The following is a 57,671-nucleotide window of genomic DNA, read 5'->3' on the forward strand; positions in this document are numbered from 1 at the left end:
CTCTAAATAACCTTCGCGCTTTATAATTTGCTCAATATCTTTTTCTCCTGCTAAAAGTTTGCTAAAAATTTGCTTAGCAATGGCATGTGAAATGATCTTCTTGTCAATTAAATGGAGTAAATCAGTTAAGGTTTGTGCAGAAACAGGTGGATTTTCATAAGTCGCATTCATTTCATTTAAAGCTGCTGTATAAGTTGTTTTTAACCAATTAACAATTAATTTACCATCAACTTTACTTTGTTCTCGCATAGCAGAGAAAAATTTAAAAATAGCCGGATCTGATAATAAAAACTTAATGTCGTCTGTAGAGAAAATAGCTTCATCAATTAAGGACTTTTTTATTTCCTCAGGCAGAGGTAATAAGTGATTCTTTATTTCTTCAATATCGCCTGCTTTGATTTCAATAGGTAGTAAATCTGGGTCAGGAAAATAACGATAATCAAGCTCATTTTCTTTACTGCGTAAAACTTGGGTCGTTTCTGTAATAGGACAGAATGAACGTGTTTCTTGATTAATAGGTTGTCCTGATTCTAATAATTCTTGTTGTCTTAGCTGTTCAAAAGCAATGGCTTTTTCAATAAAGCGAAATGAATTTAAATTTTTTAATTCAGTTCTTGTTCCTAGTTTATTTGAACCAGCTGGCTTTAAAGAAATATTAACATCACAGCGAAACGAGCCTTCCTGCATATTGCCGTCACAGATATCTAGAAAACGAACTAATTGGTGTAGCGTTTTTAAGTAACAAATAGCTTCTTCAGCTGAATTGATACAGGGTGTGGTTACAATCTCTAAGAGCGGTATACCTGCTCGATTTAAGTCAATACCTGTATAATTTTGATGCATTTCATGCATGAGTTTACCTGCATCTTCTTCGAGATGCGCCCTGGCAATGTCTATTGTTTTATATTGATTGGAATCAAGCTCAATAGTTAAGCGGCCATTGCTCAGAATAGGCTGTTGAAATTGACTAATTTGATAGCCTTTAGGTAAATCTGGGTAAAAATAGTTTTTACGCTCAAAATAAGAAAGGGGGTTGATTTTAGCTTTAATCGCAAGCCCAAATTGAATGGCCATGCGTACGGCCTGTTTATTTAATACAGGTAATACGCCAGGTAGGCCTGCGTCAATAAATGAAGTTTGCGAATTAGGTGGGCTGCCAAATTTTGTAGCACTGCCAGAGAATAATTTTGTTTTTGTTTTAAGTTGTATATGCACTTCAAGGCCAATTACAGTGTCCCATGCCATCATTTTATATTCCAGTTGGTTTGGCTAAATGCCAATCGGTCATTTGCTGATATTGATAAGCTACATTAAGGAGTAATGCTTCCTTAAAATGGTTTCCTATCAACTGCATGCCAATAGGTCGTTTATTTTTAAATCCTGCGGGTATAGAAATGGCGGGCAGTCCGGCTAAATTAGCAGCAACAGTAAAAACATCAGCTAAATAATTTTGTATGGGATTTGTTACTTCACCTAATTGAAAGGCGCAAGTAGGGGTTGTGGGTCCTAAAATCATATCTACTTGTGTTAATGAAGTTAATAATTCTTGTTGAATCAGCTGTCTAATTTTTAGTGCTTGCAAATAATAAGCATCAAAGTAACCAGAAGAAAGCACATAAGTACCTGTTAGAATTCGCCGTTTCACTTCAGCGCCAAAGCCTTCGCTGCGTGAATAAGTAATTAACTCATGTAGAGTTGCCGCACGTGTACTCTGATGTCCAAAACGAACACCGTCATAGCGTGATAAATTAGAAGATGCCTCAGCACAAGCAATGACATAATAGCAAGGAACCCAAAGTGGTTGTAATGATAATTCTAAAGGAACGATAATTGCGCCTTCTTGTTCCAGCAAACTAACTGCTTTCTCAATCGCCTCGCAAATAGCACCATCAATTTCTTTTTGCAGGAAACTCGTAGGTAAACCAATTTTTAAGCCTTTTATTGATTGATTTAATGTAGCGAGATAATTAACAGCCGGCTTATTAATAGATGTTGAATCCTTATTATCAAACCCAGCCATTATTTCCAAAATTAAAGCTAAATCTTCAGCTCGGCGCGCCATCGGGCCTGCTTGGTCTAAACTGGAAGCAAAGGCAACCATACCAAATCGTGATACTAAGCCATAAGTTGGTTTGATACCTGAAATCCCACAAAAGGCGGCCGGCTGTCTAATTGAGCCCCCGGTATCTGAGCCTGTGGCAAAAGGAATTAAGCCAGCTGCTACGGCCGCGGCAGATCCACCTGAAGAACCACCTGGCACATACTTGATGTCCCATGGATTTTTAACAGGGCCAAAGTAACTGTTTTCATTACTAGAGCCCATAGCAAATTCATCCATATTCGTTTTACCTAGAGTAATGGCTCCTTCAATTTGTAGACGATTGACGATTGTTGCCTGATAAGGGGCTTGAAAATTAGCAAGCATTTTTGAGCCACAGGTCGTTGGCAAGCGAGTGGTGCAAAAAATATCTTTATGGGCAATAGGAATGCCTGTAAGTTTTTTAGCTCTATTTGTATTAAACAATTCATCCGCTTTTTTTGCTTGAGTTAAAGCATACTCTTCATCTAAAGAGATAAATGCATTTAATGTCTTATGTGCGTGAATTCGTTTAAGATAGTAATTAGTTAATTCGACGCTAGAAAGTTCTTTATTCTTTAAAGCGGATATAATAGCGTGCAGCGAATCTAGCATGTTATTGTCCTACATCAATAAATTTAGGCACAAAATAGCACTCTTTATCAAAATTAGGTGCAATACTGGCTAATTCCTTGCTACAATTTTCCTCAGTGATCTCATCTTCACGTAAGGGTTGATTTAAGTTTAAAGGGTGGAAGAGAGGCGCTACATTATCAGTATTGATACTTTGTAGCTGCTGCACAAAATCAATAATGGCATTGACTTCTAAAGCCAATTTTTCTATTTCTTGAGTTTCGGCTTCAAGATAAGCTAAGTGAGCAACATTATTTAAGTCATCGACATCAATAGTCATGAGGTCTCCTGGTAGAAGAAGAAAGTATACCTTAAAATTTGGGCATCCTTTCTAATTATTAAGTTAATCTATGCTTAGATTAAAGCTCTAAAGCTATTTTTAAGAGGTATATTATAGTGTTAGTACAAAATAAAACGCTAGGTGGCGTACATGTTGAATACGAACAGCAGCCATTAACGTATGATAAAGCCATAGAGCCGTTATTAGAAAAATTAGATTCGCAGCGCGGTGCATTATTTGCTTCAAGTTTTGAGTACCCTGGGCGCTATACATGTTGGGATATTGGTTTTGTTAATCCACCTCTTGCACTTATTTTAAGTGCAGAGCAAATTTATTTTCAGGCTTTAAATCAACGCGGTGAAGAGCTATTAGCTATTATTCATATTAGATTACAATCATCGGATTCTATTGAAATTCAATCTTACTCAAAATCATCTTGCTATCTAGAAGTTAAACGCCAAAATAGAATTTTTAGTGAAGAAGAACGTAGCCTACAGCCTTCCGTGTTTACTTTAATTCGCGAATTATTAACATTTTTTAAATTACCAAATGAACCTTATTTAGGCTTATATGGTGCTTTCGGTTATGATTTAATTTTTCAATTTGAAGCATTAGAAAAACAAAAAGAAAGAGATCCTAACCAGCGCGATATGGTTCTTTATTTACCGGATGAGATTTATGTTGTTAATCATCGCAAGGAAGAGGCTTTTGTTCGACGCTATAACTTTCAGTTTCAGGGGCGCTCAACGCAATCACTGCCTCGCGATGGACAATATAAATTGTATGATCCTAAATACAAACCTACCATAACAGGCGATCATAAACCGGGTGAATATGCACAAACGGTTGAAATAGCCAAGCAACGTTTTGCTTGTGGCGATCTTTTTGAAGTTGTGCCTAGCCAAATTTTCTATGCTCCTTGCCATGAAAGGCCCTCTGCAGTTTTTAGTCGCATACGCGCCAATAACCCTTCGCCTTATGGTTTTCTTATCAATTTAGGTGATGATGAATATTTAGTGGGTGCTTCCCCTGAAATGTATATACGGGTAAGCGGACGTCGGATTGAAACCTGTCCTATCTCAGGAACGATACGGCGAGGCGCAGATGCCATTGAAGATGCAAAAAATATTCAAGAGCTTTTAGAATCAGAAAAAGAGTGTTCTGAATTAACCATGTGCACGGATGTTGATCGTAATGACAAATCAAGGATTTGTGAAGCAGGCAGCGTTAAGGTCTTAGGCCGTCGCCAAATTGAGATGTATTCTCGCTTAATTCATACTGTTGATCATGTTGAAGGCATATTGCGCGAAGGATTTGATGCAGTTGATGCTTTTTTAACCCATATGTGGGTAGTAACAGTTACCGGTGCGCCTAAATTATGGGCTATGAACTTTATTGAACAGCATGAAAAATCCCCCCGCCGGTGGTACGCGGGCGCTGTAGGATGGTTTAGTTTTGATGGCAATTTAAATACAGGTCTAACTTTAAGAACATTACGAATTAAAGAAGGAATTGCCGAAATTCGGGTGGGTGCGACCCTTTTATATGATTCTATTCCAAAAGCCGAAGAAGAAGAAACTCGCCTTAAAGCATCTGCTTTTCTAGATTTATTAAATAACAAGCCGAAAAAAGAAATAGATACTATCAAGGATAAACCTGGTCTAGGTAAAAAGGTATTGCTCATTGATCATCAAGATTCATTTGTTCATACTCTTGGGAATTATTTAAGGCAAACTGGCGCCGAGGTTCAAACTATTCGTAGTCATCATGCTTTTTCTTATTTAAAAGAGCAGTATCATGATTTAGTTGTTCTATCACCAGGGCCTGGAAAGCCAGCTGATTTTAATCTGGCTAAGACCATTGCAACTGTGATTGAATTGAATATACCTTTATTTGGTGTATGCTTAGGTTTACAAGGGATTGTTGAGTATTTTGGTGGCAAGCTTGATGTCTTATCTTATCCTATGCATGGTAAACCTTCAGAAATCATTGTAACAGATCAGAAAGGTTTATTAGCAGGACTAAGTCCTTCTTTTACAGCAGGCCGTTACCATTCTCTCTATGCTCGTAAAGAGAGTTTGCCAAAAGAATTAAAGGTAATTGCGTATAGTGAAGATGGTATCATTATGGGTGTATCTCATAAAAAATTGCCTATTTACGCAGTGCAGTTTCATCCAGAAACAATTTTGTCATTATCGAAACAAGCTGGGATGCGGATAATTAATAATTTAATGAAGATGATAAAAAATGACTAATAGAATTCTACCTATTTATGCTATTTCAATTCTTCTAGGAATCTTAGTTGGTATTATAGGCGCTGTATTTCAGATAGTAATTGTCTATACAAATAGTTCTATTGTTGACATTATTCACTTTGCCAGTGTGTTACATTTACCGCCACAGTTAGTTTCTGCACTTATATCAATGACGCTAGTACTATTAGCTCTATTCTTGGTTAAGCGTTTTGCTCCAGAAGCATCAGGTAGCGGTATTCAGGAAATAGAAGGTGCTTTGGTGCATGAGAGGCCAATTTATTGGCGGCGATTAATCCCAATAAAATTTTTGGGTGGGGTTATGGCGATTAGCTCTAAGTTGTTGGTTGGACGTGAGGGACCAACGATCCAGATGGGGGGGAACTTAGGTGATATGTTAGGTGAGCTTCTCCATGTACAACAGGATAGGCGTGATACATTAGTTGCTGCGGGCGCTGCGGCAGGTTTGGCCACCGCGTTTAATGCGCCCCTAGCAGGTGTGTTATTTGTTATCGAGGAAATGCGTAATCAATTTAATTTTAATTTTACTAATTTTAAAATGGTAGCGATTTGTTGTGTTGCTGCAACCGTTATATTGCGTTTAATTCTTGGTTCAGTACCTGCTATTCCTATGAGTGTTTTTGCAACACCTAGTTTATCTTCTTTAATTTTGTTTTTTATTTTGGGAATAGTAATTGGTTTAGTTGGTCTTTTATTTAATGTGGCTTTAATGTCTAGCTTAAGTTTAGTCGACCGTTTAAAACCTTCTTCGCATTATATCTCTACAGCAATATTTGGTGCAGTGGTTGGATTCTTAGCAGTTTATCACCTTCCTTTAGTTGGCGGAGGCTATGAGATTGTTGAGAAATCATTACATATGTTTCCTTCCTTTAATATTTTAATCGGTTTAATTATTTGGCGCTTTATGGGCACTATGTTTTCCTACGCAACGGGCGTACCAGGCGGCGTTTTTGCACCTCTATTAGCATTGGGAACTATCCTGGGGCTAGCTTGTTTTCAAATTTTAGATAAATTTACCCTGGCAATGGGCGTTTACCCTGGCATGTTTGCTGTAGCGGGGATGGGGGCACTTTTCTCAGCAGCCGTAAGAGCACCTATAACAGGTATTGTTTTAATAGTAGAAATGACGCAAAATTACTCTTTAATTTTACCTCTGATGGTCACCTGTCTTACGTCAACAACAATTGTCCAATTAGCAAATAATCCACCAATTTATACTCAACTTTTAGAAAGAACGTTGAAAAAGCAGCGTAAGGTATCGGATAGTACTAATCCTTAATTTAACCAACATGGATTAATCGATTTGCTATATGGATCATATTAAAGAGAAAAAAATAGATAAAAACGCTAGCAAACCAGCAATGGAAAAAGTAAAAAAATGGTAACTTTATCTAGAAGAGGCATCTAGTAGTTTGGTATTAATGATGTTAACTTATTATTAGGATTATCTGATTTCTTAATATAGCCCTCTAATAAACGATTGCGCTTAGTTGATGACACTGTTAATAGCTTAGGATTAATGAAGTAAGGCATTTAAATTATGGAAAATAAATGACCTTTTGAGCTAAGTTTTATAAATTAGTATTTATTATAAGTCTAATTGGTTGCAAATATTCAAATGATCCTAATAATACTTTAGTCACAATTGGTGTATAATTTAAACAATAATGGATTCAATATTGTGTAAATATATGCCTAAAATCTCTGAACTTTCTCAAAAAACCGTGCGCGAGATTCATAACGCTATTTTACAAAATGATTACTTAAAAAATGCCGCAGGTAGGTTAGAAACAACATCTGGCGCGCTTCGAACTCACCTTCGTAAATTTACTTATCAAGATGAAAAAGGGGAGCATTCATTAACTTTTGCTGCTATGAAAAACCTCTGGCCCACTGAAGATGCAGGTGAAAAGGCTTGGGGAGACGATTATGATAAGCCTATGTGCGCAGCAAAAGTGGATATCAATAAAAAAACGCTGTGCGAGATTCATAGGGTTATTCTAGGAAACTCCTTAAGTGCCGCTACAAGCATATTAGGAATAAATCCTGATAAGCTTCAAAAACGGCTTAGTGAATTTGCTTACTTTGAAAAAGGGAAGTGGCATAAATTGACTTATGAAGCCTTGAAATATCGCTGGCGCACTGAAGATGCAGCTAAAAAGGCATTGGGCGATGCCTATAAGCTGCCTATGAGTGCCGTATATCTGCCAAATACCAATGTCACTTTATCGCGTGACACTGGTGGTGCTGAACAATCATTGGATGATGTTTCTAGCCAGGCTATGAAGAATAAACCTTTTGAAGAAAGTACGAAGGATCAGGTCGTAGAGTTAGAATCTAATGTAACTGATGTAACATCTTCTTCCCTTTCAGGAACGTTCTCTTATTCTTTCTTCAAAGAGGCGCAAACTTTAAAAAGAAAACCACCCGCTGAGGAACTAACTGCCATTAATAAAACGTTTCTTAAAGAAATAGCTAGGGTAATACATGAGACAGGCTCCGAAAGCGAAGCTGCTGATAAATTAGGAACAACTCCTAAATTGTTGAGAGATTCATTATTGGAAGTAGTCGGTATCGATTATGATGATATAAAAAAGCAAACTGAAAAATATAAAACAATTAGTATTATAGAGGATGTAGTACCCATAGATATAGTTACTTCAAATTCGACAGCTAAATCACAGCGCAATGTGTGAAAAAAGCAGAGAAGCATTACAAAAGAAAACATCGCACTAGGTGTACCTATTCAAATTCAAAAAATTATTAGTTGTTTCTTAAATGTTAAAAGCACCTGCAGATAGTTTTTTATTCATAATATAAAGCGTTTCTGATTAGAATTTAGAAACTGTTTGGACAAATGATTAAGAAGGAATTCACTTGTTATTAACAATCTGTTTTTAACAAACATCTTAGAGTAAAATGTATAGGAGAAAAAATTTCCCTAACTTAGATTAAATTCTAAGTTATATTCTAATGCTGGAAATTTATTTGTTTTCTTACTAGAGATCTCGGTAAAATAGATGCGGAAGTCGAAACTAAAGAATATTTTTAGATTTTAAATACTTTTAATCACGATATTGAGCTCTTAAAATCAATTATGTTACAGGCGATAAAATTTATGAATTTGCAGGGAATTTTAAGTTATTAAAATATAAGGCATTTATGACATTAAAATTTATTATCCGAGATGTAACTGGTTTGGAAATGGAGTTTTTTGGTGACGTTAGTGAGTTAACTCAATTGAAAGATATTTTGTCCGGCAGCTGTGCAATACAAGAAGAGCAAGCTATTGATTGGGAAGATATAAATCAGCCAAAGAATTATCCTTCTTTTAAAATGAGTCTTTACAATTTATATCATCAAATTAAAGATAAAAGTGTTTCTCAAGTCATTTTAAAATTTATGGATGATAATAAATTTAACATCTCATTTCGCAATCGCTACTTGCTGCAGTATTGGGATTACGAAGTGACAATGATTGTCAGTGGAAAAAGTAATCTCAAAGTATTTAACCGTAATGCACGATGTCACCTTTCTTCACCTATTTTATTAAATGCAATATTGAATGAATGTGAAAAGAAAAAATATGTACCTGGATTTGAGCAATTATTTCAGTTGTTAGAACAGTCTAAAAAAATAAGGGATAATTATTTAAATCCATGGTTATACTTTTGTAAACCATTCAAACTTGATTTTAAGGGAGTACAAAAATTTATTACGAAGAATGAAAATAATTTATTTATTGCTAATGAGAGTAAAACACCTGGAAAATATCAACTATTATTATTTGATAAAAAAATGACAAAAATTGATACAGATTATTCGCCTGCAGAGCAAAAGAACTATTTAATATGAAAATGGTGTTAGTAGTTTAACTTTAATTAATACATATTTATTTAAATGATACTCTTTAGGGATAAATACTTAAAAATAGTAGCTTAGTAGCTTGTTACAATGGTTTACTAAAATGGGTAACGTTATGGTTTCGATTTCACCTGAGATCTGTTAGTTAATCCATATAGTAAATTAACTAGTTTAAAAATTTGAGTTTTTCATTTAATCTTTATACTTATCAAGTGCTTGTTTCATGGTTTTTGCTCTGTGCAAAAGCTGACTTAAATAGAATCCAATCTTTTAATATTTTCTTAAGTACAATCAGGTAAAATTTAAAATAAAGTTAAAAAATATCAATTAACTGCTTATTAGTATGGTATAACGCTTATGCATAGTAAAAAAGAAATCCAGGCTGCAAATAAAATACAAGCATTTTTTAGAGGATTTTTAGCCAGAAAAGCCTATCATATTAAGCAAATTCCTGCGCAGGATTTAGAAAATTATACGGTTATGATTAAAGGTAATGATCCTGCTATTGATAATTTGCCCCAACATGAAGCAAATGAAGGTGTTGCCTTGATTGTCGTTTCTGGTATGCGTTCTATAGAAATCGCTTGCCAATTAAGTAAAGGCAGCCCTAAATTAATTATTATAGATAATAGTCAACAAGTAGTTGAATTTTGGCGTAAAGCACGAGAAGTCATGCAGGAATCTCTTAATCAAACAGATTTTCTTAATGAATTACGAGAGTATGTAATGAGTACACGTTGTAATCGATCTCGTTTAACGGCTAGTGAATTTGAGTACTTAGAAAAAATATTTCATACCTTTGGCTTTAACCAAATCAAACAAATTATTAGTAATGTAACGGTCCTTGGACAGTCCTGGGCTGATGAATACATTATGGTTAAAGTTAAAAATATCTTAGCTCATCATGACATAAAAAATATTTACGTTTATCCCTCAAATATTGTGGCCTATTTAGATGAGGATATTGAAGGGGAAAAAATTTTAAACAACATTGCGCGGCTCAATCCAGCCATGGCTATTCATACTAATTTCGTTGGAGGCAAACCGCGCGCCTATTTCCTCATTACAGATCACACGCCAGATAAGGTTAAACCACTTTTGATATCTAATGAAAATAGTATAATAGCCCAGCCGCGCTGATCTTATAGGTGAAAACTAATTTTTAAATTTTGATCATGTTCTTTATAAAAATGAATAAGCTCTCTGAGCAGCCTATAACTTTGCTTCATTATTCAATGATAGATCAGGGTCTTGATCACTTTCATAGTGTAATTCTGTATCATTATGTCGATGCTGAACTAAAGGCTCTTGCGACTGAAAAAACTGAAAAGGTGTTTTTTCAAGGTGGTTGCTAATAACAAAATTTTCAATACTTTTAAAAAATACTTCTGGCGCGTCTAATTCCATAGCATGATCAGCGTTATTGAAAATAATAAGCTTGCTATTAGGAATTTTATTGGCCATTATAATGGAATGTTTTTTGTTGGTGATCCAATCTTCCTCGCCCACTAGAATAAGAGTAGGGCAGGATACTTCCCCTAGACGATCTTCGTAATCAAAAGTACGTAAAAAATTACTAAAACCTTCATTTAGAGGTGCATGAGCAAAAGGATAATCGGCTTTAGGAGATTGGGTAGGAAAGTTATGTCTTTTCTTCCATGAATACATTGTATCCATTTTATCAAAGTAATCGTTGACTTCTTCATCGTTGGCAAAAGTACCAGACCATAATTTTTTACAAATTAATTGTTGTTCTTTAGAGCCAAAAGATTGAATATACTCTTCAGCGTCTTTAAGGTTTCTATAGCTTGGAGAGCCTGCTGCCAATATAAGTTTTGCAACATATTGAGGATTTTCTAGCGTATAACCTAGCGCACACATTGCACCATAAGATTTACCTAAAAGAATAATTTGGCCTAAATTAAGTTGTTTTCGAATTTCCTCTACATCTTTTATGTAGTTATCCATATTATAAGTTGTAGGCAAATTTTTATCACTCAATCCGCACCCACGTGGATCAAAAAAAACCACGTTGCCTATACTACTTAAACATTCATAAGCTTTATAATGAGAATGGTTAGCACCAGGTCCGCCAGGAAGCATAAAAATATAGGGTTTGGAATCAAGACTATTTTCATTTTCAGCAACAATTCGTACATACAGTTTTGCTTTTGGGGCATTTTTTCGTGCTGGCACTAAAAGATATAATTCCTTAAACCACATACCTGACTCCTACCTCATATAAATAATATTATACATAATAAAAAAGATAACCAAATTTATGCTGTAAGCTAGTCTATATAAATAGAGTAATACTCTAAAGAAAGCAATAAATTAAAATTGTGATTACAAGCTTTTTGCAATGGTAATATGAAAGCTTATTTTATAGCCTTTAAAATTAAGATAATCCGACAATTTATATTGCCGGCGTAATTGTAGTAAGTGAGGAGACTCTACTAATAGAACATAGTAAGTTTTATGTTCAAATTGAGCGCTAACAAGTTGTTGGATATTAAAATGGTAGCAACACCCAAGCTCTTTAATATCCAATAATTCATATTCTTCTGGATAAACGACACTAATATGAGCACCTATTCCTTCTGGATTAAAGTAATTAGGCTCTGTAATTAATGGTAAGTTTAATAGGGGGTAAAGGCGGTAAATATAGTCATCATCGATACTTAAGTAAATAAGTTTATTCGTAGATATAGCAAGCGTGCCTTGTAGGGGTAATTTAGCGGCAGCCTTTATGAGATTAGGTAACTTAAGCGGTGTGATAATCGGAGTTTTCATTCTTATGTTAAATATAAAAGTTATTTCCTAAGTGATGTTAAACAATAGCAGATTTAAGGAATAACTATAATTATGAAATAAATTTTTTATTAGCAAAATGAAAAGGGGTATATAAAATACATCATTCATATAAATTAATCATTTTGCCTATAATTTCTTTATTAGAGCAACTGTTTTCGTAAATCGCTTATCAAGCATCTCGCAAAAGTACTCTAGTACGGTATATACTTTTCATTCGTCTTAGCAACAGCATGACTGATGGCAAAATATATTCCTTCAAAAAAATTAATAATTCTTTTTATTGTTCCACAGGTCTTATTAACCTTCATATTTTTTATCTGGCCTGCTGTTAATGCCCTAATTCAAGCTTTTATGTTTAGCGATGCTTTCGGTATCAATAGTCGGTTTGCTGGTTTAAGTAATTTCCGAGATTTGACAGCTGATCCGGCTTTTTTACAAGCAATGACTGTAACACTCATACTGGCTTTTGCTATTACCTTGGTTACATTAACTTTGGGGCTGTGGTTAGCTACTCTAATTCAAAAACGGCAAAAGAGCCAAAAATTTTATAAATCGCTCTTCATTTGGCCCTATGCGATAGCGCCAGCAATTGCTGCCATTTTATGGCGATTTCTTTGTCAGCCTACTATGGGTTGGGTGACTACTGTTTTACAGTATTTTAATTATGACTTTAATTACTTGATTTATCCAAAGCAGGCTTTATTAGTGATTATCCTTACAGCTAGTTGGCAGCAGCTTAGCTATAATTTTCTATTTTTATTTGCAGCGCTTCAAGCTATCCCTAGTTCTCTAATTGATGCAGCCACCCTTGATGGTGCAACAAACTGGCGCCGATTTTGGCAAATTATTTTTCCTTTATTATCACCAACAACCTTTTTTTTACTTGTGATGAATTTTATTTATGCTTTTTTCGATACCTTCGGAATCATCGATGTATTAACAAAAGGTGGGCCTGAAAATAGTACGCGGACATTAATATACAAAGTTTATCAAGATGGATTCGTTGGCATGGATCCAGGTAGTTCAGCAGCGCAGTCAATTTTGTTAATGCTAATTGTTATTAGCCTAACTTATATCCAATTCCGTTATTTGGAAAAGAGGGTCCACTACGCATGAAACTAATAAACAAATTGTTTAACCATTTTTTATTAATAAGTTTTGTTGTTCTTCTGTTTATACCTGTTTATTTAGCTATAGTCGCAGCGAGTCATTCAGGAAGCGCAATGATGCAGGCACCTATACCAATCTGGCCAGGTCCACTACTGTGGCAAAATCTAAAAACAGTACTTACTCAGGGAATGACTACAACGGGGGATCAACCCGTATGGCACCTTTTGATTAATAGCTTCATAATGGCATTATTAATTGCTGTCGGAAAAATAATTCTAGCATTGAGCAGCGCTTATGCTTTAATTTATTTTCATATGCCTGGAAAAAAACTTTTATTTATGCTTATTTTTTCAACGATGATGCTGCCAGTTGAAGTAAGAATTGTGCCGACATTTCAGGTTGTAGCTTCATTCCAATGGCTAAATACCTTCAGTGGTTTAACCTTTCCATTAATGGTATCAGCAACAGCGACCTTTCTTTTTCGGCAATTTTTTAAAACCATCCCGAGTGAGTTAGTTGATGCAGCTAAACTAGATGGTGCAGGTCCATGGCGCTTTTTTCGTGATATTCTTTTACCCATTTCTAGACCTCAAATCGCTGCATTATTTATTATTCTTTTTATCTATGGTTGGAACCAATATTTATGGCCTTTAGTCATGACGACAGAGACAAATATGGCAACCATTGTTATGGGAATTCGCTACTTAGCAGGTGTCGCTGATCAAATTCCACAATGGCATTATATTATGTGTGTTGCTTTGTTAGCTATGTTACCACCGTGTATTGTTGTGATAATCATGCAGCGTTGGTTTGAAAAGGGGTTAATGCATTAATGGCTACTGTAGATCTTATAAATGTTTGTAAACGATACGGACAACAGACTATTCTTGATAGAATCAACCTTACAATTGATAAAGGAGAATTTGTAGCTGTTATTGGGCCTTCAGGTTGTGGAAAATCAACGTTACTGAGATTAGTAGCAGGACTTGACGAAGTATCAGAGGGTCGTATTTTAATTAATAATGAATGCGTTAATTCAATACCCCCACATCGACGAGATATGGCAATGGTGTTTCAGAATTACGCGCTTTACCCGCATATGACGGTTTATGACAATATGGCTTATGGATTAAAGCTACGCGGTATGAAAAAAGAGGCAATCCGAAAACGTGTGAATGAGGTGGCGGATTTATTGCAATTATCAAGTTATCTTCAGCGTAAACCGCATGCTTTATCGGGCGGCCAACGTCAACGAGTTGCCATGGGCCGAGCGATAGTACGATCACCGGCTGTGTTTTTATTTGATGAACCTTTATCTAATTTAGATACTAAATTACGTGCTGAGATGCGCCATGAAATTAAAAAATTACATCAAGAACTAAATACAACCTGTCTTTATGTTACTCATGACCAAATTGAAGCCATGACAATGGCGGCTCGCGTGCTTGTATTAAACAGTGGGAAAATTGAACAATTTGGCTCGCCACAATTACTATATCAACAACCAGCGTCTGTCTTTGTTGCTGAGTTTGTTGGATTGTATCCAGTTAACTTTCTACCTGGCATAGTCAATCTTAAACAAAGAAAAATACAAACTAATCTAGGTATAGATCTCCCGTGGCCGAATGAAAACCAAGCAAATGCGGATCAGGAAAAAGTACTTATTGGTATCCGGCCTGAGCATTTACATATTTCGCCGGAGTCTAAAGATGATACAATAGAAGTAAGAGTTGCTTTTATTGACAATATGGGGTCTGATAAATTGATTCATGCTCAAAGTATAATAAATGAGCAGCGCTTCACAATTAAGACTTCTGCTGAAACAATAATTACCGAGGAGATAATTAGAATTAAGCCTATTGTTCGTAAGGCAAACTTATTCCAGCAACAAACTGGACTACGTATAGGAGGGTGGCATGACTAATGCCCAAACAACACTACGTGACATCGATAAGCCGCATTATAATTATTTTCAAGCCTTATATTTGTCATTTTTTAGTAGTCGCCTGTATATCGATGTTGGAAGACGTTGGAGAGGTTTTGCAATAACCTATTTATTATTAGTCTTTCTAATTGTTAGTTTACCTTTTGCTATACGCATGATCTTAAATTTTAATAATTACTTTGATGAAAAAATAATTTTACCTTTAAAAAGTTTACCACCACTTTATATTCAAAGTGGCCAAGTGTCTCTTGATAAGCCTATGCCTTATTTTATTAAAAATAAAGCAGGTAAGATTATCGCTATTGTTGATACTACGGGGACTGTTAATCAAATTGATAATAAATATCCTGATTTAACCATTTTAATTGTAAAAGATGGTTTATTTTATCGTACACCTGATTCAAAGTTGATAAGCGGTGATTCCAAGTTAAATGTTAATAAGATCACATTTGATAAGTCTATGAACCAGTACTTTGATAGTTCTCAGTGGCTGAATACTTCAGGCATTCAAAAGATTAAATTATTTTCGCAAGCAATTATTTATCCAACTATTGTATTAACCTTATTTTTTATGTATTTAGTGATTTTCTTAGTACTCGCTTTATTAGGGCAAGTGATAGCATTAGCGATTTTTAGATTTACGATAACGTATGGACAAGCAGTTCGATTACTCTTTGTTGCAGCAACCCCTCATGTGGTTTTTTTGATGACTGCACTTGCATTTGATTGGATGTTTTTGGGTTTTGGTTTAGTTTTAGTTATTATTTTAGCTCTTTATTTTAGCTACGCGCTTCTTTCTTTAAAACGTGATAGCACAAAGCTGGTGAATGTGTGAAGGACACAATCTTTTTTGCACATGGAAATGGTTTTCCTTCGGCTTGCTATCGCCAGCTACTAATTGCATTAGAAAAAAATTATAGTTGTCGATATATCGAAACAATTGGTCATAACCCGAAGTTTCCTGTAACTGACAATTGGGATTATTTAGTTGATGAACTAGTTGATACCATTAAGGTGCAATGTCCGCATCCTGTTATTGGGGTAGGGCATTCCTTAGGCGGAGTATTAACTTTGCTTGCTGCTATAAAGATGCCAAGCTTGTTTAAAGCAGTTATTATGATTGATTCACCTCTGTTAAGTCGTTTTAAATCAACCATAGTAGGTCTTGCCAAACTACTCGGTATCATTGATAAGATAACGCCTGCCTTTCGGGCTAAAAAGCGTCAATTTTCTTGGGAGAGTAAAGAAGAATTAGTGAGTTATTTAAGAAGCCGGCCGTTATTTAAAACATTTAGCGATGCTTGTCTACAAGATTATATCGATTTTGGTTTTAGAAAAACTGAAAAAGGGTATAGGCTGCGCTTTAAGCGATTTATTGAGTACCTTATTTTTCGAACTGTTCCTCACGATTTACCTCGTTATGAAGGCTTATTAACCGTCCCAACTGCTTTAATTTATGGGGATAAGAGTAATGTAATTGATAGGTTAGATCTGCGCTATATGAAAAAGAAATATAATATACAATGTTATAAAATGACAGGTACTCATATGTTGCCTATGGAGAATCCAGAAGCAGTTGCTAGGCAGATTTTTATTATACTTAAGGATTTTAATTTATTAAATGCAACTTAAAAAGATAAATTAGACTTCGTAGGTAGCAATATTTGTATATACTATTACCATGTTCATTAAAAGTAATGATTACTAAATTTCATTTAAAAGGAGAGAAATTGTGCTGCCTAGTCTACTATTTATTGCTATTGCAGGAATAATACTTTTCTTGCTTAGTAAGCAAGCCTCCATGATTGTCTGGACTATCAGTTACACTGTGATAGGTTTATTAATCTGGAAATTTAGTTCTCAAAGTTCGTTACTTGCAGTTGGCTTATTAATTCCGTTTTTTATCTTACTGTTTTTCTCTATTCCTTTTTTAAGAGCTCGATTAGTTTCTCGTCATTTATTTAAAACAATTAGTAAATCAATGCCAACGATGTCTGCCACTGAGCGTGAGGCATTAGAAGCAGGTACAGTAAGCTGGGAAGCTGATATTTTTAGTGGCGCTCCTGATTTCGATAAGTTAAGAAATTTACCCACGGTTCAATTAACTGCAGAAGAGCAGGCTTTTGTTGATGGCCCTGTAAATGAATTGTGTCGCATGCTTGATGAATGGGATATCACCCATAACCGCACTGATTTACCTCCAGAAGTATGGCAATTTATCAAGGAGAAAGGATTTTTAGGAATGATTATTCCTAAGGAATACGGTGGACTTGAATTTTCAGCAACAGCGCAAGCTTTCATTTTAGCAAGAATTTATGGACGTTCTATTAGTGCTGCTACAACTATTTCTGTTCCAAATTCATTAGGGCCTGGTGAATTATTATTAAAATATGGTACTGAAGAACAAAAACAATATTATTTACCACGTTTAGCTAAAGGGCTCGAGATTCCTTGTTTTGCTTTAACAGGCCCTAATGCAGGTTCTGATGCTGCTTCAATTCCTGATACAGGTATCGTGTGTCGGCAAATAGTAGATGGGAAAGAGGTTTTAGGGCTTCGCTTAACATGGAATAAACGCTATATAACTTTATGCCCGGTTGCTACTGTGATTGGCCTTGCCTTTAGAATGTTTGATCCTGATAATTTATTAGGTAAAGGCTATGATATTGGCATTAGTTGCGCTTTAATTCCAGCAAATACACCAGGGGTTATTAAGGGAAGGAGACACTTTCCATTAAATACAGCGTTTTTAAATGGCCCAACTCAAGGAAAAGATGTTTTTATTCCCATTGATTACTTAATTGGTGGCGCTGCTATGGCTGGCCTTGGCTGGCGTATGTTAATGGAGTGTTTAAGTGCAGGCAGAGCCATCTCCTTGCCTTCAAGTGCTAGAGGAGGATCTCAAGCTGCGGCATTGGCAAGTGGGGCTTATTCTCGAGTTCGTAAGCAGTTTAATCAGGCGATAGGTAATTTTGAAGGTATTGAAGAACCACTAGCACGTATAGCAGGTAACACTTATTTAATTGATGCAGGAGTCACTTTTGCTGCAGCAGCAATTGATCATGGTGAAAAGCCTTCAGTTGCTGGTGCAATTTTGAAATACCATACAACTGAAAGAGCACGCCAGATTGCTATTGATGTCATGGATATCCATGGTGGAAAGGGAATTTGTTTAGGGCCTAATAATTACATTGGGCGCGGTTATCAAAATTCGCCAATCGCTATTACAGTTGAAGGCGCTAACATATTAACTCGTAGTTTAATTATTTTTGGGCAAGGCGCAATTCGCTGTCATCCCTATATTTATCAAGAACTAGAAAGCATACGCGAACAAAATATAACTGCTTTTGATAAGGCATTCTGGGGGCATGTCGGATTTATCTTTGCAAACTTTGTTAAATCGGTAGTTTTTATTTTTACGGATGGTTATTTAACCTATGCTCCTCAGAGTCGAGCTAAGCGTTACTATCAATTGATTCATCGTTACAGTACAAACCTTGCCTTTACAGCTGATTTTTGTATGGCTATTTTAGGAGGAGCTCTTAAGCGTAAAGAGAAAATTTCTGCTCGCTTAGGTGACGTATTAAGTAATTTATACTTAGCTTCAGCTGTTTTAAAGCGTTTTCATGAAGACGGTGAGCCCTTAGAAGACTTGCCCTTTGTCGAATGGTGTTGTCAGCAATTATTCTATGAGTGCGAAGTTGCATTGCGTGGTGTAATTACTAATTTTCCAAGTGCTTGGGCACGTATCTTTTTAAAACTAATTTTACAACCATTTGGTAATTTAAGACAAAAATCTTCTGATGAATTGGAACATAAGTTAGCACAGATAATGATAGAACCGAGTGAAATACGTTCAAAGCTAATTAAGGCAGTCTTTTCTGAAGCGCTACCAAATTGTCCGATAGGGCGCTTAGAAGCCACATTTAAAAAGATATGTCGTGTTGATGCACTTGAAAAGAGAGTTTCTCGCGCTGTACGTGAGGGACAGCTACATTCTTTAACTTTACTTGAGCAAATCACAGAAGCAGAGAAATTGGGAATTTTAAATGCTAATGAAGCAGCCCAATTGCAAGAAGCAGAGTTAGCAAGACAGGAAGTTATTGCTGTAGATGATTTTAACGATGAAGATTTGCGCCGCATAGGAGTTAATCCACGTGTGGTAAAGTCTCCAAAAAAAGCTGCTAATTTCGATAAATCAAATAATCTTGAAGCTATTCCTTGAGCTAAAACCTAGTAGAGATATAAGAAAGTATCAAGCACACCTTATATCTCTACAAAATATTTACTAGAAATATCAATTTAAATAAATTTATTTTAAATAATAATTTAAGATTAATTAGTCATCTTAGAAATTACAATCAGTTGGCATAATTAATATATCGCGAATACAAATTTTCTGAGGTAACTTAAAACAGAAGTAAATTATTTCAGCCAACTCCATAGGCTCAATGAAGGTTGGATTGCCTAGTACTGAGCAATATTCTTCAAAGCTAATACCCATATTTTCATGAATATTCGTTCTGATTAAACCTGGCGCTATATTCATAACTCGAACATTATTTTTAGCTTCAGCCATCTGTAAGCTTTCAGAAATGGATCGTACAGCATGTTTACTGGCATGATAAACAACTGCTGTTGGATAGGGTTTACGATCGCCAGCAGAGCTAATATTGATAATGCTGCCTGTTCTACGAGAAGCCATATCTGGTAGCACTATTTTAATACCGTTAATTACGCCTTTTACTAAAACGTCTAATTCATAATGACAAGTTTCGATTGATAAATCGCTAAAATTGCCTACTTTAAGATGACCTGCATTATTAATTAGGCATTCAGTTTTACCATGGATTTGCTCTACCTCCCTAATAGCTTTCTCAAAAGCAGCATAGTCTGTTACATCCAGACTGGCATAGTGAATTTGTTTATTTTCTAAGAGTTCATCAAGTGGAGTCATATGACGGCTTATTAACAAACAGGGATAATTTTGCTCAGCAAATTTAATTGCTAATGCTTTACCTATACCTTTGCTTGCGCCAGTAATCACAACAAGTGGTTTTTCATTCATATCTATTAGATAGGCGAGTGGGATATAAGATAATTATAACATTATGTATAGTTTTTATACAAAAATTGCTCTATTAATCAATTAAGAAATTAAAATGTATGCAAATAAAATGCATTTAAATACAATGACTTGCTAGATAACCATGATTTAAAATTGACTAGAAAAGGTAAATTAAAGTGAGATATATTTAATTAAATATGATTTGAATAAGACATTTAAAGTTAATTTAATGCCAGTTAAATAGGTTAGGAAGGTAGAAGTATCAATAACATTGTCATAAACCTTAACTTAGACTTCTTCAAGGGCTTCATCTGGCATAGTAACATTTAGTTCTAATACAGCATTATCGCCCATGCGTTCTAAGTTAACACTAACTTTATCACGAGTAATAGGAATATATTTAGCAATAACGGTTAGTATTTCTTCTTGTAGCTTAGGCAAGTAGTCAGGCGTACTTCGTTGAGTACGCTCGTGAGAAATAATAATTTGTAGCCTTTCTTTAGCAACAGAGGCTGTGCTAGTTCTTTTTTTTAGATAGCTAAATATGCTCATGCTGGAACATCCTCCTTGTTTTTACTGAATAGCCGGCGTAGTAATCCTTTACGCTCCGGACTAATAAAACGCATAGGTCTGCTTTCGCCAAGAAAGCGAGCTATAGCATCTTTATAGGCAAGACCTGCATCACTGACTTCATCTAAAATGACAGGGGTACCCGTGTTTGAAGCTTTCAATACTGCTTTAGATTCAGGTACAACCCCAATAAGAGGAATAGCAAGTATTTCTTTTACATCTTCTACAGAAAGCATTTCACCTTTTTCAACTCTTACTGGATCATAGCGGGTTAAAAGTAAATGCTCTTGAACAGGTGTATCATTCTCAATTGCACGTTTAGTTTTACTTGCTAAAATACCTAGAATTCTATCTGAATCCCTAACAGAAGATACTTCTGGATTTGTAACCACAATAGCATGATCTGCATAATACATGGCCATTAACGCACCAGTTTCAATTCCCGCAGGCGAATCGCAAACGATATAATCAAATTCAGCAGAGAGATCTTCCAAAACCTTACCTACACCTTCTAAAGTTAATGCATCTTTATCGCGTGTTTGTGAAGCAGGCAAAATGCATAGTTGAGGAATGCGTTTATCTTTAATTAAAGCTTGGTTAAGGCTTGCTTCTCCGTTAATAACATTAACAAAATCAAACACTACACGGCGCTCACACCCCATAATAATGTCTAAATTTCTAAGTCCTATATCAAAATCTACAACAACAGTTTTATGGCCTTGCAGAGCTAGGCCTGAAGAAATTGCTGCAGAAGTTGTGGTTTTCCCTACCCCGCCTTTACCTGAGGTGACAACTATAATCTTAGCCAAAACGATGCCCCTGTAAGTAATTAACAAATAATTTGGAATCAGTTTACACGTTATTGATTGTTCAGTTCAAGCTCAATAATGCATTACGAAAAAATAATAATTATTTTTTAAAATTAAATTAGCAAAGGGATGATAAATAATTCATTGTGAGTTAACATCAGGCATTAGACAAATAAGTAAAATAATTGCCTTAAAAAATTATAAGTAACTGATTTTATAAAATTAATTATTTTGCTAAAGATATACCTTAAAATTTGCTTATTTTTATTAAAAAATTCATTTTATTTATAAAGGAATCTATGTTTTATCGTCGTATGTTAAAGTCTAAAATTCATCGGGCTTATGTTACTCACGCTGATTTAGATTATGAGGGAAGTATAACCATTTCTCCTCAATTATTGTCTGCAGCTAATATACTACCCTTTGAAGCAGTACAGGTTTGGAATGTAACAGCTGGAACACGTTTTGAGACTTATGCAATTGAAGGAGAATCTGATTCATCAGCTGTTTGTGTAAACGGTGCTGCAGCGCACTTAGTAACGCCAGGCGATATTATTATCATTGCTTCTTTTATTCAATTGGCAGAAGAAAGTTGTAAAAAACATCAACCTACGGTCGTCTTTGTAACAGATAAAAATAAACTTTTAGAGATCAGACCTGAGGTTCCCGCTTTATTAAACTTAGATTAAATTGTAGAGGAAATTTTATGTTTAAAAGGGGCTTAATTTTTACTTTTATGCTATTACCAGCAGCTTTTGTATCAGCTTCAAACTGTGAAACTAAGCGTGAAATTTTTATTGAAAATAAAGCAACTAAAGTTTGGAAAACAGTTATTTGCCCAAACCACCGATTGCCTTTTCATACACATGAATTTGCTAGAGTTGTTATTCCTAAAGATAATGGCCGAATGGAGGTTATTTATCAAACAGGTAAACGAGAAGTAATTACTTTCAATAAAAATAAGCCAGTTTTTTTAAGCGCTAAGCAGGGAAAAGATCCCCATCAAGATGTCAATATAGGTAAAAAACCTATTGAAGTTACAGTCATTGAATTACGCAAATAGAAGGTCTAAATTAGACCTTCCATTTAATAGGGATTACCAGTTCGAACTACAGCATGAAGTGGTTGTATAAGAAACGGCACTATAATCAGGACAACATAATCCTAAAGCGCCAAATCCACAACCAGTAAGAGTTACAGAAGAAGAAACAACAATAAAGGCAAGTAGTAATTTTTTCATAGTGGCATCCTTGCTAAAGTTTCAAGTAAATTATAAATCATACCTACCAAATTGTGCAAATTAAATGCAAATTAGCAAAAACTTAGGGAGTTTTTTCTTCTTCTTTGCCCATTAATAATGTTATTTGCTTTTATGAAGTATAGTTTATGTAAATTAAAATGATTAAATAAACTTTATTTGCATATCGGTAATCTTATTTACCTTATAACCATTAGGGTCCTAGAATTAGCAATAGTTTTAATAGAATAGTTGTAGGGTAATTTCCTAGTTCAGGCATCTTATTTGCCAATTGACTGAACCTTATTATTTGTATTATAATTGTCCAATAAGATTAATATAATAGCGGTAAATGTATGTCTAAATTTTCAAAGATGACATATAGCTTAAGAGAGTTAAATGTTGAGACATTTAAAAACACTTACAAAAAAGTAGTAGAGGATATGGTGCAACAAGAGCGGTGGACTGAGGAAGAAAGGGAAGCCATGCGTTTGTTAAAAGAGGGTAACTTTTTCTCATTAATTCGCAAGCGAATGACATTAGATGAGGAATCCAATAAAAAAATAGCGGACTTGTATTTTATGGTTTTACTAAATTCACTTATAAGAAGTAAAGTCCAAGTGCCTTTTAAGCTACCTGAAAAAGAAATTACAGCTTGGAGTAAGGATTATCCTAGAGATAAATTTGTCTCTGAGCTGCAAAAACATAAGGCAGAACTAAACAAAAGTGCTATAGGCAAAGAGATAATTAAAACTGCTGCTGATTATGCTACATTATATGAAAATACCTCCGGTAAAACGCTCAGTAAAAGAAATCAAGCGTCAACTCATAAAGTAAGTTCAGTTGAAGATAAAATAGTTGACTCACTATCTTTTTTATGGGGTGTTGCGAATGGATTAACATCTAATCCCAGACAGCCTTACTCGCCTCCTTTTATTTCGCCCAATAATGCAGCTACTTTAGGGTATGGGGCTGGAATATTTGCTCAATGTATTTTTGAACTCGGCGGATTAGCTGTAAGTTTAATGAAGAAATAAAGGATTCTTCGTTTTTTTCTAGCAATATTGGCATCTATAATTGGATTACCTTGCACTTATTAGGTGTGTAGGGTTTACTGAAATAAACTCTTTAGATAACTTAAAAATACCTTATTTTCTACTTTAATGCATATAATTTATTATGCCATGCATTTTTCATTGGTAACTTGATTAAAAATTTGCTAAACTATGCGGTTAATTCACTGCAGGAGCTCAATTTATGTCGCTTTCTATTTTGCAACAGGCATTGACTTTCGATGATGTATTGTTAGTTCCTGCCCATTCGCAAGTACTTCCAAAGGAAGTGTTGTTAAAAACATACTTAACACGTGAAATTCAATTAAATATTCCTTTAGTTTCTGCTGCTATGGATACGGTTACTGAGGCAAGATTAGCTATTGCAATGGCTCAAGAAGGTGGCATAGGAATTATTCATAAAAATATGAGTATTGCGGCACAAGCAGAGGAAGTCCGTAAGGTGAAAAAATTTGAAAGTGGGATGGTTAAAGATCCTATTTATGTTTCACCCAATTTAACGGTTAAAGAATTATTAGAAGTGATGGCCAAGCATAGCTTCTCAGGTGTCCCTGTGGTTGAAGGCGATGCGCTTGTTGGTATAGTGACCAGCCGTGATATCCGCTTTGAAACAAACCTCTCTTTACCTGTATCAGCCGTGATGACACCTAAGGAACGATTAGTGACCGTAAGAGAAGGCGCAAGTCGAGAAGAAATTCGCAGTCTCCTACATAAACATCGTTTAGAAAAGCTATTAGTTGTCAATGAAGCATTTAACCTACGGGGCTTAATTACCGTTAAAGATATTCAAAAAGCAAAGGAAAACCCTTTTGCTTGTAAAGACAGTGCTGAGCAATTACGTGTAGGTGCGGCAGTTGGCGTTAGTGATGGAACTGATCAACGTGTTGCTGCGTTAGTTGATGCTGGGGTAGATGTCTTAACAGTTGACACAGCTCATGGTCATTCACAAGGGGTAATAGAGAGGGTCGCTTGGATTAAAAAGAACTTTCCTAAGGTTCAGGTAATTGGCGGGAATATTGCCACAGCTTCTGCAGCACGTGCGCTTATGGAAGCAGGAGTAGATGCAGTTAAAGTAGGTATTGGTCCAGGCTCCATTTGTACAACAAGAATTGTCACTGGTGTAGGCGTGCCCCAGATCACAGCAATTACTAATGTTGCAGAAGGATTGAAAGGAAGTAATATTCCTATCATTGCTGATGGAGGCATTCGTTTTTCTGGTGATATGTGTAAAGCATTAGCAGCAGGGGCGCATACTGTCATGCTTGGTAATCTTTTTGCAGGTACTGAAGAATCACCTGGCGAGCTTGAATTTTATCAAGGTCGAACTTATAAAAGTTATCGAGGCATGGGTTCAATTGGCGCTATGGCGCAGGCGCAAGGTTCAAGTGATCGTTATTTTCAAGATTTAACCCAAGGTAGTGATAAACTCGTTCCTGAAGGTATTGAGGGGCGTGTAGCTTATAAAGGACCTGTACAAGGTATCATTCATCAAATGATTGGTGGTTTACGTTCTTGTATGGGTTATACAGGCTGTGCATCCATTAAAGCGTTGCATGAAAATGCCCAATTTGTTCAGGTAACCAATGCTGGTATGCGTGAATCGCATGTACACGACGTTAATATTATTAAACAAGCTCCAAATTATCAGGTTGATGATTAGTCATGACAATAAGTAAACAGCGACCTTTGCTCATTCTTGATTTCGGTTCTCAATACACTCAATTAATTGCCAGACGTGTTCGGGAAATGGGCGTTTATTGTGAAATTCATTCTTTTAGCATGAGTGAGGAAGTTTTTAGAGCTCTATCACCTTGCGGTATTATCTTATCAGGCGGACCTGCTACCGCAAGTGTCGAGTCAACACCAAAAGCACAAGATTGGGTCTTTCAAGCTAATATTCCTATTTTAGGGATATGTTACGGCATGCAGTTAATGGCGGTCCAACTAGGTGGCGAGGTACAATCGTCGCTGGCTCGAGAATTTGGTTACGCTGAGCTTCGTTTACATGGTCATTCTAAGCTATTAACTAATATTGAAGACCGAACTAACTTAGATGGGGAAGCATTACTTGATGTTTGGATGAGCCATGGCGATAAAGTAACAGGGCTACCACCAGGCTTTAAAGTAATTTGTGAGACGCGCAATGCACCTATTGCTGGCATGGCCTGTGAAGAAAGAGGGTGGTATGGTTTACAATTTCATCCTGAAGTGACTCACACAACGCAAGGTTTGCGTATTCTTGAGCGCTTTGTGGTAGAGATTTGTGGCGCTACAAAAGATTGGACACCGACTAATATTATCGAACAATCAATTCTTGAGGTTCGGGAAAAAGTTGGGCAAGATCATGTGCTTTTAGGCTTATCAGGTGGCGTTGATTCTTCAGTTGTTGCAGCACTATTACATAAAGCAATTGGTGATCAATTAATCTGTGTTTTTGTAAATACAGGCTTATTAAGACTTGATGAACCTGAGCAAGTATTGTTAATGTTTGGCCGTCATCTTGGTATTCGGATTATTGCAGTTGATGCAGAAGAGCGCTTTCTAAAGGCTCTAGAGGGGATAACTTGCCCTGAACAAAAAAGAAAAGTTATTGGCCATACTTTTATTGAAGTTTTTGATGATGAGGCACAAAAAATTCCTGAGGTTAAGTGGCTAGCTCAAGGAACAATTTATCCAGATGTAATAGAATCGGCAGCAACGCATACTAAAGAGGCTTCGGTTGTTATTAAATCTCATCATAATGTAGGTGGTTTACCCGAAACACTCAATTTAAAATTGCTTGAGCCTATTCGTGAGTTATTTAAAGATGAGGTCAGAAAAATCGGTTTAGAGCTTGGTCTTCCTTATGATATGGTTTATCGACATCCTTTTCCGGGGCCCGGCTTAGGTGTGCGTATTCTTGGTGAAGTTAAGAAAGAATATGCTGATATCTTGCGTCGAGCTGATGCCATTTTTTTAGAAGAATTATATAAAGCAGACCTTTATCATAAAGTTAGTCAAGCTTTTGCTGTGTTTTTACCTATTAAAAGTGTTGGCGTGATGGGAGATGGGCGGCGCTATGACTTTGTAATTTGTCTACGCGCTGTTGAAACAATTGACTTTATGACGGCACATTGGGCTCATTTACCCTGGGATTTTCTAGGACATGTTTCTAATCGGATTATCAATGAAGTTCCTGGCGTTTCTCGGGTGACTTATGACATCTCTGGCAAACCGCCAGCTACGATTGAATGGGAATAGTTAACGACGAATATTGGATGCGCGAAGCTTATGCGCAAGCGCTTAGAGCGAATAACTTACAAGAAGTTCCAGTAGGCGCTATTGTTGTTGTTGATAGTCGAATAATAGCTCATGGCTATAATCGCACCATTGCTGATAATGATCCATGTGCACATGCAGAAATTTGTGCCTTACGGGCAGCAGCTATGAATTTAGGTAATTATCGTCTTACACAAGCGACACTTTATGTCACTCTGGAGCCTTGTGTCATGTGTGCAGGTGCTATGGTGCAAGCGCGTATTAAGCGATTAGTTTTTGCAGCTCGTGATTTTAAAGCAGGTGCTGCAGGGTCTGTTTATAATCTTTTACAAGGTTATCCTCTCAATCACCAGATACAAATTGATGAAGGTGTTTTAGAGAAAGAATGCTCAAAGCTGCTTAATGATTTTTTTAAAGCGCGTCGCTAAACGCTGACGAATAAATATAGAGAGGTAGCCTGGGTGCAGGCCCATAGGGCCGAAACCCGGGTTTCACTTCGTTTCACCCAGGCTACTACTAGCTAAAATTCACTCATTAATTCTTTTATCAGCAGCTTACGTAATAGCTCTTGTTCATTTGTACTAAGTAAGTTATCTGTGTTTGTTGAAATATAAAATGTATCTTCAGCTTTTTCACCTGCGGTGACTATTTTAGCATTATGCAAATGAATATTAAGTTTAGTAAAAGCACGACCAACATGTGCTAATAGGCCTGGCCTATCAGCTGTTATAAGGAATAAACGAGTGTAAGGGTGTTCATCATTAAAGGTAATATCTGGTTTAAGTTTAAAATGAGCTAATGTTCGTGACAGTCGATGCTTAGCAATTCTAGGTATTTCTTTGGTATCGCTTAATCGCTTAATTAATGCTTGTTCAATTAATTTTATTCTTTCGGCAGCAAAAGAAGCTTGATGCTGCTCATTTAAAATAATGTAGGTGTCTAAATCAAATTGATTGTCGCACGTTAAGATGACTGCTTCTTGAATGGTTGCTTGATAATTACTTAACACGGTAGTGGCAATTGTGAACCTATCATCACGATGTGGCATATAAATAAAAACTTCCATTCCCCCTTGACTATAATGTGGTAAGATTGAAACGACAGGATAGCTTTGACAAGTTAAGATAGCTTTAGTATGAATTGCAATCATCTCGGGTGATTCATGGAGAAAATACCTACTTTTAAGTGATGACCACAGCTTTTCAATTTCTTTTTGATAAAATCCCTGTTGCTGCAATAACTTAAGTGCTTGATGCTTACGTATAGTAATAATTTCGCCTTCATTTAACCATTTCTCTTGCTGCTCAAAGACGGTTGCTGCTGCTCGATACAATTCTTTTAATAGAGAATCTTTCCAAGTATTCCATAAGCTTTGATTGGTTGCACAAATATCAGCCACTGTCAGTAAGTAAAGATAATCAAGATAACTTGGCTTAGGAAATATAAGACAAAAATGTTGGATAGTTTTAGGATCATAGATATCTTGGCGTTGTGCTGTATGGGACATGAATAAATGATGCTTGACAAGCCAGAGAAGTAAGTTTGTGTCTTCTTGATTTAACTGATGTTGATAAGCAAACGATTGAGCCTCTTTAGCGCCTAATTCAGAGTGATCGCCTCCGCGGCCTTTTGCAATATCATGAAATAACGCTGCTAAATATAAAATCTCTTTTTTTGGTATTTTTGCCATAAGTTCTACTGCGAGAGGAAATTGTTTGGCAAAACTCTTATCTAGAAAACGAACTAAATTGCGGATAACAAATAAAGTATGCTGATCGACTGTATAGACATGAAATAAATCATATTGCATCTGGCCTGTAATTGCAGCGAAACAATCAAGATAGTGGCTTAATACACCATATTTGTTCATATAATTTAAAGCTTCAAATGTATTGATTGAATCTTTGAAAATAGATAAAAAAGTTTGTCTTGCAGTCGTTGATGATCGAAAATTAGTACCAATTAGGTAAAGGTTTTGCCTAACTAAACGAATAGTACTTGCACGAACTCCAATGATATCTGGGCATTTAGCAATCCATAGAAACAACTTTAATAAACAAGTAGGATCATTAGAAAAAACTTTAGCATGTCTTACTTCAATAAACTGATTAGAGAGTTGAAAATTAGCATCTAGGGGTTTAAGTTGTTGCTTTTCTTTGTGAATAATTGTTTCCGAAAACCATTGCAAGAGCATTTCATTAATCTCACGGCTGCGTTTAATTATTTGAAAATAGGTTTTCATAAACTGTTCGATTGCTAAAGAATGCGGTTTATCTTGGTAGCCAAATAAGGTTGCTAGCTTAACTTGATAGTCAAAAAGTAAGCGTTCTTCTGGTTTTCCGGCCAACAAGTGTAAAGCAAAACGAACTCGCCAGAGAAAATGCTGACATTTCACTAATTCTTCATACTCTTTATCGGTAATAAAATTATAATTAATACCGTCAGCTAATTTATTAATTTTAAAATGACGTTTACTTATACTCAGTAAAATTTGAATATCTCGTAAACCACCTGGGCCATACTTAACATTAGGTTCTAAATTATAAGCGGTTTCTCCATATTTGCGGTAACGTTGCTCTTGTTCGGCCTGTTTAGCAAAAAAGTATTGATCGCTTGGCCACATATGGAGCGGATGAGTTTGATAACATAATTCTTCCATTAATTGACTATGCCCACATAGGAGGCGCATGTCTAAAATGCTGGAGATAACACTCAGATCTTGACTAGCTAAATCAGCGCAAGCTTTAACCGTCGTAATTTGATGACTAATACCAAAGCCATTATCCCAGCAGTTTTGAATAAAGGCTTGTGCACGCTGTAGCTGCTCATCATTTACAGAATCCTCATGCAATAATAAGATATCTATATCCGAATGAAGCTGAAGTTCCTGTCGGCCATAACTCCCTAGGGCAATAAGGCAAAAGCAATCTTCTTTATGAAGATTATTTTTTCGGAAAAGATTAAGTAGCGCTTTATCAATAAAATTAACCAACTTTTGCGCTATCGCAGTAATACTTCTTTGCGCATTAAATTGCAGGGCTTGATCTTCCTTAAATTGTTTTAAGGTGTATTTGAATGGGTAATTATTTCTCTTCATCGCGCAGTGTTAAAATTTCAACGCCGTCAGAAGTAACTAAAAGCGTGTGTTCCCATTGCGCTGATAAACTATGATCACGCGTTACAACTGTCCATTTATCAGGCAATAACCGAGTATGATGTTTACCAAGATTTACCATAGGCTCAATAGTAAATGCCATGCCTTCTTGTAAAAATTCACCTGTACCGGGTGTGCCATAATGCAATACTTGCGGTTCTTCATGAAAAACAGCACCAATGCCATGTCCACAATAATCGCGTACTACTGAGCAGCGATTTTTTTCAGCATGTTGCTGAATAGCATGGCCTATATCGCCAAGTTGTATACCAGGTTTTACCATTTCTATACCAATGAAAAGGCATTCATGAGCAATTTTAACGACATGTTTACCTTTAATAGTCGGCTCCCCTATAAAAAACATTTTACTGGTATCGCCGTGATAGCCATCTTTAATTACTGTCACATCGATATTTAAAATATCACCGTTTTTTAATACTCTTTTACCCGGAATACCATGGCAAACGACATGGTTAATTGATGTGCAAATTGATTTTGGGAAACCATTATAATTAAGAGGAGCAGGTATTGCTTTTTGCTCATTGACAATATAGTCATGACAGATAGTATTTAACTCATCTGTAGTTACCCCTTCTTTCACATAAGGGCCAATCATTGTTAAAACTTCGCCTGCTAGACGTCCAGCAACACGCATCTTTTCAATTTCTTCCGGGGTTTTAATAGAGACTGCCATGATTTAAATCCATACAAATAATATAAGTTTACTCGATCTATAAAGGTTTAGCTAAAATATAATTTTATATTACTTTAAGCTAAAGGGCAGCTAATATCTTAAATTCTTTAATAGATGACTTTTTAAATTTTCATGAAGAGCTAATTTAGTTAAAATACTTATAACAGCGTAAAACACCGAATAAGGAAGTGCTTAAAGCGGTGAGAAAGTAGCTTATTAATAAAGAAAACAATTCTGTTTAACTTATTTCATGATTTTTATAAAGGATTTTATATTTAATACCTAATAATGATAGCTCTGTAACATCAATTATAAGCCATGCCATACTATCTTAGTATGGCATGAAATTTAAATATAAAAATTAGCGGCATGCATTTGGTCGTTGGTGCTCATCTCTCAGCATTTGTTGAAATTTTTGTTGTTGTTGAGGGTTAAGAACCATATACATTTGATGTTTGGCTTCTACTTTAACTCTTATCATTTTACCAAGAACAGCTGTTTTTTGGCTGATTAAAGAATCTAATTTAGAGTTATCCATTGAGCTTGAAGTTATTAAATCATGCATTTGGCTGCGAATAGATCGTAATTGATCTTTGCTAGATTGAATGCTTGCTTTTGCTTTCTCTCTAATTGATCTAATTTGATCTTTCTGCGCATCAGTTAATTGTAATGCTTGACTAATTTGCATCATGCTTTTTTTGCAAGGACAATTACAAGCTGTGTCGCCGTTGTCATTGCTTGCAGAGCTTGAAGTAGTTGATGATGTGCCAGTAGTTGTAGAAGTTGATGCTGGCGTTGTAGTAGAGGAAGCAGGGGTAGAATTTGGACCTATACCAGATGCGCCTGAACCTGTACCGGTTGTCGCTGTACCAGTTGTTGACGTTCCTGTCGCTGATGTATCGGAAGAATCTGCTGCAAATATAGGTTGTGCTGTAAAAGCAGCAAATGCAATAATAGGTAATAATTTCTTCGTAAACATAATCTCTCCTTAATTAATTGTTTTTAATTGCAATTAATTATATACCTGGTTTTTTGATTCTGCACAAATAAATAAATTAACTTGCTGAATTTAAAGTCAACGTTGCTGGCTAGGCTTAAATATGGTATAAATAGCGCGCTTTTAACGACACACACGTTTCGGCACATAAGATAGGGTCCTATACTATTAAGTATGGGTTTCTTATGGGAAGCGTGGAGGCCTAACCCTGGAGAATAGAATGAATGTAAGTATGCGTGAACTGCTTGAAGCAGGTGCTCATTTTGGTCATAGAACTCGTTTTTGGAATCCCAAAATGGCGCCTTATATTTTTGGTTCAAGAAATAAAATTCACATTATTAATTTAGAAAAAACGTTACCGATGTTAAATGACGTAACCAACTACGTTGGCCGTCTAGCAGCAAATAAAGCTAAAATTTTATTTGTTGGAACTAAAAGAGCTGCGCAAGAAAGCATTCGTAAACATGCAATACGTTGCGGCATGCCTTATATTGATCATCGCTGGTTAGGTGGTATGCTGACTAACTTTAAAACAGTCCGTCAATCTATCTTTCGATTAAAAGAACTAAAAGAAATGCAAGAAAAAGGTGCTTTTGCTGGGATGATTAAAAAAGAAGCACTCATGTTAACTCGTGAACTTGAAAAATTAGAGCGAGGTTTAGGCGGTATTGAGAATATGAATGGCCTGCCTGATGCCTTATTTGTTATCGACGTAGGTTTTGAGCATATTGCCGTAGAAGAAGCGCGTCGCCTAAAAATTCCTGTTATTGGCGTTGTTGATACCAATAATAACCCTGATAACATTGATTACGTTATTCCTGGAAATGATGATTCTATGCGAGCAGTTGACATTTATGTACGCTGTGTTGCTGATGCCATCCTAGATGCCAAAAATGGCAATACTACTGGCGGGGCTGATTCAAATGCTGAATTCGTTGAAGTCAACGAAAAAGAAGCTGATGAGAAAGCGAAAGAAGAATAAATTGAAAATTAAGGCCTGAAATTAAATTTTGGATTTAATCTAACTAATTTAAGTGGGCAGATAAGTTAATTCACAGTTAAATGTGAGATATCGAATGAAGGGAAATACGTTATTATGACGTATTCCCTTTTTGTTATGTGGAGGATTAAATGTCAATTAGTGCATCGCAAGTAATGAAATTAAGGGAAAGAACTGGCGCGCCAATGATGGAGTGCAAGAAGTTCTTAGTTATGACTAATGGTGATATTGAACAAGCTATTTCTGAAATGCGTAAAGCAGGCCAAGCAAAGGCAGATAAGAAAGCAGATAGAATAGCAGCAGAGGGCGTCATTGCCGTTGCGCTTTCCTCTGATAATAAGGCGGCTGTTATTGTTGAAATTAATACGGAGACTGATTTTGTTGCTCGTGAAGAGAATTTCATTAAATTTGCTGAAAGAGTACCCGCTACAGCATTAAATAATGACTCAATTAAAGATGTTGCTGAATTGTCTAACGCTACTTTAGCAAATACAGATAATACTGTCGAACAAGAAAGGCAACAGCTTGTTGCTAAAATTGGCGAAAATATTAAAATCCGCCGCCTAGAAAAGTTACAATGTGAAGATGGCGTTATAGGATCTTACCTGCATGGTACTCGTATCGGTGTTCTTGTTGCAGTTAGAAATGGTGATGAGACACTCGCTAAAGATATAGCCATGCACATTGCTGCAAGCCGGCCAATGGTAGTTAGCCGCGATCAAGTTTCTTCTGAAGTGATTGAGAATGAGCGAGAAATCTTTACAGCACAAGCGCGTGAAAGTGGTAAACCACAAGAAATTATTGATAAAATGATTGAAGGGCGTATTAACAAATTTGTTGACGAAGTTAGTTTATTAGGTCAACCATTTGTTAAAAATCCAGATATTAAAGTCGGCCAATTATTAAAAGAAAAAAACGCTGACGTTATTTCCTTTATTCGCTATGAAGTAGGTGAAGGAATTGCTAAAAAAGAAGATAATTTTGTTGAAGAAGTTATGGCGCAGGTTCGTGATTAATGAGTGAAAATCAACCTTTAAAATATAAGCGTATTTTACTGAAATACAGTGGCGAAGCACTTATGGGCAATTCGCAGTTTGGCATTGATCCATTAGTTTTAGACCGGATTGCCAGTGAAGTTGCTGAGTTAATTTCACTGAATGTAGAAGTTGCTTTAGTTGTTGGTGGGGGCAATTTATTCCGCGGTAAAGCATTATCCGAAGCGGGTCTGGGTCGCGTTACAGGGGATCATATGGGAATGCTCGCAACGGTTATGAATGCTTTGGCTATGCGTGATGCAATGGAGCGAATCGATCTGCCTGCTCGTATTATGTCAGCTATACCTATGCTTGGAGTTGTTGATCCTTATCATCGTCGTAAAGCAATCACTCATCTGCGCAATAAACATGTTGTTATTTTTGCAGCTGGTACTGGAAATCCTTTTTTTACAACTGATACGGCAGCTTGTTTACGTGCTATTGAGGTAGGTGCAGATGTAGTACTAAAAGCCACTAAGGTTGATGGAATTTATTCTGACGATCCTGTTAAGAATGCAGCAGCGAAACGCTATGAATTTTTAACCTACAAACAGATCCTTAGCGATGGTTTAAAAGTTATGGATTCTACTGCAATTTGTTTATGTGAAGAGCATAATATGCCTTTACAAGTCTTTGATATGAATGCGGCTCAGGCACTACGAAAAATTGTGCTTGGTGAGCATATAGGTACTATAGTTGGAGCAAATCATGATTAATGAGATTAAGCAGGATGCTGAAAAACGAATGAAGAAAACCGTAGAAACTTTAAGGCATGATTTAACAAAAATTAGAACAGGCCGTGCTAACGCAAGCTTATTAGATCATGTTCAAGTTGATTATTATGGTAATCCTACTCCATTAAATCAAGTTGCGAATATCACAACAAGTGACTCGCGGACGCTGTTAGTGACTCCGTGGGAAAAATCAATGGTCGCAGCGATTGAAAAAGCGATTTTAAATGCTGATTTAGGCTTAAATCCAGCAACAGCAGGAACAGCTATTCGGGTACCGATGCCACCGCTTTCTGAAGAAAGGCGTAAAGAGATGATTCGCATTGTTCGTGCTGAAGGGGAGCAGGGACGGGTCGCAATCCGCAATATTCGTCGTGATGCAAATACGCATCTTAAAGAATTGGTAAAGGAAAAAGAAATTTCTGAAGATGATGAGCGCCGAGCAGGTGAAGTGATTCAGAAAATAACAGATAAATACATTGCCGAAGTTGATGCTGCTTTAAGTGAAAAAGAAAAGGATTTAATGGAAATTTAATAGCCTATAAGCATCCAATTGACTTGGATGTTTAACTTCTCCTAATCGGCTTTCTCATTGTTAAATGAATGTTAGCCGAAATACCTAATTTTAGACTGCTTTTTAGCGCTATGCTGGCTTTTTTTTGTAGATCTCTCCTCTCAATTTAGCTTCAACTTGTAAAATTATTGTACGAATTATCTAATAAATATAGAGAAAATTTTTTAACTTAGAATTTAGTGATTAAAAAATAATGAAAATAAAAAATTTGTTATGGAAAACTGACACTGCTATTATAAGCTTATGAATTAGTTAAAAAAATTTATCATAATGTAGATAAGCAATATATCCCCACTTTTGATCCCACACTAATTGTTTAACCTCATTGCTCTGATTAAAATAACCAAGCAAGGAATTAAAATTATCTTTGTGAGTTGCCATAAAGATAATATTTACGCAGCGTTTAACAGGGAGGGTTATGATACTACTAGCAAATTGGTGTTTTAACATAGTAAAAATAAATTGATGTTCATAAGCATTAGCTATATTAATTGCTAATATACCCTGAGATGATAGAATGCGCTGGCAGTTAAGAAAAAAATCTTTATTTTTACAGGAAGCAGGAAAATCATTGGCATCAGCAATATCAATTAGAAGGTGTCTAAAAGTTTGCTGGCAATGCGCCATAAAAGCACTGGCTTCCTCTTGAATAACAGTTAGGTTAGTTAATCTTTCAAGCATAAAATAACGCCTTGCAACATCAATGACTTCAGAATTCATTTCAACTGCTGTCAAAGTATAAGACTGCAATAAAGGTGCTAAGGCGTGTGCCACTCCCGCGCCCCCTAAGCCAAGCATGCAACAGTTTCCAGGCCGTTGACGAGCGGCAAAAGTTAATGCTTTAACATAGTTTAAGGCAGGTCTACTAGGCGTTAATTTATTGATTAGACTCTGAAATGCATTACTATTAAATTTAAGCCAACGAAAAAAATAATTATCATAAACACGAATATGGTCTGAGCGATAGATGCAGCGTCCAGCTAGAGTCTGCCATAACATTATAAAGATTTCTCTTGTTGAAATGGATAGATTGATCCTAAGTTAAGTAATTGTGTTAATTCATCTAAAGCGGTATAAATCTCATTTACTAAACTAAAATCACTTAAATCTTTCGCGCTTAATTCAGTTCGATAATGGCGATAAATCCAACTCTCTAGGTGGGTAAATAATTTCTCATCTAGTAATATGTCCTGATGCATTGCTTGCAATTCAACATCAGTTAAGGGAACGCGTAGGCGCAAGCAAGCAGGTCCGCCACCATTGCGCATGCTTTGTTTTAAATCAAGAAAATAGACCTGATTAATCGGATTACTGGTATCGGCAACTAATTCGTCAATAAAGTTTCGAACAGGTATACTAACTTCACACTCTGAAGGCGCAATAAGAGCCATAGAGCCATTCGGTAGAGAAATAAGCTGTGAGTTAAATAAATAGGTTGTAACAGCCTCATTAATATTGACTTTATCTTGCTTGACTTCAATTATTTGCAGTGGGAAGTCGGCTTTTAATTTTAGTTCATTAAGTGTTTCTTGCTGATTTAAGAATGCTTGCTCATGAATTAGGAAAACATTTTCATTAGCAACAGCGATAACATCATTATGAAAAACGCCTTGATCAACGGCAGCAGGATGTTGGCGCGCAAATATTACCTGATTAGGATTAAGTAAATGTGCGCGAGCAATCGCTTCGGATGCTTCTAAAGTTTGTCTTGCGGGATATCGACGAGGCTGATGAACTACATCTGCAGCTTGCATTGCTTTTTTGGCATAGACAAATATGCTAATTCCTGTATGACTATGCGTTTTACATAAGCGATTATGATTAGCAGCGCCCTCATCAGCGGTGACTGTACTTCTTGGTAAAATATCATGGTGACAGAAAAAGCGTTCATCAGAAAATAGATGTTGTAAAAGTTTTCTAGAAAAACCTGCTTCTTGATGCCGATGTAAATTACTAATTAAATTGGCTGCTGTAAAATGGACTCGATTATCGCCACAGTCTCTACTAGCAGAAACTGTGGCAGCATTAGCAGACCACATACTCGAGGCAGAATAGCAAGCACCTAATAACTCTGGCGCAGCCTTAAAGGCTTTATTAATTTTTTGTTGGGGAGTACCTTCAAAGCCTAGATATGTTAATAAATTAAAATTAGGCCGTTCATGGGGTGGAAATAGGGCCTGTTTGAGGCCCATATTATGTAACATTCTCATTTTCTTTAGGCCTTGAAGAGCAGCCCCTTGAGGATTAGCAATACTTAAAGCATTAGTAATTGATGCAATATTTCCTGCAGCAAGACCTGCATAGTTATGATTAGGGCCGACTAAACCATCGATATTTAATTCATATACAGCCATGATCTATCCTAATTCAATACCGGGTAATAATTGTTGCGGTTTTGTTAAGTGAGGTTGCTCTAAACTAGCAATAGGATAAGAACAATAATCAGCTGCAAAATAAGCGCTAGGTCGATGATTACCGCTTAAGCCAACCCCTCCAAAAGGTAAGCTGCTACTTGCACCCGTTGTTGAGCGATTCCAGTTAATTAAACCAGCACGAACGGTCTGGTAAAACAGTTTAAAGTGTTCTTGGCTATCACTTAATAATCCTGCTACCAAACCATAACGAGTTTGATTAGCTAATTTTAAGGCATCTTCGAAGTGTTGATAGCGGTAAATCTGGACTAAAGGAGCAAAAATTTCTTCATCGGGTGGATTTGTTACAGATGTCATATCAATTAAGGCTGGAGAAAGCAGACCTGAGTTTTCTTTAAGCAAACTCATTTTTAGTAATGACTTTCCGCCTACTTTAAGTAAGTTATCTTGCGATTTTAGATGATTCAGAGCATGCTTATAGCTAATAACAGGGCCCATAAAAGGCTCGGGATTTGCAGTAAAACTGTCTACTTTGATTTTCTTAAAGCTACTTATTAATCGATTTAAGAACTCATCCCCATAGGTATTGTCTTTAATAATAACTCGACGAGCACAACTGCAACGCTGACCTGCAGTAATGACAGTAGATAAAATAGTTTGATAAATTGCAGCATCCATATCGCTTACTTCATCAATAATTAAAGGATTATTACCACCCATCTCTAAGGCTAAAATAACGTCTGGTCTTTCGCTGAAATGGCGATGAATAGCTTTACCTGTGTTATAACTACCCGTGAAATAGACACCTTGAATATCAGTTTGTAATAATTCTTGTCCGGTACTAGCGCCTCCTTGTACGCAATTAATAACACCCGCTGGAATATTAGCTTTATGCCAACACTGCATAATTAATTCGGCAACGCCTGGGGCTAATTCGCTTGGTTTATATACAACTGTATTGCCAGCTAAAAGGGCAGGGACGATATGGCCATTACTTAAATGAGCAGGAAAATTAAATGCACCAAACACTGCGACTACGCCATGAGGTTTATAGCGTACGCAGGCATTTGCATCAGGCATTGGATTACACTTATCAGTGGTTCTTTCTTTATAAGCTTGAATAGAGAGATTAACTTTAGCAATAACGGAATTAACTTCTGTTGCTGATTCCCATAAAGGTTTACCTGTTTCTAAAGCAATTAAATGAATTAATTCTTGACGATTAGCTTCTACTTCTTTTGCAAACGCTTGTAAATAGGCAATGCGATTATCTACAGTTAGATAAGCCCATTTGGTGAGTGCTTGCTCTGCAGCATAAACGGCTCGATTTACTTCGTTTTGTGTTGCATGCCTACCTTGCCAGACGGCTGTGTTATTGAGTGGATTTTGCGAAGTTAAGGGTTCTCCCGATCCTGATACCCAAGTACCGTTTAAATAATGATGGCCAAGTTGACTGGCAAAAAATGTCATTGCGAACTCTCCTGTAGAGGGGATTTTGATGATTTGCTGGCCAGTTGATTCGTAGCGCATGTGTCAAAATTTTTATTAAAAGGATCTAATCTTTCAAATTGTAACGGTGCTAAGCGAATAGCATCATTTTTTTTAACTTGAAGCAACTCAGCAGTATTTTTACTAATAATGCACTTCCCATTCTGATTATTAAAAATAGCATGACTTATAGTTGCTCGAAAATCGAGAGATGTATTAGATAATAAAAAGCGCGGACCGGTAACTTCATCACTAAGATTTTTAATCACTAAAATTCGGCTAGCCGCAATAGTATTGATGTCATGAGAAGGTGCTTCAATAGTAGGTCCTCCATCAAAAATATCAATGTAATTGTTATAACGGAAACCTTCATTAAATAAAATTTTCATCGCAGGCCGAGTAGTGGGATGAGGTTGCCCTATGACCTCTTGCGCTTCGGGTGCTAATAGTTTTACGTAAATAGGATTTCGTGGCATAAGATCAGCAATAAATTGTTTATTGGTTAAAATTGTTAACTCATCTGCTTCAGCAAAAGACATATGGAAAAAGTGCCTTCCTACATGATCCCAAAAAGGTGATTTCCCCTCATCGTCACATATGCCTCGCATTTCAGCAATTAATGTAGAAGAAAAGCGCTGCGGATATTGCGCGATAAACAAAAATCGCGCTTTAGATAGTAATAAGCCATTGCCCCTTACTCGATAAGAAGGTTCTAGAAAAAGGGTACATAATTCACTGCGTCGTTGATTATCATTAACAAGACTTAATACTTCATAATCACTACGGATATTTAAAGAGTGGCATATACGGGTACGTAAAGATAATTTATAAGAATAAAAGGGCGTTTCAAACCCGGTAAAAGCTTCAATGGCTGCTGTGCCTACAAGTTTAGTTGTAATAGGATCTTCTAATACAAATAAATAATATTCATTTTGCGGTTTACTGACTTTTTTCTTAAAAGAATCACACGATAGGCTAATACGACTAGCAAGTAAATCTCTATTTTTAGGTAATGTGGTTAAGCCAAATCCACTGTGCAGTGCTAAATCATAAACAGCATCAATATCCGTTAGTCGAGAACGGCGAAATAACATCATTGCTTGAGCTCCTCGAGTCCCCCTTGCGCTAAATCTCTTAAAAGTAGCGTACTTAATCGAGCGCGCTCAACTAGGCTGTCAATTAATACAAACTCCATTTGGCTATGTATATTGCCACCTCTAACACCTAAAGTATCAATCACTGGTAGTCCTTGTGCTGCTAAATTATTACCATCGCAGCAGCCGCCACTGTCTTGCCAGTTTAAAGCTAAATCAAGTGAGCGTGCGAGGGAGCTAATTCGTTGATAAAGGCGTCTAGTCCCTTTATCAACGCGTTTAACGGGCCGGCCAAATCCGCCCTGAGCAGTTAAGTTATAACCAGGGCACTTTAAATTTTGTATGATTTGATTAAGTTCAGTCATTACCCAAGTTTCATCACTGGGGTCACTAATCCGAATATCTAGCTTAGCGACAGCCCGATCTGGAACTATATTTAACGCATTTCCACCGGCTATTTTACCAACATTAATGGTTACGCCTTCACGTATACCATTTAGCGCGTGGATTGCAATAACCGCTTCTGCTAAGTAAGCAATAGCATTTTTACCTTCATAAAAAGCTCGACCTGCATGAGCAGCTTTACCTGTAGCAACAAGCGTTATTTTGCCACTACCTTTTCGGTTTTTGGCTAATGTTCCCCGAATATCCATAGCTGGTTCGTAAAGGAGACCTGCTTGATACTGACCAGCTAAATCAGAAAATAAAGAGCCAGAAGCAAAAGAGCCTAGTTCCTCATCGGCATTAATAAGCACATCCCAACCTACTGAGCGTGCTTCTTTTGTTTGCTCAAAGGCCTTAAGTGCATGGAGCATAATAATTAACCCGCCTTTCATGTCTGCGACACCAGGGCCAATTAAGTGATTTTCATTAAGATAAGTTAATTCTTGAAAGGGATGACTCTTAGAAAAAACAGTATCCATGTGGCCTGCTAAAAGAATACGTCTTTTAAGTTTAGGTCTCTTGCGAATGAATAGCGCGTTACCGCAGGTAAATTCATCAATATTGCCTGCCATATTAACAATAGTAACAGGCGGAAATGATATTGTTTCTATTTTATCTGCTAAGGGTTGAAAGGTATATGCTAATGTTTGATGCATTACTTGCAAACCAGCTTGATTATCACTTCCAGAGTTAATTTCACAAAACTGGTGCAATTGTTGGACCATCAAGTTTTGATCTTGCTGTAAGGAAATAAGTAAGTCCTTTATGTAAGAATCCATAATTTATTTAATGCCGAAATTATGCAACATTAGCCGAAATTCATTGTATCTGCAACTAAAGCTACTGTTTTTAGACAACTTAATGGTTTATTGATTTAAGCCAATTTAGCGCTTTTATTTTATCTCTATAATATTAAAAAATTATTTAGCGGCAGGGTTATCTTCTTCCTCAATCCTCGTATCACTTTCGCCCTCATCCTCCTCGGTGTGGAATAAGCGAATTTTTTTATCGAAATCTTTCATTCCTAACTGTTTAGCCAAAGTAATATGATCCTTCATGGTTTCTGTAAGTACTTCACGCTTATCTGCATGGTAGCCAGCCATCAATGTTGCCACGCCCTGGCTTAGGGTTTTGGTATGGCGACCGAAACTCATCACAACTAAAATAATACCAAGAGCCGCTTTCATCATCCCCGCAAGTGCTTGTAACTTAGGATGGGTGACTCTTAATTCATCTGCTAATTTATCATATTGAATTAAGCTTTTATTATCAGATTTAAGTGTGATAGCAGGTGTTAAGGATACAGCTTCTAAAAGCAACCTTTTGCCACTTACTTTTTTTTCACTGAGAGATTCAATGGTTTTAATTATTCTCAAAGATTGTTCAATTTTTATAGTTAATTCAGGGCGCTTTTCTCTAGCTTCTTCTAAATCTTCCGTAACATCTTTGATTCGTCTTTGTAAAAGTTTGGCTACTCTTCCATGAGGGCAATTGAAATCTCGCCATTGAATAAGCCATTCTAGACCAGGGTTGTTTTGTATGTTCTTATAATGGGTATTAACATAATTATCTATTGCATTCCAAATAACATTTAAATGATGATTCATGCCACGTCCTTTTACGGAGGTTGCTGCTGCATGTAAAGCTTGCTCAAACTCATCACGACTTAACGGATGTCCAGCATCAATGGATTTCATTAAGTTAAAATAAGCAGAGGAAGCACCGCCACGGTCAATAGCATCTTTACAAGAAAAGTTAATACTTAGAGGTTTAAGTGTATCGATAATATAGTTTGTTAGCTCAAATTTAATAAAGTGAAACCAGACGGCTTGACGTTCAGCTCGGCTTAATTTTCCGTGTGCACTAATAGGCTTGCCGTTACTATCGACTATACCCATTTTTATAAAACTATTTGTTAGTAATTCTTGTAATTTACTTCTTTCAGCCTCATCACTATATTGGCCGCCAAAATTAAAGAGTAACGCTCTTATTTTAGGGCTTATGTAAAAATCTTTAATCTCAGGCGCTAAGGTATCCTTTTGTCTAGCAATATTAAGAAATGTGTCATATACGGTTTGGTAATTTAGTTCTGCTTTTGTTTTCAGATGAGACTCACGAGCCATGAAACCTTTATCGGCAGGGAGCGTTATAACTGCGATGTTAGGATGTCTTGTTTCTAGGTTTTCAAGTTGTTTAGTTAGCGCTTTTTCTTTTTTACCTTCAAAAGCGAATAAACCTTCCCTATCTCTACCTAAGTTATTAAAATAAATATGGGTAATTTGAGAAGGATGGTTGGGATGATTGCGACGCTGGGCCTCTAACCAGTATTCAAATAAAGGACTAACTCTTTCTGTTCCCTTATACCGTTGTGCTTGGGTACCGATTCGTAACTCTTGTACTGGGTAACTTTCAGTTTTCTGATGGTAACCATATGAGCGTCTACTTGGAATATTTGTAGAATATTGGGGCGTAAACGTACGACCGAAAGCTGCCATAAATCGCCTCCGTCTAGTTTCATTATCCGCAGGTGACAATAAGCCAACATTAATCCTTTGATCATTATCTAACAAGGCTTTAGCGATCGTATGTTCAATTCCCGTCTCAGATTTACTCGGTCGGTAACTAAGGGGAATATGTTTTATTGCAGCATAGGTTTGTTCAAGGATATAGCTATTATTGTTATAGATGGCATTAATAAAAGTATCTAATTTTCTTCTATTTTCTTTTGCCTCATTTAATAATGTCCTATGATCCCGAGTAATGATTTCCTTATTCTGGGGAAATTCCTTTTGATAATCAGAAATGTATTTTTCCTGTCTTTCAATTATTGTTTCAAGCTGGGTCGATATGGAAGTAATATTTTGATCTAAAAAAGTGATTAATCGTGTATAAAGTTGGGCATATGGATAATCATTTTTATAGATTGGGTGTTTTGTAAGCTCTTCTAACTGTTCTCTTAGTGGCTTAAAGTCCTCTCCGAGAAAGTCAGGCACTATTTGTCTTAATTCTTTTAAATAGCTATAGCAATTTTGGTTATGAACTTTTTCACTGGTCATTGCTGCTTTGGCTTTTACGACTTGAAAGGCTGCAATCGTGTCGTTTAAATGTTCAAATCTTGCATTTTCATTGAACATATTTTCTATAGTGGAGGCAATTAATTTTTTAGTATCAAGAGTTAAATGATCGAAGTCTTTTAACTGACTTAATTCAATAGGCAAATTAACATTCTCACTATCTCCTAAATCACTCCAAAGTGAATAAATAAGATTGCCTGTTTTCTTTATAAAGTTAGCCTCTTGTTTCTTACTTTCTGAAGTAACTTTTGATTTTTTTGGCAAAGCATGGGTAATCTCAACCTTTATGGGCTGATGACGTTCTACTAAAACACGTTCCCAATTAAAGTTCTCAAGTTGATAATTGCGAGGATTGATTTCTTTAAGCGCTTCTAAGAGTGCTAGAGTAATTTGGACGCGTTCATCTAGACTTAGCGCCCGCAAGTCTTCTTTGCTCTCTTTTATTATTTTTGATAATTTTTCACCATGAATTTGGCGGACTACTGTATAACTATAACCGGAATCTATAATAGGTTCACTAGTCCCAAACGTTATTTCTGAGTAAAATGGGTGCTGATTTCGTAAATTTCGAAAAACCTCTTTAAAAGGCTTTTCTAGATTAGAAGTATCAGTAGGCACTGCCATAATGACTTCGTCATGAAGATTAGGAATATAGTGTAACTTTTTATCTTGAGTAAGAATGAGACTTCCCAACATAGGGTACACAATTGTTTGGGAATCCAAAATAGGAATTCCTTCTTTACTAAAAAGATCATAGCGGCAAATTTGTCTCTCTTTATTCTCCTGCATTATTATCTGAAAGCTAAATTTAATGGATGATTTATCTGCATAACTATAAGGGGTATCAGCTTGCCAAAATTGAGTTGAAGATTGAGCCGGTGAGCTAAAAAACAGTGCTAGTTTTTTAAGATCGCCTGGCTTTAAATCTAGCTGATTTAAATTAATAAATTTAGGATTAATCATTGAAGTAAGTCTTAGATAGTTTCTATTTTATTATAGGAAATAATTATTAAAATATGATTAAATTTCAGTTAAATTAATTTCTGTATGAGAATTAAGTTAGTGGCATCTGTTATCAATGGTTGGAAAATTTGGCTTCCTCTAATTTAATGTTTGTACTTAATGTATCAGCTGTGTATGAAGCATCTTCTTAGCAATACTTACTTTGTAAGGGACTTACTTTGCAAGGGCCATACTGTATCATCTTCCTGCGATCGAGCCTCTACTTCGCTTGGATTTGGGAAAAAGGTTTTCTTCTCAGATTGTTGGCAGCTTTTTTTACTATGACCTTCCTCATTTAAAACATCCTGCTCAATAAGTCGTCTCTTGACACTTGTAGTATTGTCCTTAACTTCTAGTGCTTCTCCAGGTTCTTCAAATAACTTGTATAATTTTCCTAATCTAGGACTCGGTCGGGGGCCAAAAAATTCATTTATTCTATTTTTTTCGTCGAAGTGTCCGCTTTTCGTCCTAAATACGAAGAGCTGATTAGACTTAATCTCGGTATTAATATTTAGAAAACGTTCTATAGCTTTCTTAATTACCTCTTTTAGTGACGATTCTAAAATACGTATAATGGGAATAGTGGTTCCAAATATTTCGTTTACGGATGCATCATCAATTAAAAAATCTGCCAAAGCCTCTTTATCTATAGAACATAGATTCACATCAGCAGCTAGTATTATCTTAGAAATATTTATATTTTCATTTGCTATATAAGTTTGTACTTCTTTAAATTTTTGCAGAATTTGCTCTTTAATATTTTCAGAAGTTACATTTTCAATGGTCGCATGTAATTTTAAAGGCGATTTAGATAATTGATAAGGCTCGGTAAATTTCTTATATGTCCTGGCTGCTGTAACAGGCTCGTGGTAGCAAACTATAATTAATTCTGCTTGCTTATTTATACCGTAATGAATAAAGGCAGTTCTAGGCATAGACAAGTATTCCATGTTTAAAAAATTATCTAACTGTTACATTGTAACTCAAATTAATTAAGTAAATATTAAGTTTAAATGACTAATTTAACTTTTTTATGTAAGTATTAGTAAATCCTAGGAAATTTTCTTTGAACATATATGCTAAACTTGAAAATATAAACCGTTTAAGGAGAGAAAAATGGACCCTAGCCCTTTGCATAGTTATATTATTGAACAAGTTCTAGGCTTATATATGTTAATTATGGCAATAATCATGATTGCTCGTGCAGATTATTATCGTAAGTTAGTACGAGACTTGCCAGCCGATAGGAACTTTGTATTTGTAAGTGCCATGTTTACATTAATTTTTGGGCTAATAATGGTTGTAGTTCATAATATTTGGCACTGGCGCTTTGAATTGTTAGCAACTATTATTGCATGGATAATCGTAATTAAAGCTATTCTCTGGTTGGCGATACCAGAGTATATGGTAGCTGCAAGTAAGAGATTATATAAAGATAATATGTATTATGTTATGGCAGTGATTGCGGCTATTATTGGCGTTATATTATTAATTCATTCTTTTCATGCATTTGGCGGTGATTGGTTACCCAATTGGTGAAGCGTCTTTAAAAGCTGGTAAACTTAAACAATATGAGTTAATTGCCGTAATTAAAGGATATTCAGTTAAAGGAAAGCCAAAACGCTTGGCATTAAAAACTTGCGGTATCAAGCAGATATCCGCTAAGCTTATTTCGCTGCCATAACAAACTTGCCCCTTATGGGGCATCTCTTGTAGGCGGCGTTCAAATGAGTCAAAACCTTCTTTAAGCCAATGATGATACCAGCTTTTTATATCTTCATCTTCAGCGTGAAATTGTTGCCGTAAGCGATTAAGTACTCTTAAATTGTTTAATGGGTGTACATCACAGGCAATCATTAGGGCTAGGCTGCGAACATGGGCTCGGCCTAAAGGAGTTTGCGGTAATAACGGTGGAGAGGGGTTGATATCATCAAGATATTCAATAATAGCTAAGGATTGACTGATAATGTGGCCATTTTCATCTAAGGTAGGTACTAAGCCTTGCGGGTTTAATTTCAAATAATTAGGATTATGCTGCTCTCCGCCATTATTAATTAAATGGACTGATAATGTTTCATAGCTAATATTTTTTAAGTTTAATGCTATGCGTACTCTATAACTTGCAGTAGAGCGATAATAATCATACAGTTTCACTTTGAGGACCTTTATATTTAGTTAGAGTTTGTTCAATTGCTCCAAATAAGGAATGTCCTTGCTCATCTAGCATTTCAATTCGTATAGTATCACCAAAACACATGAAAGGAGTGATGGCTTTACCATGCTCTAATGTTTCAAGCATTCTTTTCTCAGCAATGCAGGAGGAGCCTCTACTACGATCAAGATTTGAAACAGTTCCAGAGCCAATAATAGTTCCAGCTGCTAATTTTCTAGTTTTAGCAGCATGAGCAATTAAATCGGCGAAGGAGAAGGTCATATCTACACCGGCGTTTGGTTGACCAAATAACTGCCCATTTAAGAAACTCAATAAAGGTAAATGAACGCGATTATCCTGCCAATGATTACCTAACTCTTCTGGCGTTAAAGCGATAGGAGAAAAACTACTTGATGGTTTGGATTGAAAAAAGCCAAACCCTTTACTTAATTCATTGGGTATTAAATTACGTAGTGATACATCATTAACCAACATAATAAGTTTAATATGGTTTGCGGCAGCCTCCTTGCTTATGCCCATTGGGACATCATCTGTGATAACTGCTAGCTCCGCTTCGAAGTCAATTCCATACTCTTCATCTGCCATTAAAATATCTTCTGTAGGCGCTAGAAAGCTATCTGAGCCACCTTGATAAAGTAATGGATCAGTCCAGAAATTGCTAGGCATTTCAGCACCTCGAGCTTTACGTACTAACTCAACATGGTTGACATATGCACTACCATCGGCCCATTGGTAAGCTCTAGGTAATGGAGAAGTCCATTGCTGAGGCGTATACTGAAAAGCACTAGTCATGTGTCCCGCATTGAGTGCTTGATAAATTTCTTCAAGCGGACCTTTAACAGAGGCCCAATTGTCAATCGCATATTGTAATGTTTGAGCAATATGATGAACACGAACAGCTAAAGTTAATTCTTTATTAACGACGCATAGCTCGCCATCACGGCTATGCGTTGATTTTAAGGTCGCTAATTTCATTTGAAAGCCTTACATCATTGAGTTGGTTGTAATGTACCACGTCTTATTTGGTCTCGTTCAATAGCTTCAAAAAGAGCTTTAAAATTCCCTTCGCCAAAACCTTGATTTCCTTGCCGTTGAATAATTTCAAAAAATACAGGACCAAATACATTTTCAGTAAAAATTTGTAATAAAAGACCCTGTTTAGGATCAACTTCACCGTCAATTAAAATACGCTCTTGTTGTAACTGTGCTATAGGTTCTTGATGCCAAGGAATACGTGCCTCAACCATTTCATAATAGGTATCAGGCACATCAAGAAAATTGACTCCTCTTTTTCTCAACGCGTTGACACTGCGATAAATATTGTCTGTGTTTAAAGCAATGTGTTGAATACCTTCGCCGCGGTAATCATGTAAAAATTCTTCTATTTGTGATTTATCATCTTTAGATTCATTTAATGGGATTTTAATTTTACCACAGGGACTTGCTAGCGCTCGACTTACTAAGCCTGTCATTTGACCTTCAATATTAAAAAAGCGAATCTCTTTAAAATTAAAAATAGATTCATAAAAATGCGCCCATTTATCCATATTGCCGCGAAATACATTATGAGTTAAATGATCAATCGCTGTTAGTCCGCAATCTTCTATTACTTGATTATCTGTTGATAAGCTTTCCCATTGTTGCGCGAAAGGTTGATGTGTCTCATCTATGAAATAGATAACGCTTCCACCAATGGCCTGAATTGCTAAAAGGTCATGATCAGCATGCTGGCAATCTTGAAAAGGAGTAGCGCCATTGGCAATCACATACTCATAAACTTCATTAACATTTTTAACTTGAAAGCCCATGGCACATGCGCCTGCACCATGATTTTTTGCATGTTCTTCTGCCTGACTATCGGCAGAATTATTAACAATAAATTTAATATTTCCTTGTTGATAAAGCGTAATATCTTGATATCTATGCTTAGCTATAGCATGAAAACCCATCTGGGTAAATTGCCGGTGTAGAGAGGAAGCATCTGGAGCGGAAAACTCAAGAAAAGCAAAGCCATCGAGTCCGCATGGATTTTCATTAATAGTCATAGTAGCTCCTTTTAGAAACAAACTTTAAATTGGTCGAATTAAAAATAGCCCATCAGCAATTGCTAGTAAACTTATATCAACTCGTTTGTCATTTTTTATTAACTCATTTAAGCGTTTAATTTCTCTGGTTTGACCGCCTGTTTCATTAGGATCGATGACTTTGCCATCCCAGAAAACATTATCAATCGCTATTAGACCTTGAGGACTTACTAGCTGTAAAGCAAATTCATAATATTGGATATAATTTGTTTTATCAGCGTCAATAAATATAAAATCAAACTGCTGACTATATCCCTCATCAATTAACTCATTTAAGGTTTGAATTGCTGGCGCTAAGCGAAGCTCAATTTTTTTTTCTTGGTTAGCTTTGCGCCAAAAATCATGAACTCTACTGGTCCATTCAGAGTTAATATCACATGTTATAAGCTCACCATCGTCAGGTAAGGCCAGCGCCATAGCTAGAGCACTGTAACCTGTAAATGTTCCTAACTCTAAGACTTTACGAGCAGAAATCATTTTTAAAATAAGCTGCATAAATTGCGCTTGTTCTGGCGCAACCTGCATATTAGCTAATGCCATTGTAGAAGTATATTCTCGTAGAGATTTTAAAACAGGATGCTCACGTAGTGAGATATCAAGCATATACTCATATAGCTTTGGTGTAAGGTTTAAATGTTTCATAGTCATAAGTTGCCTAAATTTATTTTTTATTATTTCTATAACGACAACACTATATTCTATTATTTTTAATTAAATACAAGCCTAGCTATTAACACTGGTAAATAGAGTTTATCTGGCTTAACTATATAAAATTAGATTTCGCTAAGTTTTATGCTAGTTTCTCTCTTGCTATCATGTCGGCAATTTCACTTGTTGGCCTGTTTTCCTGTTCTGAACGTTTGAATATTTCAATTAAGGAATCAGGAATACGTTCAATTTGCTGTTCAACTTCATCTTCATGTACGTGTAGGTATTTACTTGCAGCAAAAATTAATCCACCTGCATTAATAACGTAATCAGGTGCATAACAAATACCCCTCTCATGTAATAATTGACCATGATAGGTATGTGCTAATTGATTGTTTGCAGCTCCTGCAATGATCGGCGCTTGGAATTGCGGAATTGTAATATCATTAATAACCGCACCTAAGGCGCAGGGAGAATAGACGTCGCAAGGGATTTTATGAATGAGATCTGTAGTAGTAAAATTAGCACTAAATTCTTCTACAGCTCGCTCAACATTAGCTTTATTTATATCAGCAACTGTGAGCTTAGCACCCACTTGGTGTAGATACCCTGCTAAGGCATAACCTACATGACCTAAGCCTTGAATAGCAATATGTAAACCTTGTAAATTATCTCTGCCTAATTTAAAGGCAACAGCAGTCTCAATACCTCGAAAAATTCCTTTCGCTGTAAAGGGCGAAGGATCACCATTGTATCGTGATAAACTAGCTACATAAGAAGTATTCTCGGCAATGATGTCCATATCACTGAGTTGAGTACCACTATCTAACGCAGTAATGTAGCGTCCGCCAAGCTCGTTGATAAATTTACCGAAAGCATGAAAATAGGCTTCTCTATCAAAAGGTTCTGCCGGCTTGATAATAACTGATTTACCGCCGCCTAATGGTAAATCGACTAATGCAGCTTTAAAGCTCATGCCACGTGCTAGTCGCATAGCATCGTTTATAGCACTTAAGGTATCAGGGTACTCAATAAAACGGCAGCCGCCTAATGCTGGCCCAAGTTTGGTACTATGAATAGCGATTATCGCTTTCATGCCTGTTATAGGGTCTACTTTAAAGTGTAAGTCACCAAAACCATGTGCTAGAGCATAATCTAAAAAATCATCTTGCTTAAGTAGATCTATATTATTCTTAACCAATGTTTCCATCGACATCATTAGCATGGCTCCAGTGAATTTATGTGCCCACTTTATAGATCGATTCGCCTATTAAATCAATGCATTCTAATCTAAGCTAGCGAGATTATCTAAAAATAAGCTATTAAATTAATTAAGTAAAAGTTATCTGCTTAATAGACTAAACTTGATTAATTAGATTATAAGACATAAGACGACAATTGTTTATGTCTATGTTAGCATTAAACTAAAATAAGCATAGCTCAAATTCTTCGGAGATCCAGATGAAAAACATAACTAAAATAGCTGTGTTATTTTTATTACCGGCTCTTTGCTTTGCAAATAATTACCAACCTGATTTGCCGTTAGACAAAATTACCTTTCAGGTTTCTGCTAGGCAATGGGTTAATACACAAACTGCTTTATTAACAGTTGATATCAATGCGACGTTAACTAACGCTGATTTAGTAAAAGCGCGTACTGATATTATGGCTAATTTAAATAAAATTGCTGCGGGTGATTGGCATATAACGCAATTCAATCGTTCTCAAGATAGTTCAGGGTTAGAAAAATTATTTGTTGAAGCGCAGGCACGGATTCCTCAATCAAGCTTAACGAATGTATATCAAAATGCGAAAGCTATTACGCAGCCTGGAAGTACTTACTCTGTTAGCGCCATTGACTTTAAACCTAGTCTGGAAGAGATTCAACAAGTAAAATCTCGAGTTCGCCAACGTTTATATAATCTTGTTAGGGCTGAATTGACTCGCTTAAACAACACTTATAAAACGCAGCATTACTCCGTAAACAATTTATATATAATAGAAGGCGACACATTACCCCAACCCCAACAGCCCAGAGCTTATCAGGCTAAAGAAATGATAAACACTATGGCGTTTGGTTCAGCTCCTACATCTAATATCACAGTAAGTAATGAAATTATAATGAACGCCATAGTAGAAGTCGCCTCAAATCGCAATACGGAGTAAATAAATTGCACATAAGACATTCTGTTATTGGCCATCGTGGCGCATCTGCTTATGCGCCAGAAAATACATTTGCAGCGTTTAATCAAGCATTAGCGCTTGGTTGTAATTGTATTGAATTTGATGTGATGTTGAGTGGTGATGGTGAGCCGTTTGTATTTCATGATGAAGTTTTAGAAAGGACCACCAATGGCGAAGGTGGTGTGGGTCTAGTTAGTGCTACCTATTTAGCATCCTTAGATGCTGGCCTTTGGTTTTCTAAATCTTTTGCAGGAGAAAGGATTCCTCACTTTAGAGATATGTTGCTATGGCTTATAGAGAATGAAGTTAATGCAAATATTGAAATTAAACCTTATCCAGGTACAAGTGAGCAAACAGCAAACGTTGTTCTAGATTATGTAAATCGTTTCTGGCCAAAAAATAAAACCTTACCTTTAATTTCTAGCTTTGATTTACCAGTGCTAGCTCTCTGCCAAAGCCAAGCTCCCCATATTCCTTTAGGCTTACTTTTAGACGCCTGGGAAGATTTTTGGTTAGAAAAGGCGCAAGCTTTAAATTGCTTTTCTGTCCATATAAATGAACTTGCTTTAAATACCTATCGAGTTCAGGCAATTAAAAAGCAGGGCTATCAACTGTATGTCTATACAGTGAATAATAAAGAAAGAGCCAAGGAGCTTTTAAGTTGGGGCGTAGATGCCATTTTTAGCGATTATCCTGATTTATTATCATGAGACACTTTATTCTATTTTTAGTACTGGCTTTTCTAGGAAAAACTTGGGCTCAAAAAGTTGATATTGTTTTATGGCATTCTCTGGCAGGAAATTTAGGTGTTGTTTTACAACAGTTAGTAGATAATTTTAATCAAGCTCAGAAAGAATATGTTATTAAACCTATATATAAAGGTGAATATAATGATACAATCACCAGTTTTGCTGCTGCATTTAAAGCAAAGCAACCGCCAGCCTTAATACAGGTTTTCGAAGTAGGCACAGGTATTATGCTTGCGCCAGCAGGCATTATTAAACCGCTTCATGAAATTATGGCGGAACAAAATCAGCGATTACCAACAGAAAATTTTCTCCCAGCTCTTCTTTCTTTTTATAGTTATAAAGGCAAGTTGCAGGCGCTACCGTTTAATACATCTATTCCTGTTATATTTTATAATGCTGATGCTTTAGCATCAGTAGGCATTAATGATAAGAATTTTCCAGCAACATGGGATGAATTAGAAAACCTAGCCGCTCTTTTAAAAACGAAAGGTTATCAATGCACTTATACGTCAGCTTATCCTGCTTGGATACTTATTGAAGCTTTTTCTAGTCTGCATGGTCTACCTTTATTTGACTCTGAAGAACAAAAAGCAGTTTATAACAATAAAGCGGTTATTCATCATTTAGAGCGTTTAAGGCAATGGCAAAAAAAGCATTATTTTGACTATGGTGGCCGAGCAAGTGACGCTACGTCACTTTTTACAAGTGGAAAATGTGTTATGTATAGTCAATCTTCTGGTAGTTATAAAAGTGTATCGAAACTTGTTAATTTCCGTGTAGGCGTTGCCGCATTACCACTTGATCCTTCAGTAAGCCAGTTAAGATATAACAGTGTTAATGGTGGCGCGGCCCTATGGGCTGTTGCAGGTCAATCATCAAAAATATATGAAGGTATCGCTCAATTTTATACTTATTTATTAAAACCCCAAGTACAGCAGCGGTGGTATCAAAGTACAGGTTATATTCCTATTAGTATGAGTGGTGACTATGCCTTTATAATGAGGGATAATGTTCAACCTGTTCTGTCGTTAGCACAAAAAGAGTTAGCAAACTCTATCCCACAAAAGTTGCTTAATTTATCAACCATTCCTCAGAACCAGATTAGAAATATTAATGATGAGGCCATAGAAGCAATTTTCGCTGGCATTAAAACGCCTAAGGTCGCTATGGATGATGCTGTCACTCGTGCCAATTTCGCTTTAGCACGTTTCCTACGGAATACTAAGCATTAGACTTCTATTAGATTTTAAAAATTAGTTAGCTTCTTTTCTGCTGATTAAACTATTTAATACTTTATAAGTTAAGTCTTTTTAAAAACAAACGATAAGATTATTAATTTATAGGAATTAATAGTTAATTTTAATTGTAAATATTTTAAATAAAAGGCACAGAGGTGCTCGCATGAACCGGAAGCTAGCCGACACTGAACTTATTCTTTCTAATAATAAAATTTATCATCTTGATATTGGTGCAGATGATATCGCTGATACTATCCTAACGGTTGGCGATCCAAAACGAGTAGAAAAGGTAGCCAGCTATTTTGATATTGTCGAGTTTAAACATCAGCATCGAGAATTTGTAACTTACACAGGTTATTTTAATAATAAGCGAATTACTGTTCTTTCTACAGGTATTGGTACGCAAAATATTGATATTGTCATGAATGAGTTAGATGCGTTAATTAATATTGACTTTAAAAGTAGGAGGGTAAGCGATAAGCTTCGCTCTTTAAACATTATCAGACTTGGCACCACCGGCGCTTTGCAGGAGAATATTGCCTTAAATAGTTTTATTGTCGCCAGTCATGCTATCGATTTAACAGGCATTTTACTTTATTACAATCCTATTCAAAATGAAGAAGAAGAGGAACTAACGAATGCCTTTACTTCTTATATGAAGGGAAAATTACCTGAAACAACTTTTCTGGCTTATGCAAGCGATGAAAAAATTATGCAATCGTTTTTAACAAATTCAAGCTGCATAAAAGGAATTAGTGTGACATGTCATGGTTTTTATACGCCGCAAGGACGCTCATTACGAGCAGGCGCAATGACTTTTAACTTTACCGACTACTTAGCAAATTTCCCCTTTAAGATACCTCTCACTAACCTTGAAATGGAAACTGCTGCACTATACGGGTTAGCCAAAATGTTAGGCCATCGGTGTTGTTCTATTAATGTAACCATTGCAAATCGAATAACTAAGCAATTTACTTCTTCTGTGCAGCTTGCAGAAAAAAAACTAATTGAGTTTTCTTTAGAAACTATCGCAGCAACACCAGTAACAAAATAGCATTTTAGATTTCTTTTAATTAAAAAGACTGCATAAAGATATTTAATATTTTTATTAGGGACTGTTGACAATTCATTTTTTAAAAATGCCTAAAGCTCCTACGTTCTGCGGCTTGTCTAGCGTTGTTGCGTCAATAAGTTTGAGAGTTAATGATAGCCAAAATAGTCCTATACCCTCCGCGAACCCTGTGCCATTCCGCGAAATTCTGTGTCATTCCCGTGCAGGCGGGAATCTATTCAGCAATTAGCACTGAGATTAATTCCAAATGGATTCCCGCCTGCGCGGGAATGACATTCATTATCCACAACAAGGCAATACGTCGACTCGTTCACAAAATCCAAAATCCAGTTACATCATTGGAACCTGCAAACAAAGCCGTGCCACGTAGGGCTTATGGAGCAATTGTTAACAATTCCTATTAAAGAAGAATGCATACTAAGGAAAGTATTGCATTACAATATACCATTACTAAGGGCGATCTTAGCAGGTTCAGTAATATTGACTTGAGTATCTGGCTTTAAGGTCGCGTTAAATTGTGTACTTTCCTGAGTTTCACGTCCACAGTAAATAGAAAATTTAACCAAATTATTCTCCTTAACAACTTCTCTTGCAGTTAAACTAGAGCCTGCTAAACCTAAATGGTGCTCTTCTTGAATAATAGGTGCTAAATCTGTAGACGCTTCAAAATCTAATTTTAACGTATGCTGGTGTTCTTTTAAATTTATAAACCTTAACCTCGCCTCAACCTCAAGCCAATTTATACACAATTATACGCTTGCAGCTCTGCTGCGCTTTACTTGAGCAATTACGATAAGATATTAATTCCTTCTGTTGAACTTCCAATGCAAAATAGTTCTAATGATTGTGAAACACATAATACTTATAATAAAAAATAAATAGATTTTAACCAAAGTCGTATTTACCGCATTCCTTTTAGAGTCTTTTAGTTAAGAAATTGTAGTCCAATTCCCTTATAAAATAAATGCTTAGTGATCATAATTGGAATAATATGATTATCTAATATACAATTATTTTAGATAAAGAAAGGAGAGGGAACATGAAAAGAAACATAAAGGGAATCATTCTTTTATCATTACTTAGTAGCCTAACGGCCTGTGGCTTCGTTACAACAGGTGTTAGTGATTATACTACTGTCTATAATCCAACTACGGCAGGTTGCTGTAATGCAGTAGTTGTCAACCAACCTTGCTGCAATAGAGTAGTTGTGAAGCCCGTCGTTAAGAAAGTAGTTGTAAAACCTGTTGTTAAGCGCTCTTGTTGTGCTACTAAAGTGGTTAGGCCAGTTGTAACTACACCATGCTGTTCTTCTGTAGCTACCTCCGTTTACGATACGACAACTATTGTTAATACCGAGCCTGTTGATATCACTACAGTAAGCTATGATTATTATTAACTTAAAATTTAAAGATAATGCCTTATAAGGCATTATCTTACCATAACTGTCATTTATGTTATTATACAGCGTCACCCACTAAGCTCTATACTGCATTGCAAGCTCACTCGGCTCGGTCATGTACTTAGTTGTACACTCCTTCGCCTCGCTTTACTCTGAAACCTAAAATATAGAAAAATAAGACATCTAGCCCAAGACCAACGAGCCAACTTAAAAGTGAATAAACACTACTTAAAGTTAGCATTTAGGTGGCTATTAACTTATTGAAATAAACTTAATTGCTGATAAGGATTATCTATTTTAGTTATTTTTTTGCTAAGTTTATTAGTTGGCTTTTTTGCTGGATAGGTCGAACTAAGCTTAGCAGTTACTTCAGTATCATTCTTATAAGTATATTTATCTAGAAAGGCAAGAAGGGTAAGAAGTAATAAATTATTTGTTACCATAGAAACAAGTTTATAGCGTTGTTGTAGATAGCTTTGTATGAAACTGCAAAGTTGCTCAAAGGCATTATTGTAGGAGCTAAAAGCGATTAACCTTTTTTGACTATTTCTAAGTCGTAAGCCAGAAGAAATAACAATAGTCCAGTCCCCTAATAAATCCTTTTCTAAGCAAAGATTGTAATATCTTTCTGCTTTTTCAAAGCGTAGCTGGCACCAGCTGCAATCATAATGCAAAGTAATTTGATAGAGCCACAAAATATTACTCAACTTAGGTCTCATTATAAAAATAATCTTTGCTGCCATACGGTTATATTAGCACGATTCATTAAAGGTATTAATTAACAGATTTAAACTTAATTAAAGCGTTGACTGCATTAAAGGCTGAGATATAGCCACATAGACAAGGATTGTTGCTAGCAAGATTTGCTTCTAACTCATCTAGGCTTAAGCCAGCGATAATACCATTACCAACAACCATGCTTTGAAGTGCAAACTGGGTAAAACAAGTACTAACATGATTCATGATGTAATGGTAATGATCTAAGTTATTTTTAAGAATTAAACCTAATGCGATATAACCATCAAAAGGGTTTTTCTTGTGATAATGATTAATAATAAAAGGAATTTCATAGCTACCAGCATTGATACTCTCTACTTGGTATTGATAAGAAGTCTCTTTAACCATGTCTAGACAATTTTGTAGTTGCTTTGCTGATAATTCTGGATGGATATTAGATGATACAATTAATATTTTAGCCATGAAAAGATTGCCTAACTAAATACTCCAGCTAACTTTAACATGCATTTTAAAAAAGTAAATCTGAAATACTATTTTTTAATCTTACCTATTTAAAGATTACGTATTGCACAGAATAAAGTCTTTCCGTTTTAATCTGATAAACCTGCGACCAGGGAACAAGTCTAAACGGTGAAAAGGTTTCAATAATTTGGAAGTTTAATTTTTCTAGATAATAAGTTGCCCATATAAGTGATTTCTGTCGTTTCAATAAGCCTC

At 36.0% G+C, this 57,671-nt stretch carries 54 protein-coding genes (1 of these 54 cut by a window edge); 27 read left to right on the forward strand and 27 right to left on the reverse strand.

From position 1 onward, the window contains the following. The 3 genes in view from gatB to gatC are tightly spaced (at most 4 nt apart) and all read right to left on the reverse strand, a layout consistent with a single transcriptional unit that may run on beyond the window. A protein-coding gene (gene gatB / locus ACQUW5_RS08295; protein ID WP_444990837.1) for an Asp-tRNA(Asn)/Glu-tRNA(Gln) amidotransferase subunit GatB crosses the window boundary here: on the reverse strand, positions 1 to 1,245 show its 5' portion. 189 nt of this gene lie to the left of the window's left edge; 1,245 of the gene's 1,434 nt are visible here — the first part of the coding sequence; it begins with the start codon at positions 1,243 to 1,245; its stop codon lies off the left edge, out of view. 4 nt (positions 1,246 to 1,249) lie between these two features. Then, the gene (gene gatA / locus ACQUW5_RS08300) at positions 1,250 to 2,692 is read right to left on the reverse strand and encodes an Asp-tRNA(Asn)/Glu-tRNA(Gln) amidotransferase subunit GatA (protein ID WP_444990764.1); all 1,443 of its coding nucleotides are present in this window, start codon (positions 2,690 to 2,692) and stop codon (positions 1,250 to 1,252) included. A 1-nt stretch (position 2,693) separates the two neighbouring features. After that, positions 2,694 to 2,990, reverse strand: coding sequence for an Asp-tRNA(Asn)/Glu-tRNA(Gln) amidotransferase subunit GatC (gene gatC, locus ACQUW5_RS08305; protein ID WP_444990765.1), 297 nt, complete (start codon positions 2,988 to 2,990; stop codon positions 2,694 to 2,696). Between the two features lie 116 nt (positions 2,991 to 3,106). On the opposite strand from gatC, the gene ACQUW5_RS08310 reads away from it, so the two are divergent. The 5 genes from ACQUW5_RS08310 to ACQUW5_RS08330 all read left to right on the forward strand — a co-directional run bounded on the left by ACQUW5_RS08310 (position 3,107) and on the right by ACQUW5_RS08330 (position 10,267). Further along, positions 3,107 to 5,245 carry an anthranilate synthase component I gene (locus ACQUW5_RS08310; RefSeq protein WP_444990766.1) on the forward strand — a complete coding sequence of 713 codons (2,139 nt, stop codon included), beginning with the start codon at positions 3,107 to 3,109 and terminating at the stop codon, positions 5,243 to 5,245. Beyond that, on the forward strand, positions 5,238 to 6,542 hold the full coding sequence (clcA, locus tag ACQUW5_RS08315; RefSeq protein WP_444990767.1) for a H(+)/Cl(-) exchange transporter ClcA: 1,305 nt from the start codon (positions 5,238 to 5,240) through the stop codon (positions 6,540 to 6,542). The genes ACQUW5_RS08310 and clcA overlap by 8 nt, the downstream gene beginning before the upstream one ends. 412 nt (positions 6,543 to 6,954) lie before the next feature. Further along, positions 6,955 to 7,959, forward strand: a complete 1,005-nt coding sequence (locus ACQUW5_RS08320) for a hypothetical protein (RefSeq protein ID WP_444990768.1) — start codon at positions 6,955 to 6,957, stop codon at positions 7,957 to 7,959. 466 nt (positions 7,960 to 8,425) lie between these two features. Next, positions 8,426 to 9,118, forward strand: coding sequence for a hypothetical protein (locus ACQUW5_RS08325; protein ID WP_444990769.1), 693 nt, complete (start codon positions 8,426 to 8,428; stop codon positions 9,116 to 9,118). Between the two features lie 366 nt (positions 9,119 to 9,484). After that, entirely contained in the window at positions 9,485 to 10,267 is a 783-nt protein-coding gene (locus ACQUW5_RS08330) for an IQ calmodulin-binding motif-containing protein (RefSeq protein ID WP_444990770.1), read from the forward strand. A 72-nt stretch (positions 10,268 to 10,339) separates the two neighbouring features. Here ACQUW5_RS08330 and ACQUW5_RS08335 read toward each other — a convergent pair whose 3' ends face one another. Together ACQUW5_RS08335 and ACQUW5_RS08340 are read right to left on the reverse strand one after the other, a co-directional pair. Then, a complete protein-coding gene (locus tag ACQUW5_RS08335; protein WP_444990771.1) occupies positions 10,340 to 11,350 on the reverse strand; it encodes an alpha/beta fold hydrolase in 1,011 nt (336 codons plus the stop codon). Positions 11,351 to 11,473: 123 nt separating this feature from the next. Beyond that, positions 11,474 to 11,920 carry a hypothetical protein gene (locus ACQUW5_RS08340; protein WP_444990772.1) on the reverse strand — a complete coding sequence of 149 codons (447 nt, stop codon included), beginning with the start codon at positions 11,918 to 11,920 and terminating at the stop codon, positions 11,474 to 11,476. Positions 11,921 to 12,178: 258 nt separating this feature from the next. Between ACQUW5_RS08340 and ACQUW5_RS08345 the strand changes: the two genes are divergently transcribed. From ACQUW5_RS08345 to ACQUW5_RS08370, 6 genes are all read left to right on the forward strand, one after another. Beyond that, the gene (locus ACQUW5_RS08345) at positions 12,179 to 13,057 is read left to right on the forward strand and encodes an ABC transporter permease subunit (protein WP_444990773.1); all 879 of its coding nucleotides are present in this window, start codon (positions 12,179 to 12,181) and stop codon (positions 13,055 to 13,057) included. Then, positions 13,054 to 13,884, forward strand: a complete 831-nt coding sequence (gene ugpE / locus ACQUW5_RS08350) for a sn-glycerol-3-phosphate ABC transporter permease UgpE (protein ID WP_444990774.1) — start codon at positions 13,054 to 13,056, stop codon at positions 13,882 to 13,884. Before ACQUW5_RS08345 ends, ugpE begins: the two co-directional genes overlap by 4 nt. Next, positions 13,884 to 14,975, forward strand: a complete 1,092-nt coding sequence (locus ACQUW5_RS08355; RefSeq protein ID WP_444990776.1) for an ABC transporter ATP-binding protein — start codon at positions 13,884 to 13,886, stop codon at positions 14,973 to 14,975. Before ugpE ends, ACQUW5_RS08355 begins: the two co-directional genes overlap by 1 nt. Further along, positions 14,968 to 15,831, forward strand: coding sequence for a DUF1189 family protein (locus ACQUW5_RS08360; protein ID WP_444990777.1), 864 nt, complete (start codon positions 14,968 to 14,970; stop codon positions 15,829 to 15,831). The genes ACQUW5_RS08355 and ACQUW5_RS08360 overlap by 8 nt, the downstream gene beginning before the upstream one ends. After that, a complete protein-coding gene (locus ACQUW5_RS08365) occupies positions 15,828 to 16,628 on the forward strand; it encodes an alpha/beta fold hydrolase (protein WP_444990778.1) in 801 nt (266 codons plus the stop codon). Before ACQUW5_RS08360 ends, ACQUW5_RS08365 begins: the two co-directional genes overlap by 4 nt. Positions 16,629 to 16,728: 100 nt before the next feature. Further along, complete coding sequence (locus tag ACQUW5_RS08370) at positions 16,729 to 19,221, forward strand: acyl-CoA dehydrogenase (RefSeq protein WP_444990779.1); 2,493 nt, start codon at positions 16,729 to 16,731, stop codon at positions 19,219 to 19,221. Positions 19,222 to 19,344: 123 nt separating this feature from the next. Here the strand turns inward: ACQUW5_RS08370 and ACQUW5_RS08375 are convergent, their stop codons facing one another. From ACQUW5_RS08375 to minD, 3 genes are all read right to left on the reverse strand, one after another. Continuing rightward, positions 19,345 to 20,064: an SDR family oxidoreductase gene (locus tag ACQUW5_RS08375; RefSeq protein WP_444990780.1), complete on the reverse strand. Its 720-nt coding sequence runs from the start codon at positions 20,062 to 20,064 to the stop codon at positions 19,345 to 19,347. 288 nt (positions 20,065 to 20,352) lie between these two features. After that, positions 20,353 to 20,616 (reverse strand): cell division topological specificity factor MinE, encoded by a 264-nt coding sequence (gene minE / locus ACQUW5_RS08380; RefSeq protein WP_444990781.1) that lies wholly within the window; start codon positions 20,614 to 20,616, stop codon positions 20,353 to 20,355. Then, the gene (minD, locus tag ACQUW5_RS08385) at positions 20,613 to 21,443 is read right to left on the reverse strand and encodes a septum site-determining protein MinD (protein WP_444990782.1); all 831 of its coding nucleotides are present in this window, start codon (positions 21,441 to 21,443) and stop codon (positions 20,613 to 20,615) included. Before minD ends, minE begins: the two co-directional genes overlap by 4 nt. A 299-nt stretch (positions 21,444 to 21,742) precedes the next feature. Here minD and panD point away from each other — a divergent pair, with 299 nt between their 5' ends. Continuing rightward, the gene (panD, locus tag ACQUW5_RS08390; RefSeq protein WP_444990783.1) at positions 21,743 to 22,132 is read left to right on the forward strand and encodes an aspartate 1-decarboxylase; all 390 of its coding nucleotides are present in this window, start codon (positions 21,743 to 21,745) and stop codon (positions 22,130 to 22,132) included. A 17-nt stretch (positions 22,133 to 22,149) separates the two neighbouring features. Beyond that, the gene (locus tag ACQUW5_RS08395; RefSeq protein ID WP_444990784.1) at positions 22,150 to 22,506 is read left to right on the forward strand and encodes a hypothetical protein; all 357 of its coding nucleotides are present in this window, start codon (positions 22,150 to 22,152) and stop codon (positions 22,504 to 22,506) included. Between the two features lie 33 nt (positions 22,507 to 22,539). Here ACQUW5_RS08395 and ACQUW5_RS08400 read toward each other — a convergent pair whose 3' ends face one another. Next, on the reverse strand, positions 22,540 to 22,683 hold the full coding sequence (locus ACQUW5_RS08400; RefSeq protein ID WP_444990785.1) for a hypothetical protein: 144 nt from the start codon (positions 22,681 to 22,683) through the stop codon (positions 22,540 to 22,542). 353 nt (positions 22,684 to 23,036) lie between these two features. On the opposite strand from ACQUW5_RS08400, the gene ACQUW5_RS08405 reads away from it, so the two are divergent. From ACQUW5_RS08405 to tadA, 4 genes are all read left to right on the forward strand, one after another. Next, complete coding sequence (locus ACQUW5_RS08405) at positions 23,037 to 23,717, forward strand: hypothetical protein (RefSeq protein WP_444990786.1); 681 nt, start codon at positions 23,037 to 23,039, stop codon at positions 23,715 to 23,717. Between the two features lie 220 nt (positions 23,718 to 23,937). Beyond that, positions 23,938 to 25,413 (forward strand): IMP dehydrogenase, encoded by a 1,476-nt coding sequence (guaB, locus tag ACQUW5_RS08410; protein WP_444990787.1) that lies wholly within the window; start codon positions 23,938 to 23,940, stop codon positions 25,411 to 25,413. 2 nt (positions 25,414 to 25,415) lie between these two features. Beyond that, entirely contained in the window at positions 25,416 to 26,993 is a 1,578-nt protein-coding gene (gene guaA, locus ACQUW5_RS08415) for a glutamine-hydrolyzing GMP synthase (RefSeq protein WP_444990788.1), read from the forward strand. Then, a complete protein-coding gene (tadA, locus tag ACQUW5_RS08420; RefSeq protein WP_444990790.1) occupies positions 26,984 to 27,439 on the forward strand; it encodes a tRNA adenosine(34) deaminase TadA in 456 nt (151 codons plus the stop codon). Before guaA ends, tadA begins: the two co-directional genes overlap by 10 nt. Before the next feature lie 92 nt (positions 27,440 to 27,531). On the opposite strand, the gene glnD is transcribed toward tadA, so the two are convergent. The 3 genes from glnD to ACQUW5_RS08435 form a co-directional block, all read right to left on the reverse strand. Beyond that, complete coding sequence (gene glnD, locus ACQUW5_RS08425; RefSeq protein ID WP_444990791.1) at positions 27,532 to 30,108, reverse strand: [protein-PII] uridylyltransferase; 2,577 nt, start codon at positions 30,106 to 30,108, stop codon at positions 27,532 to 27,534. Further along, entirely contained in the window at positions 30,095 to 30,859 is a 765-nt protein-coding gene (map, locus tag ACQUW5_RS08430; RefSeq protein WP_444990792.1) for a type I methionyl aminopeptidase, read from the reverse strand. The genes glnD and map overlap by 14 nt, the downstream gene beginning before the upstream one ends. A gap of 361 nt (positions 30,860 to 31,220) precedes the next feature. After that, the gene (locus tag ACQUW5_RS08435) at positions 31,221 to 31,838 is read right to left on the reverse strand and encodes a Spy/CpxP family protein refolding chaperone (RefSeq protein ID WP_444990793.1); all 618 of its coding nucleotides are present in this window, start codon (positions 31,836 to 31,838) and stop codon (positions 31,221 to 31,223) included. A gap of 238 nt (positions 31,839 to 32,076) precedes the next feature. Between ACQUW5_RS08435 and rpsB the strand changes: the two genes are divergently transcribed. The 4 genes from rpsB (at position 32,077) to frr (ending at position 35,156) form a co-directional block, all read left to right on the forward strand. Beyond that, the gene (gene rpsB / locus ACQUW5_RS08440) at positions 32,077 to 32,838 is read left to right on the forward strand and encodes a 30S ribosomal protein S2 (RefSeq protein ID WP_444990794.1); all 762 of its coding nucleotides are present in this window, start codon (positions 32,077 to 32,079) and stop codon (positions 32,836 to 32,838) included. A gap of 149 nt (positions 32,839 to 32,987) precedes the next feature. Continuing rightward, positions 32,988 to 33,872: a translation elongation factor Ts gene (gene tsf / locus ACQUW5_RS08445; protein WP_444990795.1), complete on the forward strand. Its 885-nt coding sequence runs from the start codon at positions 32,988 to 32,990 to the stop codon at positions 33,870 to 33,872. Next, entirely contained in the window at positions 33,872 to 34,606 is a 735-nt protein-coding gene (gene pyrH / locus ACQUW5_RS08450; RefSeq protein ID WP_444990796.1) for a UMP kinase, read from the forward strand. Before tsf ends, pyrH begins: the two co-directional genes overlap by 1 nt. Continuing rightward, positions 34,599 to 35,156, forward strand: a complete 558-nt coding sequence (gene frr / locus ACQUW5_RS08455) for a ribosome recycling factor (RefSeq protein WP_444990797.1) — start codon at positions 34,599 to 34,601, stop codon at positions 35,154 to 35,156. Before pyrH ends, frr begins: the two co-directional genes overlap by 8 nt. Positions 35,157 to 35,447: 291 nt before the next feature. Here the strand turns inward: frr and ACQUW5_RS08460 are convergent, their stop codons facing one another. From ACQUW5_RS08460 to ACQUW5_RS08490, 7 genes are all read right to left on the reverse strand, one after another. Then, complete coding sequence (locus ACQUW5_RS08460; protein WP_444990798.1) at positions 35,448 to 36,194, reverse strand: spermidine synthase; 747 nt, start codon at positions 36,192 to 36,194, stop codon at positions 35,448 to 35,450. Further along, entirely contained in the window at positions 36,194 to 37,549 is a 1,356-nt protein-coding gene (gene astB, locus ACQUW5_RS08465; RefSeq protein ID WP_444990799.1) for an N-succinylarginine dihydrolase, read from the reverse strand. The genes ACQUW5_RS08460 and astB overlap by 1 nt, the downstream gene beginning before the upstream one ends. 3 nt (positions 37,550 to 37,552) lie before the next feature. Further along, the gene (gene astD, locus ACQUW5_RS08470; RefSeq protein ID WP_444990800.1) at positions 37,553 to 39,037 is read right to left on the reverse strand and encodes a succinylglutamate-semialdehyde dehydrogenase; all 1,485 of its coding nucleotides are present in this window, start codon (positions 39,035 to 39,037) and stop codon (positions 37,553 to 37,555) included. Continuing rightward, positions 39,034 to 40,152 carry an arginine N-succinyltransferase gene (gene astA, locus ACQUW5_RS08475; RefSeq protein ID WP_444990801.1) on the reverse strand — a complete coding sequence of 373 codons (1,119 nt, stop codon included), beginning with the start codon at positions 40,150 to 40,152 and terminating at the stop codon, positions 39,034 to 39,036. The genes astD and astA overlap by 4 nt, the downstream gene beginning before the upstream one ends. Then, positions 40,149 to 41,372: a hydrolase gene (locus ACQUW5_RS08480; RefSeq protein WP_444990802.1), complete on the reverse strand. Its 1,224-nt coding sequence runs from the start codon at positions 41,370 to 41,372 to the stop codon at positions 40,149 to 40,151. The genes astA and ACQUW5_RS08480 overlap by 4 nt, the downstream gene beginning before the upstream one ends. Positions 41,373 to 41,513: 141 nt before the next feature. Next, positions 41,514 to 44,630: a hypothetical protein gene (locus tag ACQUW5_RS08485; RefSeq protein WP_444990803.1), complete on the reverse strand. Its 3,117-nt coding sequence runs from the start codon at positions 44,628 to 44,630 to the stop codon at positions 41,514 to 41,516. Between the two features lie 197 nt (positions 44,631 to 44,827). Beyond that, positions 44,828 to 45,604, reverse strand: a complete 777-nt coding sequence (locus ACQUW5_RS08490) for a hypothetical protein (RefSeq protein WP_444990804.1) — start codon at positions 45,602 to 45,604, stop codon at positions 44,828 to 44,830. Positions 45,605 to 45,785: 181 nt separating this feature from the next. On the opposite strand from ACQUW5_RS08490, the gene ACQUW5_RS08495 reads away from it, so the two are divergent. After that, positions 45,786 to 46,208, forward strand: coding sequence for a hypothetical protein (locus ACQUW5_RS08495; RefSeq protein WP_444990805.1), 423 nt, complete (start codon positions 45,786 to 45,788; stop codon positions 46,206 to 46,208). Here ACQUW5_RS08495 and maiA read toward each other — a convergent pair. From maiA to ACQUW5_RS08520, 5 genes are all read right to left on the reverse strand, one after another. After that, positions 46,194 to 46,823 carry a maleylacetoacetate isomerase gene (gene maiA, locus ACQUW5_RS08500; RefSeq protein WP_444990806.1) on the reverse strand — a complete coding sequence of 210 codons (630 nt, stop codon included), beginning with the start codon at positions 46,821 to 46,823 and terminating at the stop codon, positions 46,194 to 46,196. The genes ACQUW5_RS08495 and maiA overlap by 15 nt on opposite strands. Beyond that, positions 46,810 to 47,817 (reverse strand): fumarylacetoacetate hydrolase family protein, encoded by a 1,008-nt coding sequence (locus ACQUW5_RS08505; RefSeq protein WP_444990807.1) that lies wholly within the window; start codon positions 47,815 to 47,817, stop codon positions 46,810 to 46,812. Before ACQUW5_RS08505 ends, maiA begins: the two co-directional genes overlap by 14 nt. A gap of 14 nt (positions 47,818 to 47,831) precedes the next feature. After that, the gene (gene hppD / locus ACQUW5_RS08510) at positions 47,832 to 48,887 is read right to left on the reverse strand and encodes a 4-hydroxyphenylpyruvate dioxygenase (RefSeq protein ID WP_444990808.1); all 1,056 of its coding nucleotides are present in this window, start codon (positions 48,885 to 48,887) and stop codon (positions 47,832 to 47,834) included. Positions 48,888 to 48,911: 24 nt separating this feature from the next. After that, complete coding sequence (locus tag ACQUW5_RS08515) at positions 48,912 to 49,568, reverse strand: class I SAM-dependent methyltransferase (RefSeq protein ID WP_444990809.1); 657 nt, start codon at positions 49,566 to 49,568, stop codon at positions 48,912 to 48,914. 148 nt (positions 49,569 to 49,716) lie between these two features. Then, the gene (locus ACQUW5_RS08520; RefSeq protein ID WP_444990810.1) at positions 49,717 to 50,793 is read right to left on the reverse strand and encodes a Leu/Phe/Val dehydrogenase; all 1,077 of its coding nucleotides are present in this window, start codon (positions 50,791 to 50,793) and stop codon (positions 49,717 to 49,719) included. A gap of 242 nt (positions 50,794 to 51,035) precedes the next feature. Here ACQUW5_RS08520 and ACQUW5_RS08525 point away from each other — a divergent pair, with 242 nt between their 5' ends. From ACQUW5_RS08525 to ACQUW5_RS08540, 4 genes are all read left to right on the forward strand, one after another. Next, positions 51,036 to 51,740: a hypothetical protein gene (locus ACQUW5_RS08525; RefSeq protein ID WP_444990811.1), complete on the forward strand. Its 705-nt coding sequence runs from the start codon at positions 51,036 to 51,038 to the stop codon at positions 51,738 to 51,740. Positions 51,741 to 51,745: 5 nt separating this feature from the next. Then, positions 51,746 to 52,468, forward strand: a complete 723-nt coding sequence (gene ugpQ / locus ACQUW5_RS08530; RefSeq protein ID WP_444990812.1) for a glycerophosphodiester phosphodiesterase — start codon at positions 51,746 to 51,748, stop codon at positions 52,466 to 52,468. Further along, positions 52,465 to 53,739 (forward strand): extracellular solute-binding protein, encoded by a 1,275-nt coding sequence (locus ACQUW5_RS08535; protein ID WP_444990813.1) that lies wholly within the window; start codon positions 52,465 to 52,467, stop codon positions 53,737 to 53,739. Before ugpQ ends, ACQUW5_RS08535 begins: the two co-directional genes overlap by 4 nt. A 169-nt stretch (positions 53,740 to 53,908) precedes the next feature. Then, entirely contained in the window at positions 53,909 to 54,799 is an 891-nt protein-coding gene (locus ACQUW5_RS08540) for a nucleoside phosphorylase (RefSeq protein ID WP_444990814.1), read from the forward strand. Positions 54,800 to 55,251: 452 nt separating this feature from the next. On the opposite strand, the gene ACQUW5_RS08545 is transcribed toward ACQUW5_RS08540, so the two are convergent. After that, a complete protein-coding gene (locus ACQUW5_RS08545) occupies positions 55,252 to 55,566 on the reverse strand; it encodes a hypothetical protein (protein WP_444990815.1) in 315 nt (104 codons plus the stop codon). A 290-nt stretch (positions 55,567 to 55,856) separates the two neighbouring features. Here ACQUW5_RS08545 and ACQUW5_RS08550 point away from each other — a divergent pair, with 290 nt between their 5' ends. Then, positions 55,857 to 56,213: a hypothetical protein gene (locus ACQUW5_RS08550; protein WP_444990816.1), complete on the forward strand. Its 357-nt coding sequence runs from the start codon at positions 55,857 to 55,859 to the stop codon at positions 56,211 to 56,213. A 260-nt stretch (positions 56,214 to 56,473) separates the two neighbouring features. Here ACQUW5_RS08550 and ACQUW5_RS08555 read toward each other — a convergent pair whose 3' ends face one another. Continuing rightward, on the reverse strand, positions 56,474 to 56,923 hold the full coding sequence (locus ACQUW5_RS08555; RefSeq protein ID WP_444990817.1) for a hypothetical protein: 450 nt from the start codon (positions 56,921 to 56,923) through the stop codon (positions 56,474 to 56,476). 67 nt (positions 56,924 to 56,990) lie between these two features. Beyond that, positions 56,991 to 57,416, reverse strand: a complete 426-nt coding sequence (locus tag ACQUW5_RS08560) for a 6,7-dimethyl-8-ribityllumazine synthase (RefSeq protein ID WP_444990818.1) — start codon at positions 57,414 to 57,416, stop codon at positions 56,991 to 56,993. Positions 57,417 to 57,671: the final 255 nt, after the last annotated feature.

This window comes from Legionella pelazae (assembly GCF_052527395.1).

Excerpts from the sequence above, each read along its gene's own strand:
- gatA (WP_444990764.1), bottom strand. The coding sequence starts at position 2,692 with ATGCTAGATTCGCTGCACGCTATTATATCCGCTTTAAAGAATAAAGAA.
- gatC (WP_444990765.1), bottom strand. The coding sequence starts at position 2,990 with ATGACTATTGATGTCGATGACTTAAATAATGTTGCTCACTTAGCTTAT.
- clcA (WP_444990767.1), top strand. The coding sequence starts at position 5,238 with ATGACTAATAGAATTCTACCTATTTATGCTATTTCAATTCTTCTAGGA.
- ACQUW5_RS08320 (WP_444990768.1), top strand. The coding sequence starts at position 6,955 with ATGCCTAAAATCTCTGAACTTTCTCAAAAAACCGTGCGCGAGATTCAT.
- ACQUW5_RS08325 (WP_444990769.1), top strand. The coding sequence starts at position 8,426 with ATGACATTAAAATTTATTATCCGAGATGTAACTGGTTTGGAAATGGAG.
- ACQUW5_RS08330 (WP_444990770.1), top strand. The coding sequence starts at position 9,485 with ATGCATAGTAAAAAAGAAATCCAGGCTGCAAATAAAATACAAGCATTT.
- ACQUW5_RS08335 (WP_444990771.1), bottom strand. The coding sequence starts at position 11,350 with ATGTGGTTTAAGGAATTATATCTTTTAGTGCCAGCACGAAAAAATGCC.
- ACQUW5_RS08340 (WP_444990772.1), bottom strand. The coding sequence starts at position 11,920 with ATGAAAACTCCGATTATCACACCGCTTAAGTTACCTAATCTCATAAAG.
- ACQUW5_RS08345 (WP_444990773.1), top strand. The coding sequence starts at position 12,179 with ATGGCAAAATATATTCCTTCAAAAAAATTAATAATTCTTTTTATTGTT.
- ugpE (WP_444990774.1), top strand. The coding sequence starts at position 13,054 with ATGAAACTAATAAACAAATTGTTTAACCATTTTTTATTAATAAGTTTT.
- ACQUW5_RS08355 (WP_444990776.1), top strand. The coding sequence starts at position 13,884 with ATGGCTACTGTAGATCTTATAAATGTTTGTAAACGATACGGACAACAG.
- ACQUW5_RS08360 (WP_444990777.1), top strand. The coding sequence starts at position 14,968 with ATGACTAATGCCCAAACAACACTACGTGACATCGATAAGCCGCATTAT.
- ACQUW5_RS08375 (WP_444990780.1), bottom strand. The coding sequence starts at position 20,064 with ATGAATGAAAAACCACTTGTTGTGATTACTGGCGCAAGCAAAGGTATA.
- minE (WP_444990781.1), bottom strand. The coding sequence starts at position 20,616 with ATGAGCATATTTAGCTATCTAAAAAAAAGAACTAGCACAGCCTCTGTT.
- panD (WP_444990783.1), top strand. The coding sequence starts at position 21,743 with ATGTTTTATCGTCGTATGTTAAAGTCTAAAATTCATCGGGCTTATGTT.
- ACQUW5_RS08395 (WP_444990784.1), top strand. The coding sequence starts at position 22,150 with ATGTTTAAAAGGGGCTTAATTTTTACTTTTATGCTATTACCAGCAGCT.
- ACQUW5_RS08400 (WP_444990785.1), bottom strand. The coding sequence starts at position 22,683 with ATGAAAAAATTACTACTTGCCTTTATTGTTGTTTCTTCTTCTGTAACT.
- ACQUW5_RS08405 (WP_444990786.1), top strand. The coding sequence starts at position 23,037 with ATGTCTAAATTTTCAAAGATGACATATAGCTTAAGAGAGTTAAATGTT.
- guaB (WP_444990787.1), top strand. The coding sequence starts at position 23,938 with ATGTCGCTTTCTATTTTGCAACAGGCATTGACTTTCGATGATGTATTG.
- guaA (WP_444990788.1), top strand. The coding sequence starts at position 25,416 with ATGACAATAAGTAAACAGCGACCTTTGCTCATTCTTGATTTCGGTTCT.
- tadA (WP_444990790.1), top strand. The coding sequence starts at position 26,984 with ATGGGAATAGTTAACGACGAATATTGGATGCGCGAAGCTTATGCGCAA.
- glnD (WP_444990791.1), bottom strand. The coding sequence starts at position 30,108 with ATGAAGAGAAATAATTACCCATTCAAATACACCTTAAAACAATTTAAG.
- map (WP_444990792.1), bottom strand. The coding sequence starts at position 30,859 with ATGGCAGTCTCTATTAAAACCCCGGAAGAAATTGAAAAGATGCGTGTT.
- ACQUW5_RS08435 (WP_444990793.1), bottom strand. The coding sequence starts at position 31,838 with ATGTTTACGAAGAAATTATTACCTATTATTGCATTTGCTGCTTTTACA.
- rpsB (WP_444990794.1), top strand. The coding sequence starts at position 32,077 with ATGAATGTAAGTATGCGTGAACTGCTTGAAGCAGGTGCTCATTTTGGT.
- tsf (WP_444990795.1), top strand. The coding sequence starts at position 32,988 with ATGTCAATTAGTGCATCGCAAGTAATGAAATTAAGGGAAAGAACTGGC.
- pyrH (WP_444990796.1), top strand. The coding sequence starts at position 33,872 with ATGAGTGAAAATCAACCTTTAAAATATAAGCGTATTTTACTGAAATAC.
- frr (WP_444990797.1), top strand. The coding sequence starts at position 34,599 with ATGATTAATGAGATTAAGCAGGATGCTGAAAAACGAATGAAGAAAACC.
- ACQUW5_RS08460 (WP_444990798.1), bottom strand. The coding sequence starts at position 36,194 with ATGTTATGGCAGACTCTAGCTGGACGCTGCATCTATCGCTCAGACCAT.
- astB (WP_444990799.1), bottom strand. The coding sequence starts at position 37,549 with ATGGCTGTATATGAATTAAATATCGATGGTTTAGTCGGCCCTAATCAT.
- astD (WP_444990800.1), bottom strand. The coding sequence starts at position 39,037 with ATGACATTTTTTGCCAGTCAACTTGGCCATCATTATTTAAACGGTACT.
- astA (WP_444990801.1), bottom strand. The coding sequence starts at position 40,152 with ATGATGTTATTTCGCCGTTCTCGACTAACGGATATTGATGCTGTTTAT.
- ACQUW5_RS08480 (WP_444990802.1), bottom strand. The coding sequence starts at position 41,372 with ATGGATTCTTACATAAAGGACTTACTTATTTCCTTACAGCAAGATCAA.
- ACQUW5_RS08485 (WP_444990803.1), bottom strand. The coding sequence starts at position 44,630 with ATGATTAATCCTAAATTTATTAATTTAAATCAGCTAGATTTAAAGCCA.
- ACQUW5_RS08490 (WP_444990804.1), bottom strand. The coding sequence starts at position 45,604 with ATGCCTAGAACTGCCTTTATTCATTACGGTATAAATAAGCAAGCAGAA.
- ACQUW5_RS08495 (WP_444990805.1), top strand. The coding sequence starts at position 45,786 with ATGGACCCTAGCCCTTTGCATAGTTATATTATTGAACAAGTTCTAGGC.
- ACQUW5_RS08505 (WP_444990807.1), bottom strand. The coding sequence starts at position 47,817 with ATGAAATTAGCGACCTTAAAATCAACGCATAGCCGTGATGGCGAGCTA.
- hppD (WP_444990808.1), bottom strand. The coding sequence starts at position 48,887 with ATGACTATTAATGAAAATCCATGCGGACTCGATGGCTTTGCTTTTCTT.
- ACQUW5_RS08515 (WP_444990809.1), bottom strand. The coding sequence starts at position 49,568 with ATGAAACATTTAAACCTTACACCAAAGCTATATGAGTATATGCTTGAT.
- ACQUW5_RS08520 (WP_444990810.1), bottom strand. The coding sequence starts at position 50,793 with ATGATGTCGATGGAAACATTGGTTAAGAATAATATAGATCTACTTAAG.
- ACQUW5_RS08525 (WP_444990811.1), top strand. The coding sequence starts at position 51,036 with ATGAAAAACATAACTAAAATAGCTGTGTTATTTTTATTACCGGCTCTT.
- ACQUW5_RS08535 (WP_444990813.1), top strand. The coding sequence starts at position 52,465 with ATGAGACACTTTATTCTATTTTTAGTACTGGCTTTTCTAGGAAAAACT.
- ACQUW5_RS08540 (WP_444990814.1), top strand. The coding sequence starts at position 53,909 with ATGAACCGGAAGCTAGCCGACACTGAACTTATTCTTTCTAATAATAAA.
- ACQUW5_RS08550 (WP_444990816.1), top strand. The coding sequence starts at position 55,857 with ATGAAAAGAAACATAAAGGGAATCATTCTTTTATCATTACTTAGTAGC.
- ACQUW5_RS08560 (WP_444990818.1), bottom strand. The coding sequence starts at position 57,416 with ATGGCTAAAATATTAATTGTATCATCTAATATCCATCCAGAATTATCA.